This window comes from Variovorax sp. 10N412 (assembly GCF_056394985.1).
The window spans coordinates 1-57,671 of sequence record NZ_JBFTIO010000017.1; the positions used below are offsets into that span (position 1 = coordinate 1).

The 57,671-nt window shown below is 68.2% G+C and carries 50 protein-coding genes (1 of these 50 running past the window's edge); 22 read left to right on the forward strand and 28 right to left on the reverse strand.

Translation table 11 applies throughout. The features are described from left to right. A partial coding sequence (locus AC1DJH_RS27370) for an electron transfer flavoprotein subunit beta/FixA family protein (protein ID WP_478187884.1) occupies positions 1-518 on the reverse strand: 518 nt, incomplete at its 3' end. Between the two features lie 476 nt (positions 519-994). Between AC1DJH_RS27370 and AC1DJH_RS27375 the strand changes: the two genes are divergently transcribed. From AC1DJH_RS27375 to AC1DJH_RS27390, 4 genes are all read left to right on the forward strand, one after another. Next, a complete protein-coding gene (locus AC1DJH_RS27375) occupies positions 995-1,702 on the forward strand; it encodes a Crp/Fnr family transcriptional regulator (RefSeq protein ID WP_472118141.1) in 708 nt (235 codons plus the stop codon). A 193-nt stretch (positions 1,703-1,895) separates the two neighbouring features. Beyond that, a complete protein-coding gene (locus tag AC1DJH_RS27380; protein WP_472118144.1) occupies positions 1,896-2,072 on the forward strand; it encodes a hypothetical protein in 177 nt (58 codons plus the stop codon). After that, positions 2,069-3,772 carry an aspartate-alanine antiporter gene (gene aspT / locus AC1DJH_RS27385; protein ID WP_472118147.1) on the forward strand — a complete coding sequence of 568 codons (1,704 nt, stop codon included), beginning with the start codon at positions 2,069-2,071 and terminating at the stop codon, positions 3,770-3,772. The genes AC1DJH_RS27380 and aspT overlap by 4 nt, the downstream gene beginning before the upstream one ends. Before the next feature lie 17 nt (positions 3,773-3,789). Continuing rightward, the gene (locus AC1DJH_RS27390) at positions 3,790-5,409 is read left to right on the forward strand and encodes a bifunctional aspartate transaminase/aspartate 4-decarboxylase (protein WP_472118150.1); all 1,620 of its coding nucleotides are present in this window, start codon (positions 3,790-3,792) and stop codon (positions 5,407-5,409) included. Between the two features lie 49 nt (positions 5,410-5,458). Here the strand turns inward: AC1DJH_RS27390 and AC1DJH_RS27395 are convergent, their stop codons facing one another. Further along, positions 5,459-5,839, reverse strand: coding sequence for a hypothetical protein (locus AC1DJH_RS27395; RefSeq protein ID WP_472118153.1), 381 nt, complete (start codon positions 5,837-5,839; stop codon positions 5,459-5,461). A 285-nt stretch (positions 5,840-6,124) separates the two neighbouring features. Between AC1DJH_RS27395 and AC1DJH_RS27400 the strand changes: the two genes are divergently transcribed. Continuing rightward, a complete protein-coding gene (locus AC1DJH_RS27400) occupies positions 6,125-8,497 on the forward strand; it encodes a phosphoketolase family protein (RefSeq protein ID WP_472118156.1) in 2,373 nt (790 codons plus the stop codon). A 39-nt stretch (positions 8,498-8,536) separates the two neighbouring features. After that, complete coding sequence (locus AC1DJH_RS27405; protein ID WP_472118159.1) at positions 8,537-9,352, forward strand: YoaK family protein; 816 nt, start codon at positions 8,537-8,539, stop codon at positions 9,350-9,352. 24 nt (positions 9,353-9,376) lie between these two features. On the opposite strand, the gene AC1DJH_RS27410 is transcribed toward AC1DJH_RS27405, so the two are convergent. Both AC1DJH_RS27410 and AC1DJH_RS27415 read right to left on the reverse strand, forming a co-directional pair. After that, positions 9,377-10,663 carry a mechanosensitive ion channel family protein gene (locus AC1DJH_RS27410; protein WP_472118162.1) on the reverse strand — a complete coding sequence of 429 codons (1,287 nt, stop codon included), beginning with the start codon at positions 10,661-10,663 and terminating at the stop codon, positions 9,377-9,379. 43 nt (positions 10,664-10,706) lie between these two features. Beyond that, the gene (locus AC1DJH_RS27415; protein WP_478187885.1) at positions 10,707-11,660 is read right to left on the reverse strand and encodes a histone deacetylase family protein; all 954 of its coding nucleotides are present in this window, start codon (positions 11,658-11,660) and stop codon (positions 10,707-10,709) included. Between the two features lie 102 nt (positions 11,661-11,762). Between AC1DJH_RS27415 and AC1DJH_RS27420 the strand changes: the two genes are divergently transcribed. The 5 genes from AC1DJH_RS27420 to AC1DJH_RS27440 are packed head-to-tail and all read left to right on the forward strand — an operon-like array spanning position 11,763 to position 17,472. After that, positions 11,763-12,683 (forward strand): AAA family ATPase, encoded by a 921-nt coding sequence (locus tag AC1DJH_RS27420; RefSeq protein WP_472118169.1) that lies wholly within the window; start codon positions 11,763-11,765, stop codon positions 12,681-12,683. Then, positions 12,680-13,645, forward strand: coding sequence for a DUF58 domain-containing protein (locus AC1DJH_RS27425; RefSeq protein WP_472118172.1), 966 nt, complete (start codon positions 12,680-12,682; stop codon positions 13,643-13,645). The genes AC1DJH_RS27420 and AC1DJH_RS27425 overlap by 4 nt, the downstream gene beginning before the upstream one ends. Before the next feature lie 13 nt (positions 13,646-13,658). Further along, complete coding sequence (locus AC1DJH_RS27430; protein ID WP_472118175.1) at positions 13,659-15,680, forward strand: transglutaminase TgpA family protein; 2,022 nt, start codon at positions 13,659-13,661, stop codon at positions 15,678-15,680. A gap of 53 nt (positions 15,681-15,733) precedes the next feature. Next, on the forward strand, positions 15,734-16,834 hold the full coding sequence (gene mltB, locus AC1DJH_RS27435) for a lytic murein transglycosylase B (protein WP_472118178.1): 1,101 nt from the start codon (positions 15,734-15,736) through the stop codon (positions 16,832-16,834). A 5-nt stretch (positions 16,835-16,839) separates the two neighbouring features. Beyond that, positions 16,840-17,472, forward strand: a complete 633-nt coding sequence (locus tag AC1DJH_RS27440) for an HD domain-containing protein (protein WP_472118181.1) — start codon at positions 16,840-16,842, stop codon at positions 17,470-17,472. 9 nt (positions 17,473-17,481) lie between these two features. Here AC1DJH_RS27440 and AC1DJH_RS27445 read toward each other — a convergent pair whose 3' ends face one another. The 16 genes from AC1DJH_RS27445 to glpD form a co-directional block, all read right to left on the reverse strand. Then, positions 17,482-17,985, reverse strand: a complete 504-nt coding sequence (locus AC1DJH_RS27445; RefSeq protein ID WP_472118184.1) for a hypothetical protein — start codon at positions 17,983-17,985, stop codon at positions 17,482-17,484. Continuing rightward, positions 17,982-19,052: a beta-ketoacyl synthase N-terminal-like domain-containing protein gene (locus tag AC1DJH_RS27450; RefSeq protein WP_472118187.1), complete on the reverse strand. Its 1,071-nt coding sequence runs from the start codon at positions 19,050-19,052 to the stop codon at positions 17,982-17,984. The genes AC1DJH_RS27445 and AC1DJH_RS27450 overlap by 4 nt, the downstream gene beginning before the upstream one ends. Then, entirely contained in the window at positions 19,049-19,279 is a 231-nt protein-coding gene (locus tag AC1DJH_RS27455) for an acyl carrier protein (RefSeq protein ID WP_472118566.1), read from the reverse strand. The genes AC1DJH_RS27450 and AC1DJH_RS27455 overlap by 4 nt, the downstream gene beginning before the upstream one ends. Before the next feature lie 38 nt (positions 19,280-19,317). After that, complete coding sequence (locus AC1DJH_RS27460; protein WP_472118190.1) at positions 19,318-20,475, reverse strand: ABC transporter permease; 1,158 nt, start codon at positions 20,473-20,475, stop codon at positions 19,318-19,320. Between the two features lie 10 nt (positions 20,476-20,485). After that, positions 20,486-21,394, reverse strand: a complete 909-nt coding sequence (locus AC1DJH_RS27465) for an ABC transporter ATP-binding protein (RefSeq protein WP_472118193.1) — start codon at positions 21,392-21,394, stop codon at positions 20,486-20,488. Further along, a complete protein-coding gene (gene darH / locus AC1DJH_RS27470) occupies positions 21,394-22,374 on the reverse strand; it encodes a BtrH-related acyltransferase DarH (RefSeq protein ID WP_435485323.1) in 981 nt (326 codons plus the stop codon). The genes AC1DJH_RS27465 and darH overlap by 1 nt, the downstream gene beginning before the upstream one ends. Beyond that, a complete protein-coding gene (locus AC1DJH_RS27475; RefSeq protein WP_472118196.1) occupies positions 22,371-22,766 on the reverse strand; it encodes a DarG family dialkylresorcinol biosynthesis protein in 396 nt (131 codons plus the stop codon). The genes darH and AC1DJH_RS27475 overlap by 4 nt, the downstream gene beginning before the upstream one ends. Before the next feature lie 84 nt (positions 22,767-22,850). Further along, complete coding sequence (locus AC1DJH_RS27480) at positions 22,851-23,987, reverse strand: beta-ketoacyl-ACP synthase III (RefSeq protein ID WP_472118199.1); 1,137 nt, start codon at positions 23,985-23,987, stop codon at positions 22,851-22,853. Continuing rightward, on the reverse strand, positions 23,977-24,957 hold the full coding sequence (locus tag AC1DJH_RS27485) for a dialkylrecorsinol condensing enzyme (RefSeq protein ID WP_478187886.1): 981 nt from the start codon (positions 24,955-24,957) through the stop codon (positions 23,977-23,979). Before AC1DJH_RS27485 ends, AC1DJH_RS27480 begins: the two co-directional genes overlap by 11 nt. 168 nt (positions 24,958-25,125) lie before the next feature. After that, a complete protein-coding gene (locus tag AC1DJH_RS27490; RefSeq protein WP_435440122.1) occupies positions 25,126-26,859 on the reverse strand; it encodes an ABC transporter substrate-binding protein in 1,734 nt (577 codons plus the stop codon). Positions 26,860-26,948: 89 nt separating this feature from the next. Next, positions 26,949-27,257 carry a DUF2160 domain-containing protein gene (locus AC1DJH_RS27495; RefSeq protein WP_472118204.1) on the reverse strand — a complete coding sequence of 103 codons (309 nt, stop codon included), beginning with the start codon at positions 27,255-27,257 and terminating at the stop codon, positions 26,949-26,951. Between the two features lie 12 nt (positions 27,258-27,269). After that, the gene (locus AC1DJH_RS27500; RefSeq protein WP_339094276.1) at positions 27,270-28,082 is read right to left on the reverse strand and encodes a carbohydrate ABC transporter permease; all 813 of its coding nucleotides are present in this window, start codon (positions 28,080-28,082) and stop codon (positions 27,270-27,272) included. A gap of 72 nt (positions 28,083-28,154) precedes the next feature. Continuing rightward, entirely contained in the window at positions 28,155-29,045 is an 891-nt protein-coding gene (locus tag AC1DJH_RS27505; RefSeq protein ID WP_472118207.1) for a carbohydrate ABC transporter permease, read from the reverse strand. 145 nt (positions 29,046-29,190) lie between these two features. Beyond that, the gene (locus AC1DJH_RS27510) at positions 29,191-30,261 is read right to left on the reverse strand and encodes an ABC transporter ATP-binding protein (protein ID WP_472118209.1); all 1,071 of its coding nucleotides are present in this window, start codon (positions 30,259-30,261) and stop codon (positions 29,191-29,193) included. Between the two features lie 158 nt (positions 30,262-30,419). After that, positions 30,420-31,490, reverse strand: a complete 1,071-nt coding sequence (locus AC1DJH_RS27515) for an ABC transporter ATP-binding protein (RefSeq protein WP_472118212.1) — start codon at positions 31,488-31,490, stop codon at positions 30,420-30,422. A 124-nt stretch (positions 31,491-31,614) separates the two neighbouring features. Next, positions 31,615-33,276 (reverse strand): glycerol-3-phosphate dehydrogenase, encoded by a 1,662-nt coding sequence (gene glpD, locus AC1DJH_RS27520; RefSeq protein WP_472118215.1) that lies wholly within the window; start codon positions 33,274-33,276, stop codon positions 31,615-31,617. A 121-nt stretch (positions 33,277-33,397) separates the two neighbouring features. Between glpD and AC1DJH_RS27525 the strand changes: the two genes are divergently transcribed. Both AC1DJH_RS27525 and glpK read left to right on the forward strand, forming a co-directional pair. Further along, complete coding sequence (locus AC1DJH_RS27525) at positions 33,398-34,168, forward strand: DeoR/GlpR family DNA-binding transcription regulator (RefSeq protein ID WP_435440127.1); 771 nt, start codon at positions 33,398-33,400, stop codon at positions 34,166-34,168. Positions 34,169-34,343: 175 nt separating this feature from the next. Beyond that, positions 34,344-35,840, forward strand: coding sequence for a glycerol kinase GlpK (gene glpK, locus AC1DJH_RS27530; protein ID WP_472118219.1), 1,497 nt, complete (start codon positions 34,344-34,346; stop codon positions 35,838-35,840). Positions 35,841-35,862: 22 nt separating this feature from the next. On the opposite strand, the gene AC1DJH_RS27535 is transcribed toward glpK, so the two are convergent. Next, the gene (locus AC1DJH_RS27535; RefSeq protein WP_472118222.1) at positions 35,863-36,333 is read right to left on the reverse strand and encodes an SH3 domain-containing protein; all 471 of its coding nucleotides are present in this window, start codon (positions 36,331-36,333) and stop codon (positions 35,863-35,865) included. Between the two features lie 194 nt (positions 36,334-36,527). Here AC1DJH_RS27535 and AC1DJH_RS27540 point away from each other — a divergent pair, with 194 nt between their 5' ends. Continuing rightward, positions 36,528-38,177: a sulfatase-like hydrolase/transferase gene (locus AC1DJH_RS27540; RefSeq protein WP_472118225.1), complete on the forward strand. Its 1,650-nt coding sequence runs from the start codon at positions 36,528-36,530 to the stop codon at positions 38,175-38,177. Between the two features lie 25 nt (positions 38,178-38,202). On the opposite strand, the gene AC1DJH_RS27545 is transcribed toward AC1DJH_RS27540, so the two are convergent. The 4 genes from AC1DJH_RS27545 to AC1DJH_RS27560 form a co-directional block, all read right to left on the reverse strand. Continuing rightward, a complete protein-coding gene (locus AC1DJH_RS27545) occupies positions 38,203-39,159 on the reverse strand; it encodes an alpha-E domain-containing protein (protein WP_280809968.1) in 957 nt (318 codons plus the stop codon). Positions 39,160-39,188: 29 nt separating this feature from the next. After that, complete coding sequence (locus AC1DJH_RS27550) at positions 39,189-40,685, reverse strand: circularly permuted type 2 ATP-grasp protein (RefSeq protein ID WP_472118228.1); 1,497 nt, start codon at positions 40,683-40,685, stop codon at positions 39,189-39,191. 89 nt (positions 40,686-40,774) lie between these two features. After that, a complete protein-coding gene (locus AC1DJH_RS27555; protein WP_472118231.1) occupies positions 40,775-41,656 on the reverse strand; it encodes an oxepin-CoA hydrolase, alternative type in 882 nt (293 codons plus the stop codon). A 199-nt stretch (positions 41,657-41,855) separates the two neighbouring features. Beyond that, on the reverse strand, positions 41,856-44,297 hold the full coding sequence (locus AC1DJH_RS27560) for a DNA internalization-related competence protein ComEC/Rec2 (RefSeq protein ID WP_478187887.1): 2,442 nt from the start codon (positions 44,295-44,297) through the stop codon (positions 41,856-41,858). 140 nt (positions 44,298-44,437) lie between these two features. On the opposite strand from AC1DJH_RS27560, the gene AC1DJH_RS27565 reads away from it, so the two are divergent. The 6 genes from AC1DJH_RS27565 (at position 44,438) to AC1DJH_RS27590 (ending at position 53,881) form a co-directional block, all read left to right on the forward strand. After that, a complete protein-coding gene (locus AC1DJH_RS27565; protein WP_472118237.1) occupies positions 44,438-47,971 on the forward strand; it encodes a transglutaminase family protein in 3,534 nt (1,177 codons plus the stop codon). Between the two features lie 63 nt (positions 47,972-48,034). Further along, a complete protein-coding gene (locus AC1DJH_RS27570; RefSeq protein WP_472118239.1) occupies positions 48,035-50,815 on the forward strand; it encodes a circularly permuted type 2 ATP-grasp protein in 2,781 nt (926 codons plus the stop codon). Positions 50,816-50,938: 123 nt separating this feature from the next. Beyond that, positions 50,939-51,760, forward strand: a complete 822-nt coding sequence (locus tag AC1DJH_RS27575; RefSeq protein ID WP_478187888.1) for a basic amino acid ABC transporter substrate-binding protein — start codon at positions 50,939-50,941, stop codon at positions 51,758-51,760. 19 nt (positions 51,761-51,779) lie between these two features. Next, positions 51,780-52,739, forward strand: a complete 960-nt coding sequence (locus AC1DJH_RS27580; protein WP_472118244.1) for a transglutaminase family protein — start codon at positions 51,780-51,782, stop codon at positions 52,737-52,739. Further along, positions 52,736-53,194 carry a RidA family protein gene (locus tag AC1DJH_RS27585; RefSeq protein ID WP_435440138.1) on the forward strand — a complete coding sequence of 153 codons (459 nt, stop codon included), beginning with the start codon at positions 52,736-52,738 and terminating at the stop codon, positions 53,192-53,194. The genes AC1DJH_RS27580 and AC1DJH_RS27585 overlap by 4 nt, the downstream gene beginning before the upstream one ends. A 72-nt stretch (positions 53,195-53,266) precedes the next feature. Further along, on the forward strand, positions 53,267-53,881 hold the full coding sequence (locus AC1DJH_RS27590; RefSeq protein ID WP_472118247.1) for a nucleotidyltransferase family protein: 615 nt from the start codon (positions 53,267-53,269) through the stop codon (positions 53,879-53,881). Here AC1DJH_RS27590 and AC1DJH_RS27595 read toward each other — a convergent pair. Then, a complete protein-coding gene (locus AC1DJH_RS27595; RefSeq protein ID WP_472118251.1) occupies positions 53,853-54,869 on the reverse strand; it encodes a hypothetical protein in 1,017 nt (338 codons plus the stop codon). The two genes, AC1DJH_RS27590 and AC1DJH_RS27595, sit on opposite strands and share 29 nt — an antisense overlap. Next, a complete protein-coding gene (locus AC1DJH_RS27600) occupies positions 54,866-55,768 on the reverse strand; it encodes a hypothetical protein (protein WP_472118253.1) in 903 nt (300 codons plus the stop codon). The genes AC1DJH_RS27595 and AC1DJH_RS27600 overlap by 4 nt, the downstream gene beginning before the upstream one ends. 131 nt (positions 55,769-55,899) lie before the next feature. On the opposite strand from AC1DJH_RS27600, the gene AC1DJH_RS27605 reads away from it, so the two are divergent. Both AC1DJH_RS27605 and AC1DJH_RS27610 read left to right on the forward strand, forming a co-directional pair. Further along, a complete protein-coding gene (locus AC1DJH_RS27605) occupies positions 55,900-56,910 on the forward strand; it encodes a CbrC family protein (RefSeq protein WP_472118255.1) in 1,011 nt (336 codons plus the stop codon). A gap of 3 nt (positions 56,911-56,913) precedes the next feature. Further along, the gene (locus AC1DJH_RS27610) at positions 56,914-57,282 is read left to right on the forward strand and encodes a hypothetical protein (protein ID WP_472118258.1); all 369 of its coding nucleotides are present in this window, start codon (positions 56,914-56,916) and stop codon (positions 57,280-57,282) included. Positions 57,283-57,448: 166 nt separating this feature from the next. Here the strand turns inward: AC1DJH_RS27610 and AC1DJH_RS27615 are convergent, their stop codons facing one another. After that, positions 57,449-57,671, reverse strand: partial view of a LysR family transcriptional regulator gene (locus tag AC1DJH_RS27615; protein WP_472118260.1) — the final stretch only. It continues 692 nt past the right edge of the window; the window shows 223 of its 915 coding nt (coding positions 693-915); its start codon lies beyond the right edge, outside the window; the stop codon is at positions 57,449-57,451.

Sequence of the window (57,671 nt, forward strand, 5' to 3'; positions counted from 1 at the left end):
ACGGCCGGCAGCGTGAGGGTCAGCGTTTCCATGCCGCCGTCGACTTCGCGCGACACGGTGACCTTGTCGGCGGCCAGGTCGACCTTCGAGGCGAAGGTGGCTTGCGGCAGGTCGGCCAGCGCAGCCAGCATCTGGCCGGTCTGGTTGGCATCGTCGTCGATGGCCTGCTTGCCCAGGATGATCAGCGAGGGCTGTTCCTTGTCGACCAGCGCCTTGAGCAGCTTGGCCACGGCCAGCGGCTGCAGCTCTTCGGTGGTCTCGACCAGGATGCCGCGGTCCGCGCCGATGGCCATCGCGGTGCGCAGGGTTTCCTGGCACTTCGCGTCGCCGCAGGACACGGCGATGACTTCGGTCACGATGCCCTTTTCCTTCAGGCGCACCGCCTCTTCGACCGCGATCTCGTCGAACGGGTTCATGCTCATCTTCACGTTGGCAATGTCCACCCCGGTGCCGTCGCTCTTCACGCGCACTTTGACGTTGTAGTCGACGACCCGTTTGACAGGTACAAGAACCTTCATTGACTTGACTCCATTGGATTGCAAAAAGGGGGCTTTTGAGGGCAACCGGTCATTCTAGGACGCGACCTTTGCAGCCTTCGCGCTCTTCTCGACAACAGCGATGCCGATAAAAAGAACGATCGTGCTTTTCTTCGATTATAAAGCAGCGTCGGGGGCGTGGGGCAATGCCGACTGGTAACGATATTGGCACACCTTGCCGACCGTAAACACCCTCTCGCTGCCATCCAGCGCGAACCAGGCGCCTGCGCACAGGCTCGGCCTTGCCGGGCGGACAGCTATCGCCGCGTCGACCCCGTTTGATCTTTTTGATGCCGATGGATCCGCGTGCGCCATTTCAGCCCGCCATCGACCGCCTCGGGCGAAGCCGTATCTGGAGCTCCCGCCTCTCTTCCATCTATGTGCGCTGACAGACAGTCGAATGACACCGACACGTGCAGGCTGCAACTCAAGGCCTTGCAGCCTGCGGAGCCCCACATATGCCATCGAACGAAAATCACCTCATCCAGTTGCTTCCGGCCAGGGATCGCGAACGCCTTGTCGCGGCCTGTGAGCCGGTACAGCTGGACCTGGCGGAGGTTCTTTGCGAACCTGGCGCCCTCACCCGCCATGTGTACTTTCCGACCGAAGGATTCATCTCGCTGGTGGCGAAGGTCGAGGGAAGTACGGGTGTGGAAGTGGGCATGATCGGCCGCGAAGGCATGCTGGGCGCGCAACTCGCGCTGGATGTTCCCACCGCGCCGCTGCACGCACTGGTTCAAGGGCCCGGCGTCGCATTGCGCGTCGGTACAGACGCCTTTGCCCATGAGATGGAACGGAGCCCCGCACTTCAACGCCTGCTCAAGCGCTACATCTATGTGCTGATGCTTCAACTGGCCCACTCGGCCGCATGCCAGCGCTTCCACCTGGTCAATGCCCGGTTGGCCCGGTGGCTGCTGATGAGTGGGGACCGGGCGCGGGCCGAGACCTTCCATGTGACGCAGGAGTTCCTTGCGTACATGCTCGGGGTTCGAAGGGTGGGCGTCACCAATGCGGCGAGCGCATTGCAACGCGAGGGGCTGATCGAATACCACCGCGGAGAGGTCCATGTGCTGAACCGCAGCGGGCTCGAAGAGGCCGCATGCACCTGCTACGACGCTGACCGTCGTGCCTATGCCGAGCTTCTGGGTCAGCCGTCCGGCGCGTGAAATTCCACAACCATGCGGCTTGCCGACCAATGGCGACCCGGAGGTCGGGCAAGAAGGCACCCGCACCCCACAGCAACTTCGGCTGATCCCGTCGGCTGGACCCCATCCGGCGGAACATCTTCGGTGCGCCAGCGTACGGACGCACCGCTCATCGGGGCGCATGGTCGGGGCCGATCTGCACAAGGCATCCCCCATGACATTTGAAGAAGAAAAACGCGACGCCTGTCGCATCACAGGCCCAGAGGAAAAATATCTCGAGGCCACCCCTCTGATCGAGGTGCTGGCGGAAGCCCGCCACGGCGGTGGCAGTCTCGACGCCCGCGGAACGCCCGACCCGCTGTTCAACGCCGCAAAGGCGATGCTGCGGTGATCGGCCATCTCTTCACCAGTTCCCCGCTGGTCGCACTCTTCGTCACCATCGCGCTCGGCTATCTGGTCGGAAAGATCAAGATCGGCAAGTTCGTGCTCGGCGGGGTGGCGGGCACGCTGCTGGTCGGCGTGCTCATCGGGCAGTTCGGGATTCACCTGGACGACGGCATCAAGGCGATCTTCTTCGCGCTGTTCATCTACGCCGTCGGCTTCCAGGGCGGTCCGCAGTTCTTCCATGCACTGAACCGTCGTTCGCTCAACCAGCTGGCGTCGGCTTTCATCATGTGCCTCACCGGCTTGTTGTGCGTGCTGGCGGCCGCATGGATGTTCGGCCTGGACCGCGGCATGGCCGCCGGCCTCGCCGCGGGCGGTCTGACCCAGTCGGCCATCATCGGCACGGCGGGAGACGCCATCGCCAAGCTCGGCCTGTCCCCGGAGCTGGTCAAGACCATGCAGACCAACGTGGCCGTCGGCTACGCGGTCTGCTACATCTTCGGCTCGCTCGGGCCCATCATCCTGGTCACCTGGTTCTTCCCGGCCGTGATGAAGTGGGACATCCGGCAGGAAGCGGTCAAGCTCGCCAAGACCCTGTCGGGCGGCCGCGCCGAGCTTGACCCCGGCCAGTTCGATGCGGTTCGAAGCATCGTCACGCGCTTCTACCTGGCCACGCCACAGGGCACCGCCGTCGGGCGGACCACGCTCCAGCTGAACACCACGCTGTCCGACGCCGCTGTGGAGGCCGTCGTGCGCGACGGCAAGACGCTGGAGATCACCGATGCCACGGCGATCCTGGCGGGCGACATCGTCGCGGTGAGCGGCAAGGTGGCGGTGATGGGGCCCGCGCTCGCCTTGTTCGGGCACGAGGCGCCGGCACCCGACGGCTATTCGATCGTCGAGGAGGAGCGCGACATCATCCTGACGAGCCGGGCCCTCAGCGGCCGGGAAGTGGGCGACATCCACGACCACACCCGCATCGAGACCCGCCACGGCGTGTTCCTGACGCAGGTCAAGCGCATGGGGCATGCATTGCCCCTGCTCGACAAGCTGTTGCTCAAGAGCGGCGACGAACTGCATTTCATCGGCCGCCCGCAAGACCTCGACCGGGTCGAGCCGAAGATCGGCTACCGCATCGGCGCCGCGGCCGTGACGGACTTCATCTTCTTCGGCATCGGCATGGCGGTGGGCATCCTGATCGGCTTGATCGAGTTCAAGCTGTGGGGCGTGCCGATCTCCATCGGCAGCGGCGGCGGCTGCCTGCTGTCGGGGCTGATGTTCGGCTGGCTGCGCAGCGTTCACCCGAGGTTTGCGGCCCTGCCGCTGGGCGCCTCGAATTTTCTTCGCGACTTCGGCCTGGCCGTGTTCGTGGGCATTGTGGGCATCACCGCCGGGCCGCAGGCACTGGTCGCCATCCAGAAATACGGGCTGACCCTGCTGTTCCTCGGGTTCGGCGTGACGCTGATCCCACAGATCGTCACCTTCTACTTCTCGTACTACGTGCTGCGCATTCGCAACCCGATCGAAGCGCTGGCCTGCGTCGCGGGCGGCCGCAGCGCCAACCCGGCATTCGCGGCGCTGCTCGCCAAGGCCGGCAATGCCACGCCGGTCGTTTCCTTCACCGTGACGTATGCCGTTGCGAATGTTTTCCTGACGCTCTGGGGCCCGATCATCGTCGGTCTGGTCACCAGGAACGCGGCTCCCTGACCTCACCCTGGTACACCATGACCCCCGAAAAAGACTTCAGCCAATTCGACGACCTGAGCCCCTTCGAACTGAAAGACCAGCTCATCCAGCGGGCATCGTCGGACGCCCAGCGCCTGATGCTCAATGCCGGGCGCGGCAATCCCAACTTCCTTGCGACCTTGCCGCGCTGGGCCTTCCTGAGCCTGGGAGAGTTCTCGATGCTCGAAGCAGAGCGCAGTTACTCCTACCTGGACAGCGGCTTCGGCGGCCTGCCGGAGCTGCAGGGCATCGTGCAGCGCTTCGAGGCCTATGCCTCGAGCCGCAACGACAGCGACGGCATCAAGTTCCTGCGCTCGGCCATCTCGTACGTGAAGGACCGGCTGGGCCTGGACCGCGATGCCTTCCTGTTCGAGATGACCTCGGCCTTCCTGGGCTGCAACTACCCGACACCGCCGCGCGCGCTGGCGCACACCGAGACGATCGTCAAGGCCTACCTGGCGCAGGAGATGTTCGGCCCGATGAAATCGGACGGCAGCTTCTCGGTGTTTCCCACCGAGGGCGGCACCGCCGCCATGGCCTACATCTTCCAGAGCCTGCTGGCCAACAAGCTGATGAAGCCGGGCGACAAGATCGCCATCGGCACGCCGATCTTCTCCCCCTACCTCGAGATACCGCTGCTGGCCGAATACGGCCTCGAAGTCGTCGACGTGCGAATGGACGGCCACGCCGACTGGCAGTTTCCCGACGAAGAGATCGGCAAGCTGCTGGACCCGGCCATCAAGATCTTCTTTCTCGTGAACCCGAGCAACCCACCCTCTTCCAAGCTCTCCGACCGGATGCTCGACAAGATCGCAACGCTGGTCTCCACGCAACGCAGCGACCTGCTGATCGTGACGGACGACGTCTACGGCACCTTCGCCGACGACTTCGTCTCGCTGTTTGCCAAGTGCCCGCGCAACACCTTGTGCGTGTATTCGTTCTCCAAGTTCTTCGGCGCCACGGGCTGGCGCCTGGGTGCCATCGCGCTGCACCACGACAACGTGCTGGACGCCGCGCTGGCCGCGCTGCCGGAAGCGTCGAAGCTGCTGCTCGACACGCGCTACGCGACGCTGACCACCGAACCGCGCAAGCTGCTTTTCATCGACCGGCTGGTGGCCGACAGCCGCGCTGTGGCACTGAACCACACCGCCGGCCTGTCGGTGCCGCAGCAACTGCAGATGGCGCTGTTCGCACTGAACGGCCTGATGGACCGCCAGGGCCACTACAAGGAGGCCGCCAAGCTGCTCATTCGCCAGCGGCATCAAACGCTCTACCGGAGCATGGGCGTTCCGGTCGACCGCACGGCCAACGACGTCAACTACTACACCCTCATCGACCTGCAGGAGCTCGGCTGCAAGCTCTACGGGCTCGACTTCGAGGGCTGGTTCGTCAAGCGCGAGCTCGGCATCGACTTTCTCTTTCGACTCGCCGAAGAAACCGGTGTGGTGCTGCTGCCGGGCAAGGGCTTCGAGGTGATCGACATGTCCGCACGCGTCTCACTGGCCAACCTCACCGACGCCGAATATGCGGCGGTCGGCAGGTTCACGCGCCGCGTGCTTGACGAGTACCACGAGGACTTCAAGGCCACCAAGGTGGTGACCGCCGAATTGCTGAAGTGAACAGCGCCTTCAAGGCGCCTTGAAGTGGAAACTTCGAAGGCCTGGATATTCAATTTGCTTTCATGGGCGCTGCCATTCCCTCGTGGGTGGAGAAATAGCGCCGCGCCAGGGCAACCAGTTCATTGGTGGTCGGATGGTCCAGCGTCTGCCAGCCGACGATTTGGTTGCCCACGTCGGGGCGGTGCCTCTCGACGTAGTGGCGAAAGTCGGTTTGCACCGTGTGCGAACCCGCGATGAGCACCTGCGTGACGCCTGCCAGCGCGTCGCAGACGTCACCGAAGAACTCATGCTCGCTGCGCACCTGGCTGCCATGCTGACGGGTGTAGTGGACATGCGACTTCACCTGCTTTTCCAGCACCTGGGTGGCGTCGAACTGCAGGATCTGGGCGCTGTGATGGTCGGCCCAGACAACGGCGTGGAATAGCGACATGTGAATACCCTCGGGAACGCGATGCGACGACGGCACCGCTGGATTGCAGAAGAAGAGCTGTTGACCTGCAACGGTGCGCCCAATCGCCGCGAGCGTCCGTGCGCTGCCCCACCAAGACGAAGTGCATGGCGAAGCCACTCACGCCGACAAGATGCGACAGGTCTTGCCCCTGGTGCCTCGTCTGTGCGACGTCGAACAGACCAGCACACACCGTGCGCGCACAGTCGCGCTCAAGACAACGCCTGCCATCGCAGGCGCCCGCACGCCCTGACCGGAGCCCTACGCATGCCCAACCCCGCCGTTCACCCGCCCCTGGAAGACTTCACCCTGCTCGATGCCTGGTGGCGCGCCGCCAACTACCTCTCGGTGGGCCAGATCTACCTGATGGGCAACCCGCTGCTGCGCGAGCCGCTGGCGCTGGAACACATCAAGCCGCGCCTGCTGGGCCACTGGGGCACCACGCCGGGCCTGAACTTCATCTATGCGCACATGAACCGGGCCATCAATGCTCGCGACCTCGATGCGATCTTCATCGCCGGTCCGGGCCACGGCGGGCCGGGTGTGGTGGCCAGCACGTACCTCGAAGGCACCTACAGCGAGGTGTATCCGCACATCTCGCGCGACGCGGAAGGCCTCAAGCGCCTCTTCACGCAGTTCTCGTTCCCCGGCGGCATCCCGAGCCACGTGTCGCCCGAGACGCCGGGGTCGATCCACGAAGGCGGCGAGCTAGGCTATTCGCTGCTGCACGCGCACGGCGCGGTGTTCGACAACCCCGACCTGCTGGCCTGCTGCGTCATCGGCGACGGCGAGGCCGAGACCGGCGCGCTCGCGGCCAGCTGGCATTCGAACAAGTTCCTCAACCCCGCATGCGACGGCGCGGTGCTGCCGATCCTTCACCTGAATGGCTACAAGATCGCCGGACCCACGGTGCTCGCGCGCATCGGCGACGAACAGCTCACGCAGCTGTTGCGCGGCTACGGCTACGAGCCGCGCTTCGTGTCGGGCCATGACCCCATGCCGATGCACGGGCAGATGGCGGCCGCGCTGGACGCGTCGCTCGACGCCATCCGCGCCATCCAGGTGGAGGCGCGATCGGACGGCTTCAGCCGCCGACACCGCTGGCCCATGATCGTGCTGCGCTCGCCCAAGGGCTGGACCGGTCCGAAAACGGTGGACGGGGTGCCCATCGAGGGCACGCAGCGCGCGCACCAGGTGCCGCTGACCGGCTTTGCCGACAAGCCCGGGCACATCGCCCTGCTGCAGCAATGGATGCAGAGCTACCGGCCCGAGGAGCTGTTCGATGCCGACGGCGCACTGCGCGCCGACATCGCTGCGCTGGCGCCGAAGGGCACGCGCCGCATGGGCGCGAACCCACATGCCAACGGCGGCCTGCTGCTGAAGAACCTCAAGCTGCCCGACTTCCGCGACTACGCCGTGGCGGTGGCGAAGCCCGGCGCGGTGGACGCCGAGGCCACGCGCGTCATGGGCGAGTTCCTGCGCGACGTGATGCGGCTCAACGCGGCGGACAGCAACTTCCGCCTCATGGGTCCCGACGAGACCGCGTCCAACCGCCTGGGTGCGGTGTTCGATGTGAGCAACCGCACCTCCACCGCCGAGATCCTGCCGGGCGACGACCACGTCGCGCCCGACGGCCGCGTGATGGAGGTGCTCAGCGAGCACCTGTGCCAGGGCTGGCTCGAGGGCTACCTGCTGACGGGGCGCCATGGCTTTTTCTCGTGCTACGAGGCCTTCATCCACATCGTCGACTCGATGTTCAACCAGCATGCGAAGTGGCTGAAGGTGACGCGCCACATTCCATGGCGCCGCCCCATCGCGTCGCTGAACTACCTGCTGACCAGCCACGTCTGGCGCCAGGACCACAACGGCTTCAGCCACCAGGACCCGGGCTTCATCGACCAGGTCGTGAACAAGAAGGCCGAGGTGGTGCGCGTGTACCTGCCGCCCGACGCCAACACGCTGCTGTCCGTCACCGACCACTGCCTGCGCAGCCGCGACTATGTCAACGTGATCGTGGCGGGCAAGCAGCCCGAGGCGCAGTGGCTGGACATGGCCGCGGCCGAGCGCCACTGCACGGTGGGCCTGGGCATCTGGGACTGGGCCAGCAACGACAACGGCGTGGCGCCCGACGTGGTGATGGCCTGCGCGGGCGACGTGCCCACGCTGGAGACAATGGCCGCCGTCGACCTGCTGCGCACCTTGCTGCCCGACCTGAAGGTGCGCGTGGTGAACGTGGTCGACCTGATGGCGCTGGAGTCGCCCTCGGGCCATCCGCACGGGCTGGAGGACGCGGTGTTCGACTCCATCTTCAGCACCGACGCGCCGGTGATCTTCGCCTTCCACGGCTACCCCGCGCTGATCCACCGGCTGACCTACAAGCGGCGCAACCACGGCAACTTCCACGTGCACGGCTACCTGGAAGAAGGCACCACCACCACGCCCTTCGACATGACGGTGCTCAACCGGCTCGACCGCTTCCACCTGGCCGCCGACGCCATAGACCGCGTGCCGCGCATCCGCGACACCGCCGGCCATGTGCAACAGCACCTGCGCGACCGTCTGCTCGAGCACCGGGCCTACATCGTGCGCCACGGCAAGGACATGCCGGAGATCGAGCACTGGCGCTGGACGCAGCGCTGACAATCCGAAGGCCGGCCGGCTTCGGCCTTCGAGGTGCCCATGCGCAGACTTCGCTTTCTTACCAACCGCCACCGCGCGCCGTCGACGAACCTGGCGCTCGGCCTGCTGCTGGCCTTCAATGCCGGCGCCATCAATGCGGGCGGCTTCCTGGTGCTGCACATGTACACCTCGCACATGACGGGCTTCGCCTCGCAGCTGGCCGACGGCATGGTGCTGGGCAACGCCACCCTGCTGCTGAATGCGCTGGGCGCCATCCTCGCGTTCATGAGCGGGGCCGCCGTCTGCGCGATGCTCGTCAACTGGAGCCGGCAGCATCGCCTGCACGGCGTGTACGCACTGCCGCTGCTGCTGGAAGCCGCGCTCATGTTCCCGTTCGGGCTGATGGGCGCCATCACGCTGACGTGGCCGACGCCCTTCGCGGTGCCGCTCACCGTGCTGCTGCTGTCCTTCATCATGGGCCTGCAGAACGCGGTGGCGTCGAAGACTTCGGGAGGCAGCATCCGCACGACCCACATGACGGGCAACATCACCGACGTGGGGATCGAGCTGGGCAAGATGCTCTACTGGAATCGGCGCGCGGGCACCGCCCCGGCCCCGGTGCCGGTTCGCCATGACCGCGCCCGGCTGCGCAGGTCGGGCGGGCTGGTGTGCATGTTCGTGCTGGGCGGCGCGGTGGGCGCGCTGGGGTTCAAGTACGTGGGCTTCGTCTGCGTCGTGCCCTTTGCCGCGCTGCTGCTGGCGCTGTCGATCCCGCCGCTGCTGCGCGACGTGCCGCGCTCGAAGTCGCTCGCGCGGCGGCTCGGCTGGCACGGGCGTGCGGCGGCCGATGCGCAGGCCTCTAGGCGACCGGACTGACGCCCGCCGCCAGCTGGCGCCCGATCAGCGGTCGGCGGAATTCAACGCCGCGGACTCCGGGGCGGCGGGCAGCGATTCCACACGCACCACGCGCTGCGGATAGGGAATGTCGATGCCCGCGGCGCGCAGCCCGTCGAGGATGGCGATGTTGATCGCCGAGCGCAGGTTGTCCTTGCCCTTGTCGGGGTCGGCCACCCAGAAGTTCAGCGTGAACTCCAGCCCGTCGGGCGCGAAGTTCATCAGGAAGGCCACGGGTTCCGGGTCGGTCATCACGCGCGACTGGGCCTTGGCGGCCTCGCACAGGATGGCCTGCACCTGCGACACGTCGCTGTCGTAGCCGACCACGATGGTCGTCGTGATGTTGAACTTGCGGTCGGCCAGGGACAGATTTTCCACCCGGCTGGTGATGAGCGACTCGTTCGGCACGATGGCCTCGCGACCGTTGCCCGCGCGAATGAGGGTGTAGCGGGTCTTGATGTCGGTGATGCGGCCCTCGAAGGTGTCGACCTTCACGTTGTCGCCGATGCGGATCGAGCGCTCCAGCAGGATCACGAAGCCGCTCACGTAGTTGGCGGCCAGCTTCTGCAGCCCGAACCCCAGGCCCACGCCGAGCGCGCCGCCCAGCACCGACAGCGCCGTCAGGTCCACGCCCACCGCCGACAGCGCGAACAGCAGCCCCACCAGCAGCAGAAAGGCACGCACCGCATTCGACGCCACCTTGCGCATCGACAGGTCGGTGACGGCCTCGCGCAGGATGCGCTTCTCGATGGTGCTGGCAATCCACAGCGCGATCACCAGCACCAGCCCGGCCGACAGCACACCCTGGAAGATGGTCTGCAGGCTCACGCGCGTCTTGCCGAAGGCCAGCGTGATGTCGTCGAGCTCGGCCAGCACCGGCGGCAGCAGGCCCACGATCCACAGCACCGCCGCAATCCACGCCAGCCAGGAGATGGTGCGCTCCAGCAGCCGCACGAGGTTGGACGCAGGGAACACCGCGCGCAGCACCCGCGCGAACAGCCGGATGACCGCCAGCGACAGGAACACCGACACCGCGATGCGCAGCACCAGCACGGTCTGGAAATCGATCACCACGCGCCGGGCGACCTCGGTGAGCACCAGCGCCAGCAGCGGAAACAGCACGCCGTCGAAGGTGCGCTCGCCGAACCAGATGGAGTCCTTGGGCTGGTCGCGCCCGAACCATTTGCACAGGGCCCAGGCCAGCGCCACGCAGGCCACCAGCGCAGCGAGTTCGATGCCCAGGCCGCGCGCATCGACCTGGCTCAGGCGTTGGGTGAAGTCGTTGAAATTCATCTATGAAGAAAAAATCGGAGCGCACCCGCGTGCGCCGGTCGCGCTAAAGGTCCGCCAGCACGCGGATGTGGGCTTCCACGCTGCGCGCCAGGGCGTCGAGGTTGTAGCCGCCTTCGAGCATCGAGACGATGCGGCCCTTGGCATGGCGCCTGGCCACGTCGTGCACGCGGCCGGTGATCCAGGCGAAGTCGTTCTCGTTGAGCCCGAGCTGGCCCAGGTCGTCTTCGCGGTGTGCGTCGAAGCCGGCGCTGATGAAGACCATCTGCGGCTTGAATTCCTCGAGCCGCGGCATCCAGGCGGCCTCGATCATCTCGCGCACGTCCATGCCCCGGGTGTAGGCCGGAATGGGCATGTTCAGCATGTTCGACGCAGGGTGCTCGGTGCCGCTGAACGGATAGAACGGGTGCTGGAAGAACCCGACCATCAGCACGCGCGGGTCGTTCGACAGGATGTTCTCTGTGCCGTTGCCATGGTGCACGTCGAAGTCGACGACGGCCACGCGCTCCAGGCCGTGCACGTCCAGCGCATGCCGCGCCGCAATGGCCACGTTGTTGAAGAAGCAAAAGCCCATGGCCTGCTCGCGGCACGCATGGTGGCCGGGCGGGCGCACGGAGCAGAAGGCGTTCTCGAGCTCGCCGGCCATCACGGCGTCGGTCGCGGCAATGGCGGCGCCGGCGGCGCGGCGCGCGGCCAGCAGGGTGAAACGGGTGAGCACGGTGTCGGGGTCGACCTGCGCGTGGTCGGGGCCGCCGGCGGGCTCGTCGGCCACCAGGCGCTGGTGCAGGGCCTCGAGGTTCTCCACATGCGCCGCGCTGTGCGCCCGGGTGATCTGCTGCAGGGTGGCCAGCGGCACCTCGCAGTGCTCGAGCGCATCGCCCACGCCGGTGAGCAGCAGGCGGTCTTCGATGGCGTCCAGCCGGCCGGGGCACTCGGGATGCCCCTCGCCCATGTCGTGCTTCCAGAAATCGCGGTGTGTGAAGTAGCCGGTCTTGCCCATGTGTCTATCGCCACGTGCCCCTGTGTCTCTGCCGCCACGTCCAGACCTCACGCGGCATGGGGCCAGCACGTCTTACGGTATCGTTTGCATATGGATACAAATATGGACGTCGCCGCAAAGCTAGCCACATTGCTAAATCAGCTTAACACGGTGATCGTGGGCAAGGAGGCCCAGGTGCGCGACTGCGTGGCCTGCCTGCTGGCGGGCGGCCACCTGCTGATCGAGGACGTGCCGGGCGTGGGCAAGACCACGCTGGCGCACGCGCTTTCGCACACCTTCGGGCTGCATTTTTCGCGCGTGCAGTTCACGGCCGACCTGATGCCGGGCGACCTGTCGGGCGTGGCCATCTACGACCGGGCGCAACAGTCCTTCGTGTTCCATCCCGGCCCGATCTTCGCGCAGGTGCTGCTGGCCGACGAAATCAACCGCGCCAGCCCCAAGACGCAAAGCGCGCTGCTCGAGGCGATGGAAGAAAAACAGGTGACCGTCGAAGGCGAAACCCGTCCGCTGCCCACGCCCTTCTTCGTGATCGCCACGCAGAACCCGCAGGACCAGCTCGGCACCTTCGCGCTGCCCGAGTCGCAGCTCGACCGCTTCCTGATGCGCATCTCGCTCGGCTACCCCGACCGCGCCGCCGAGCGCCTGCTGCTCGCGGGCGCCGACCGCCGCGAAATGCTGGCCACCCTGCCCGCCCTGCTGACCGCCGAGGAACTCACCGCCCTGCAGCAGCGCGTGCAGCAGGTGCATGCGGCGGATGCGCTGCTCAACTACGTGCAGGACCTGATCGCCGCCACCCGCTCGGGCCGCTGGTTCCTGCAGGGACTGTCGCCGCGCGCCGGCATCGCGGTGCTGCGCGCGGCCAAGGCGCAGGCGCTGCTGGCCAACCGCAGCTACGTCGCGCCCGACGACGTGCAGGCCGTGCTGCCGCAGACGATTGCCCACCGCCTCACGCCCGTGGGCGACGCGGGCCGCGGCGCGGTCGAGCAGGTGCGCGCCATGATCGCGGCCGTGCCCTTGCCGTGAACCTCCGCTCGCGCATCGACGGCTGGTTCCTGTCGCGCCGCCCGCCGTCGGACACGCTGGAGCTGACGCAGCGCAACGTCTACATCGTGCCCACGCGGGCCGGCTGGACGCTCGCGGCCACATTGCTGGTGCTGCTGGTCGCATCCATCAACTACCAGCTCAACCTGGGCTACCTGCTGACCTTCCTGCTGGCCGGCAGCGTGGCCGTGGGCATGCACGTGTGCCACGGCACGCTGCGCGGGCTGGCGATGCACATGGTGGCGCCGGAGGCGCACTACGCGGGCGCCGCCGCGGTCTTTCGCGTGGTGCTGCACAACACGCGGCGCAGCGTGCGCTACGGCATCGGCATGGCGGTGCGCGGCAGCGGGCAATGGGCCTGGACCGACGTGCCGGCCGAAGGCACGTCGACCGTGGAGATCGCCTTCCAGCCCGAACGGCGGGGCCTGCATGCGGTGCCGCCGCTGACGGCGGAGACCCGCTTTCCGCTCGGCACCTTTCGCGTGTGGACGGTGTGGCGCCCGGCCGCGAAGATGCTGGTGTACCCCACACCCGAAGCGCATCCGCCGCCGCTGCCGCCGGGCGAGCCGCTGTCGGGCGCGGCCGCGATGTCCGCGGCGTTGCGCGCCCACAGCGCCGGGGAGTACGACGGCGTGCGCGCCTACCGGCGCGGCGATCCATTGAAGCTGGTCGTCTGGAAGAAGGCGGCCCGCGCGCAGGCCGCCGGCTCGGAAGACCTCGTCAGCCGCGACACGCAGCAAACGCAGCGCGAGGAGCTTTGGCTCGATGCGCAGCACACCGGCATTGCCGACCCCGAAGCCCGCATCTCGCGCCTGTGCGCCTGGGTGCTGATGGCCGACCGCCTGGGCGTGGACTACGGCATGCGCGTGGCGGGCCGCGTCGTGAAACCGTCGCAGGGCGAAGCGCACAAGCGCGCATGCCTCGAAGCCCTGGCCCTGTGCTGAAGAAAGCGCACGCATGAACAAGCTCATGACCCGGCTGGCCGCCTTGCCGCGGGACGCGAGGGACACGCTGTTCCTGCTGGCCGTCATCGCGCTGATCGTGCTGCCGCAGGTCGAGAACCTTCCCTGGTGGTGCACCGCCATCACCGCGATGGTCCTGTTCTGGCGCGGCATGCTCGCGGTGCAGGCGCAGCCGCTGCCCGGCAAATGGTGGCGCATCGCGCTGCTGGCGATGACGCTGGGCGCCACCTACGCCACGCACCGCACCCTGCTGGGCCGCGACGCGGGCGTGACGCTGGTGGTGATTTTGCTGGCGCTGAAGACGCTGGAGCTGCGCGCCAGGCGCGACGCCTTCGTGATCTTCTTCCTGGGCTTCTTCGCGATGCTCACGAACTTCTTCTACTCGCAGTCGCTGCTGACCGCCTTCACCATGCTGCTGGCACTGCTGGGCCTGCTGACGGCGCTGGTCAATGCGCACATGCCGGTGGGGCGGCCGCCGCTGATGCGGGCCGCGCGCACCGCCGGATGGATGGCGCTGGCCGGCGCGCCGATCATGCTGGCGCTGTTCCTGCTGTTCCCGCGATTCGCGCCGCTGTGGGGCACGCCGAGCGACGCCATGACGGGGCGCACCGGCCTGTCGAACACCATGCGCGTGGGCACCATCGCCGAGCTGGCGCTGGACGACAGCATCGCCGCGCGCATCAAGTTCGAGGGCGACCGCCCCCCCGCGCAAAGCCAGCTGTACTTTCGCGGCCCGGTGCTCGCGCAGTTCGACGGCCGCGAATGGACCGCGCTGCCGTCGTGGGCGCGCGGCGGGCAATGGTCTCCCAACCTGCGCGTGAGCGGCGAGCCGGTGCGCTACGAGGTCACGCTCGAAGCCAGCAACCGGCCCTGGCTGCTGACGCTCGACGCCGCCCAGAAGGCACCCGATGCGCCCGGCTTCGAAGTCAGCGGCACGCCCGACCTGCAATGGCTGGCGAACCGCCCCCTCAACGACCTGGTGCGCTACCGCGCCGAGAGCTACCCGCAATTCACGAGCGGCCCGCTCAAGCGCACCGGCGGCCAGCTGCAGGCCTACCTGGCGCTGCCGCCGGGCGCCAACCCGCGCACCGCCGCGCTGGCCGCCGACATGCGGGCCGACCCCGCGCTGGCCCACGCCGATGCGCAAGCCTTCGTGCAGGCCGCATTGCGCCGCCTGCGCACCGGCGGCTACACCTACACGCTGGAGCCCGGCGTGTACGGCAACGACACCGCCGACGAGTTCTGGTTCGACCGCAAGGAGGGCTTCTGCGAGCACATCGCCTCGGCCTTCGTGGTGCTGATGCGCAACCTGGGCGTGCCGGCGCGCATCGTCACCGGCTACCAGGGCGGCGAGTTCAACAGCCTCGACAAGTACTGGGTGGTGCGCCAGAGCGACGCCCATGCGTGGGCCGAGGTGTGGCAGGAAGGCACCGGCTGGACGCGCGTGGACCCGACGGCGTCGGTTTCGCCCGGGCGCATCGGCCAGCAGCAGCGGCTCGTGCCGCAGCCCGGCCTGTTCGCCGGCGCCATCGGCGCCATGAGCCCCACGCTCGCGCAGAACATCCGCGCCGCCTGGGAGGCCGTCAACAACGGCTGGAACCAGTGGGTGCTCAACTACACCCAGAGCCGCCAGCTCAACCTGCTGAAGAACATCGGCTTCGAGGCGCCTAGCCTCGAGGACCTGGCCTATGTGCTGCTCTACCTGCTGATCGGCGCGAGCCTGGCCGGCGCGGCATGGACGCTGTGGGAGCGCAGCCGCCACGACCCCTGGCTGCGCCTGCTGGACCAGGCGCGTGCAAGGCTCGCCAAGGCCGGCCTCCCATTGCCGGAGACGGCCCCGCCGCGGCAGATGGCGCAGGCGGCAGACGCGCGCTTCGGCCCCGCCGCGCACGCCGTGCGCGACTGGCTGCTGAAGCTCGAGGCGCAGCGCTACGCCGCAGCCACGCCCGGCTCGCTGTCCGCCTTGCGCGCCGAGTTCCGCCGCCTCGCCTGGCCCAGCGCCGACCCGCGCGGCTGAAACCACTTGTGTCCCCGAACAGGCGCCGCGCGGGCGGGCGGCACAATCGGCCCATGCGATTTTTTCTCCCCACGCCGTCGCGCGCCGCTGCGGCAGCCGCTCTCCTCGCCGCCTGCTGCGCCTGGTCCACGGGGGCTTTGGCACAGAAGTCCTCCAACGGCCGCGCGGCCACGGTCAACCCGGTGCGCGGCAGCACGCCGTACGCCACGCGCGACGACGCCATGCAGTTCGCCGACGAGGTGGCGGCGCGCCGCGGCCTTGACCGCGACTGGGTGCGCGCCACCATCGGCAGCGCGCGCTTCCTGCCCAACGTGCCTCGGCTCATGCTGCCCGGCCCGGTCGGCACCGTGAAGAACTGGCAGACCTACCGCAGCCGCTTCATCGACCCGGTGCGCATCGCGGCGGGCGTGCGCTTCTGGCGCGCCAACGCCGACACGCTGGCACGCGCCGAGCAGGTCTACGGCGTGCCGCCGGAAATCATCGTCGGCATCATCGGCGTGGAGACCATCTATGGACGCAACATGGGCAGCTTCCGCGTGATCGACGCGCTGGCCACGCTGTCCTTCGACTTTCCCGACGGCCACCCGCGCGCGGCCGAGCGCCAGGCCTTCTTCCGCGGCGAGCTCGAAAGTTTCCTGAGCACCGAGAGCCGCACCGCCGACGACCCGCTCACGCCGCTGGGCAGCTACGCCGGCGCCATGGGCATGCCGCAGTTCATGCCCAGCAGCATCGCCAAGTACGCGGTCGACTTCGACGGCGACGGGCGCGTCGACCTCGTCAACAACCCGGCCGACGTGATCGGCTCGGTCGCCAACTACTTCAAGGGCTTCGGCTGGAAGCCCGGCATGCCGGCCATCTACCCGGTGCACTTCGACGAAGCGCGGCTGCAGAAGGCGGTGCTGATGGCGCCCGACATCCTGCCGACCTTCAGCACCGACAGCTTCGTGGCCGCCGGCGCGGTGCCCGAGGGCGACGGCATCCGGCACAAGGGCCTGCTCGCGCTGATCGAGCTGCAGAACGGCGCCGACGCGCCGCCGAGCTACGTGGCCGGCACACGCAACTTCTACGTGATCACGCGCTACAACTGGAGCAGCTACTACGCCATGTCCGTGCTCGACCTCGGGCAAGAGGTCAAGGCGGCGATGGAGCAGTAGACGCCATGACGCCCGAGGCGCTGCGCGCGAACTGGAACGAGGCCTGGCAGGCGCTGGGCGTCACCGCGACGAACAACGCGCCGAACGATGCGCTGTGCGCGGAGTTGCAGCGCCGCTACGGCGAGCCCCAGCGCCACTACCACACGATGCAGCACCTGGGCGAATGCCTGGCCTGGTTCGAGCGCGAGAAGGCGCTGGCCGAACGCCCCGGCGAAGTGGCGCTTGCGCTCTGGTTCCATGACGCGGTCTACGACGTGCACGCGCACGACAACGAAGCGCGCAGCGCCGACTGGGCGCGGCAGGCCTTGCGGGCGGCGGGCGCGGGCGACGCGGCAGCCGACCGGGTTCATGCACTGGTGATGGCCACGCGGCACGACGCGGTGCCCGAAGGCCGCGATGCCGAGCTGCTGATCGACATCGACCTGTCGATCCTCGGTGCCGAGCGCGCGCGCTTCGACGAATACGAGCAACAGGTGGGCGCCGAATACGCCTTCGTGCCGCTCGAGGTGCGCCTGCCGCGCCGGCGCGAGATTCTTCAGCGCTTTCTCGACCGCCCGGCCCTCTACGCCACGCCGCGCATGCATGCGCTGCTCGAGGTGCGGGCGCGCCTCAACCTGCAGCGCTCGATCGCAGGCTGAGCGACCCGCTCAGGCGGGCACCAGCCGCCACCACTCGGAGCGTGCCGGCTCGCCGTTGCACGCTTCGTCGACCACGCCGAACAGCAATCCGTCGCGCGCAGCGCCCCGCTTCGCAAGCTGCAGCAGGCGCTGCGGATCGCGGCACAGCATGAAGCTCGCGTCGCCCTGCCATTCGAGGCATCGGCCCACTTCGGCCAGCATCAGCGCGGGCTGGCTCTGCATGAAGGTGAACGGCATCGGCAGGCCCATGTCCAGCTGCGACAGCCCCGCATGCATCGCGCTCCACGCACCGCGCAGGCTCGCCACGCGAATGCGCGCGTCGGCCGGCAAGGCGGTTTCGCCGGCCGCATCGACGCAGCTTCGCGCGCCGTGCATCGCCAGCTCTGTCCACAGGCCGACACGGCGCGGCCGCCGGCCGAGGCGTTGCGCCAGGTCGTCGCGCCATGCCTCGGGCAGCGGATCGGCCACGAAGTGGGCGACGGTGCGCCAGCCGCTCGCGGTGTCGCTCGTCATGCCGCGCAGTCCTTCACCACGAGCGACGCATGGCCGCCGCCGAACCCGGCCACGTTGAGCAGCATGTGGCGCAGCGTGCGCGGCGCCTGCTCGCTCAAGGCGATGCCCAGCGACGCGTCGAGCGGGTAGTCCCGCACGGGCCACACACGGCCTTCGATGCAGCCGGCCAGCAAGGCCAGCTCCGCCGCACCGGCGGCGCCCAGCGTGTGGCCAAGGGCCGACTTGAGCGAGACCAGCGGCGGCAACACATCGAACACCTGCTTGAGCGCCTCGGCCTCGATGGCGTCGTTGACCGGGCTGCCCGCGGCCTGCACCTTGATCAGGTCGATGTCGCCGGGCTGCAGGCCGCTGCGCGCCAGCGCCTCCCGGCACATCGCGCGTACGGCCGAGGCCTCGGTGCCAGACGGGTTGCGGCCGTCAACCACGTTCGAGCCACCCATGACCTGCCAGCGCGCGGGCTCGCAACGCAGGCGCAGTGCCGCCACGGCCTCGCCGAGCACCAGGCCCTTGCGTTGCGCGCCGAAGGGCTGCGCGCGGTCGGGTGCCAGCAGCTGCATCGCGCCGAAGCCGGCCACGGTGAAGCGGTTGTCCATCTCCGCGCCGACGACGAGCGCCTCCGCGGCATCGCCGCCGCGAACCAGGTCGGCAGCCGCCAGCACGGCGTTGAGCGCCGAGGTGCAGGCGGTGGACACGGTGAACACCGGGCCCTGCCAGTCCAGCGCGCGTGCGACCACATCCGAAAAATCCTGCAGGTCGCCACCGAAACGCTGATCCTGCGGTACGTGCTCCATGCCGCCGATGTCGAGCGAGGACGAGGCGACGAACAACGGCGCGGTGCGCGCGCCCCAGTCGCCGGTCTGCGCAACCACGCTGCGCACGGTGTGGCGCACGCGCTCGGTCCAGTCGCCCTCTCGTGCCGCCAGCTTGTAGACGGGCCAGCACACGCCGTGCGCCACCGTCACCGGTGTCGGTGGAACGCCGCCGCGCTGCAGTGCCGCCAACGCGGCGCGCATGTCGTCGCCCAGCACGCTGGCCAGGCCCGTGCCGGCCAGGAAGACATTTCTCATGCCTTACCCGCTTGCGCGAGGTGCTGCGCCAGGTGCGCAATGGAGGTCAGCGCGCGGCGCGTTTCCTTGCTGTCGGGCATGCGCAGGCCGAAGCGCTGCTGGATGATCATCGACACCTGCAGGGCGTCGAGCGAATCGAGGTCGAGCCGGGCCTCGGGGCCGAACAGCGGCTCGTCGTCGCCCAGGCCGCCCGGGGGCGCATCTTTTTCAACGGCTTCGAGCACCATGGCCTTCAGGCCGGCGATGAATTCAGGGGTAACGGTGCTCACGGTGTGCGCCTGCGAAACAGAAAAACGGCCAGAAGAAACATCAGCGCCGCGAACCCGGCCAGCCGGCCGATCTGCGGCAGCGCATCGGCCACGCCGCCGCCGCGCAGCAGCACGGTCAGCAGCGCTTCGAGCCCCCAGTTCATCGGCGAGACCTCGACCAGCCGCTGCATGAAGCCCGGCATGACGAACTTGGGCACCATGATGCCGCCCGCCGCCGCCATCAGCACATTGACCATGGGCCCGATGGTGGCGGCCTGCGCATGGCTGCGCACCAGGCAGGCCAGCGCGAGCGACAGGCTCACCGCCGCCAGGCTCACGGCTGCCAACGACAGCAGCAGCGCGCCCCAATGGATGCCCGCGAGCGACAGCGCGTCGCCGCCGATCAGCGGCATGAGCCAGATGCCGGCGGCCAGCATCAGCACCGCCTGCAGCGCATTGACGCCGAGGTACGGCAGCGCCTTCGACGCCAGCAGCATGGTGCGCGACACGCCCAGGCTCTGCAAGCGGCCAAGCGCGCCCGAGCTGCGCTCCTGCACGAACAGGCTGGACAGCGACGCCACCACGAAGAACATGCCGAACACCAGCCAGGCCGGCACGTTCTGCTGCACCGAGGTCGGCCGCGGGCCGGCGGTGGAGAAACGTTCGGCGCGCACCATCGCCTGGATGGACGCATCGGGCGCGGGGCCGGCCGTGCCCGGCACCGCCAGTGCGAGCCGCGCCTTCAGCTCGCCCGACGCACCGATGAGTTCGGCGCGCAGCGCGTTGAACAGGTTGGCGTCGATGCCGGGTTCGGTCAGCAATTGCACACGCGCCTGGGTCGACAGCGCGGCCGACTCCAGCTCTTCGGACAGCCCCGGCTCCATCACGATCACGTACTTCAGCGAGCCGTTGCGCAGCCGCGCCTGCCAGTCGGTGCCCAGCGGCTGCGGCGCGCCGTGGTTGCGCTGCCAGAGCTGCTGCAGCCACTGCGCGGGCGTGGCCGTGTCGCGCATGTCGACGGCATAGCTCAGCTCGGCCAGCGGCGGGCGGTAGATGTCTTTCAGCGTGAGCGACATGAGCACAATGAAGACCATGGGCATGAGGAACAACGCGGCCAGGCCGTGCATGTCGCGCACGAGGGCGAGCAGTTCCTTCTTGACGAGCGCGAGGAGCATGGGCGGGCGTTCAGTCGCGCAGCGAGCGGTGGGTGAGCGCCATGAACAGCTGCTCGAGGTCGTGGCGGCCGAACTCGGCGTGGCGCACTTCGATGCCGGCGGCTTCGAGTGCGGCCAGCACCGTGGCGGGGCCGGTGCGCTCGTTCAAGTGAATGCGCCAGTGCACACCGTCCCGCTCCACGGTGCCGAAGTGCGCGAGCATGTCGGCGTCGAGCCCGTCGGCGGCCAGCGTGAGCAGCATCGCGCTCTTCGAGAGCAAGGCATCGAGCGCCCCTTCGCGCAGCACATGCCCACGATCGAGAATGGCGACGCGGTCGGCAATGGCCTCGATCTCTTCCATGTAGTGCGACGCGTAGATGACGGCCGCGCCGGCCTGCGCGAGGCTCTTGATGGCGTCGAGGATGAAGGCGCGCGATTGCGGATCGACGCCCACGGTGGGTTCGTCGAACAGCATCAGTTCAGGCTCGGGCAGCAAGGCGATCGCCAGGTTGAGCCGTCGCTTCAGACCGCCCGAGAGGCGCTCGGCGCGAACGCCTGCGAACTGTTCCAGCTGGGCGAACTGCGTGCAGGCATCGACGCGCTGCTTCTTGCGCGCGCCCGACAGGCCGCCCGCCGCCGCGAACACCGCGAGGTTCTCCGCGACGGTGAGCATCGGATAGAAGGCCTGCTCCTGCGGCGCCACGGCGATGCGCGTGGGCGTTCTTGCGCGCACCTGGCGCAGCGGCTGGCCGTCGATGAGGATCTCGCCCGACTGCACCGCAAGGGCGCCCGACAGATGCGAGATGAGCGTGGTCTTGCCAGCGCCGTTCGGGCCCAGCAAGCCCAGCACGCAGCCTCTGGCCACCTCCAGCGACACGTCGGCGAGCGCCGCCGCCTCGGCGTGCGGATAGCGGTAGCCGAGCTGCTGCAATGCCAGCATCAGGCGACGGCAGCCTTGAGGTCGCGGAAGAAAGTCTCTTCCTGCTGCGCCTGCTCCCGCAGCTTGTCCGCCAGCGCCGCAGGGTCGACCGCCTCGCGCCCCTTCACCATGCGCGCCGCCTTGAGCGCAAAGGCGCGCCAACCGTCGCCGATGGCAATGAGCCGCTCGGACATCTGCTGCAGCTGCGGCTTGTCGAGCAGCTGCGCTGCCTCCTGCAGGAAGCCCGCGTAGATGAAACGAAAGCCCGCCCCGCCCGTGCCGATTTCTTCCTGCATGCGCACCACGTGGCCGATGAAGTCGACGCTGCGCGGGTCGGTGGGCGACAGCTTCTGCATGCGCCTGGCCAGCGTGCGCATGCCGCGCACGCCGACGATGGGAATCGGCGCGAGCATGGTGCGCACGGTCTTGCGGATGGCCTTGGTGACCGAGGCGGCATCGACCGCCTTGCGCTCGATGGCCTGCGGGTAGTACATGAGGCCCTTGGGGGCGAGCACGCCCTTGGCGAAGCGCGCGCGCGCCAGGTCGCCGCTCGGGCAGCGCACCGGCTCCTCGAACACCGGGTCGCTGATCAGGTAGTCGTCGCCGTCCTTGCCGTACACCAGCAGGTTGTGCGCGTTGAAGTGGAAGCGCATGTTCGGCGGAAAGTACGGCAACCAGTAGACCGAGGTCTGCAGGCCCACCAGCTGGCCGTCGGCCAGCAAGGCGTCGAGCCGCTTCTGGCCGGCTTCGGGGCTGCGGAAGGTCTCGAAGCGAAAGCGCGCGGCCATCGGGGCCAAAAGGCCCTTGATGATCGCCCGGGGTGGCATGCGGTACGAAATGAGCGGCAGGCCCGACAGCTTGATGAAGGGCAGGTACGCGAACGAAATGGCGGACGACAGGCCCAGCGCCATGCTCTCGCTCATCGGCGCGCCGTGGTGCCGCATGAGGCTGGAGATGACGCCGCTTTCGCAGTGCGCCGCCTGTTGGTGTTGAAAGTTCACGGCAGGCTTCGCAAGGTGGAAACGGGCAGGCCCAGCGCTTCGCCGTAGCGCGCGAGCTGGGCCGGCGACAGCGCGGCGAAATGGCGCGGCTGCAGGTGGCGGCGCACGCGCCATTGCCAGAAGCCGCTGGTCTGCGAGAGCAGCGCCACGTCCATGCGGCGTGTGTACATCCAGTACTCGAGCGGCGAGGCGAGCCCGGCCTTTACGCGCTGCTTCGCGGCCTGCGCCTGGTCGACCAGCAGGTCGACCGCATGGCTGGTGACGATCTCTTCCGCCTCCCAGCCGCGCGAGGTGGTGGTGACGACGCGGCCTTGGGCATCCCGCGCATACATCAGCTTGGAATGGCCGGCCAGGGTGGCGTTGCCCTCCTGCGGAACTGCGTCCAGGTCCATGTCAGGCCTCCCGCCGGGCCGACCCAAGGCAGGCCTGCGCCCCCTCGGCGGGCAGCGATACGCGAAGCGTTGAGCGTGGGGTTTTCATACCGCCTCCATGTAGATGAAGCCGCTGGAGAAGCGGCCGCTTTCGGGCACGAACATCAGGAGCTTGTGCCCCGGCTGGATGCGCCCGGAGCGGAACAGCTCGTCGAGCATGATGTACGGCGACGCCGAGCCCGTGTTGCCCTTGCTGGCGAGGTTGCTGAACCAGCGTTCGCGCGGGATCGTCAGGCCGACCGCTTCAAGGCAACGGGCCACCGGCTCGACGAAGTAGTGCGACGACAGGTGCGGCAGGAACCAGTCGATGTCCGCCGCCTTCAGGCCGCGCTTCTCGATGATGGCCGCCAGCGGCTCGCCCAGCGTGGCGCGCACGATGTTGTCGTTGAGCAGGCGCACGTCCTGCTTCACGGCGAAGGTCGATTCGCGCTGCCAGTCGTCGGGCGACTTGCGCGCCCAGCCGTCGAGGCCGCCCGCGGCGTTCTTCTCGGCGCCGGCGTACATGCACACGGGCAGTTCATTCGCGGCGGAAGACAGCTCGATCCACTCGACGCGCAGCGACAGCGGTCCGCGCGGCTCGCGCTCCAGCAGCACGGCGCCGGCGCCGTCGGACAGCATCCAGCGCAGGAAATCTTTCTCGAAGGCCAGCTCGGGGCGGGCCTCCAGGGCTTCGAGCTTGTGCTCGAGCTCGGCCTCGAAGCGCGAGCCGCGCATCACGGCCGAAGCCAGCTCCGAGCCGGTGGCCACCGCGCGGCGCGCGTCGCCCGCGCGCACCGACAGCCACGCATGCTTGAGCGCCGTGGTGCCGGCCAGGCAGATGCCCGCGCAGGCCACCACTTCGAGCCGTGGCCAGCCGAGCTCGCCATGCACCATCACCGCGTGGTTGGGCATCAGCTGGTCGGGCAGCGAGGTGCCGGTGGCCAGGCAGTCGACCGGGCCGATGTCGTCGCCCAGGCCGCGGATGGCCGAGGCGGTGAGCTGCGCGTTGGTCATGGCCAGCTGGCCGGTGGCGCGGTCGATGGCGTAGTGGCGCGACTGGATGCCGTTGCTGCGAAGAATCAGCCGCCGCGCACGGGAGGCCTTGCCGCCGATGCGACCGAGGACTTCTTCGATGTCTTCATTGCTGACCGGGGAAAAGGGCAGGAAAGCGGCGGTGCGGGTCAGGAAGACATCAGTCGTCATAGAGGTGGGAGCGGTCCGTGGCAGAGCCCGACGGGCACTCGAATTGGGCTGTCATTTTAGTCAGCCACCCCTTGAACAAAGGTCGCAGAAGCGCCTGGAGGGTCAAGCTCACGGGGACGACCGTGACAATCAGCGCAAGAAGGAACACGACATAGAGCAGCAGCAAGGGCTTGCGCGCCCGGGCGCCGGGGCCGCCCGCCGCCATGATGAGCTTGCCCCAGAGGTAGAAGCTGCGGGTGCCCGCCTTCTCGCTGATCAGGAGGCGCGCATCGGCCTGCACCGCGCCCAGGCCGGCCAGCAGGGGCTGCGTGCCGCGCTCCAGGCCCTGGTGCAGCGCATCGCGAAGGGCGCGACCGAAACGGGCGGTGCCGCGCATCTGTTCAGCGCTCAGTCCGGCGTCGGGCATGCCCCAGAAGCCGCGCTTGCGGCCCCAGATCAGCCAGGCCGGCGTGGTGAAGAAGGTGGCCAGCGTGGGGCCGGGGTCGGTCAGCACCACGTTGTCGATGAGCCGCGCGCCGGCGTCGGCGAGCATGCCCTTGAGCTTTTCGTGCGCCAGCAGCCACATGTTGCGGCACGCAATGACCGTGACCACCGGCTTGCCCTTGAGCAGGCGCGCTGCCACAGGGTGCTTCAGGAAGGCGGTGACCGGCTGCGAAGGCGCCAGGAACCACACCTGGTACGGCAGGATGACCAGGTCGAAATCTTCGTCGCCCGTGAACGACAGCGGCGCCAGCGGCTGCGGCTTCATGTGGGCCGATTCCGGAAAGGCATCGAAGAAGCGCAGGAAGGGCCACGGAAAGGGGAACGGCGCGAGCGGCCGCAGCACTTCCTCGTGCAGCTGGATCGACGGGTCGGCGCGCAGGGGCGCAACGATCTGCCCCGCCACGCTGTCGAGCTGGCCGGATTGCGAGTAACGAATCAACAGGACGCGCTTGGGGCGTCCGAAAGGGCTGGGGGAACTGGAAGTCACGTGGCGGGCAGTTTCGAGGGCCGTCGACTGTAAGCCAAGCATCGGCAGAACGCATCTGCCATTGGTCATGCCGTCGCGCCGGCCCCACGGCGGCCCGTACAGAAAAAAAGGTCCGCACCCTTCGGCGCGGACCCTTCCCGTGTGCTGGCGAAAAGTGGCAGCAGGCGCTCAGCGCACCTTGCCTTCCTTCCAGGCACCCAGCAGCTTGTTGTAGTCGATGGTCTCGCCCTTTGGCTTTTCGTTGGCCAGCTTCTTCCACGGGGCGTGGTCGTCGCTCAGGTACTTGGCCGGGTCACCCTTCGGGTTGAGCTTGGGCGCGCAATGGGCCATGCCGGCGCGCTCCAGGCGGGCCATCACGTTGTCCATTTCGTCGGCCAGGTTGTCCATGGCTTTCTGCGGGGTCTTCTCGCCCGTCACGGCCTCGGCCACGTTTTTCCACCAGAGCTGCGCGAGCTTCGGATAGTCGGGCACGTTGGTGCCGGTCGGGGTCCACGCCACGCGCGCCGGGCTGCGGTAGAACTCGATCAGGCCGCCGTACTTGTTGGCGTTCTGCGTGAAGTAGTCCGAGCGGATGTCGCTGTCGCGGATGAAGGTCAGGCCGGTGATCGACTTCTTCAGCGAGGTCGTCTTGGCAGTGATGAACTGCGCGTAGAGCCAGGCCGCTGCCGTCTTGTTGGCGTCGTGGCCCTTGAAGAAGGTCCACGAGCCCACGTCCTGGTAGCCGTTCTGCATGCCCTGCTTCCAGTACGGACCGTTCGGGCCGGGGGCCATGCGCCACTTGGGCGAACCGTCGTCGTTCACGACCGGCAGGCCCTTCTTGGTCATGTCGGCGGTGAAGGCCGTGTACCAGAAGATCTGCTGGGCGATCTGGCCTTGCGCGGGCACCGGGCCCGATTCGCCGAAGGTCATGCCCATGGCTTCCTTGGGCGCGTACTTCTTCATCCAGTCGATGTACTTGGTGAGCGCGTACACGGCGGCCGGCGAGTTGGTGGCGCCACCGCGCGAGACCGAGGCGCCCGTGGGCGTGCACTTGTCGGCAGCCACGCGAATGCCCCATTCGTCGATCGGCATGCCGTTGGGGATGCCCTTGTCGGCGGCACCGGCCATCGACAGCCACGCATCGGTGAAGCGCCAGCCCAGCGACGGGTCCTTCTTGCCGTAGTCCATGTGGCCGTAGATGGGCTTGCCGTCGATGGTCTTGACGTCCACGCTGAAGAACTCGGCGATGTCCTCGTAGGCGCTCCAGTTGAGCGGCACGCCCAGGTCGTAGCCGTACTTGGCCTTGAACTTGTCCTGCAGGTCCTTGCGCGCGAACAGGTCGGCGCGGAACCAATACAGGTTGGCGAACTGCTGGTCGGGCAGCTGGTAGAGCTGGCCGTCGGGCGCCGTGGTGAAGCTGGTGCCGATGAAGTCCTTCAGGTCGAGCCCGGGGTTGGTGAACTCCTTGCCGGCCCCGCCCATGTACTCGGTGAGCGACATGATCTTGCCGTAGCGGTAGTGGGTGCCGATCAGGTCGGAGTCGGACACCCAGCCGTCGTAGATCGACTTGCCCGACTGCATCGAGGTCTGCAGCTTCTCGACCACGTCGCCTTCCTGGATCAGGTCGTGCTTGACCTTGATGCCGGTGATTTCCTCGAAGGCCTTGGCCAGGGTCTTGGATTCGTACTCATGGGTGGTCAGCGTTTCGGAAACGACCGACACCTCCTTCACACCCTTGGCCTGCAGCTTCTTGGCGGCGTCGATGAACCACTTCATCTCCTCCATCTGCTTGTCCTTGGACAGGGTGGATGGCTGGAACTCGCTGTCGATCCATTTCTTGGCTTCGGCTTCTCCGGCCGATGCAGCGCCGTGCGCGGCGAACATCGCCGCTGCCAGTGCCAATGCCGTGTAGCGCATCTTCATGATGTTGTCTCCTCGGTTGTGCTTCCCCGGTTCTTTCATCTCGGCTCCGGGGAGGCGGAGAGCCGGACGCATCTCGAAATCCTCCGGGCCTAGCCCTTGCGCATCACCAGCGCGAGCACGAGCATCGACAGCACGAAGCTGATCCAGATCGAGGGCTCGGCCTCCAGGCTCATCCACTCCTGGAACTTGCCGGCCAGGCCGATGAAGACCAGGTTCACATAGGCCGCCGACAGCAGGCCGATGAAGAGCCGGTCGCCGCGCGTGGTGGCAATGGGCAGCCAGCCGCGCCGCATGACGGTGGGCGACTTGAATTCCCACACCGTCATGCCGACCAGCATGAGCGCGATGCAGATGAAGAAAACGGCCACCGGGGTGGTCCAGACCATCCAGTCGAACATGTCTCGGTCTCCTTAGACGCGGCCCATCGCAAAGCCTTTTGCGATGTAGTGGCGCACGAACCAGATGACGATGGCGCCCGGCACGATGGTCAGCACGCCCGCCGCCGCCAGCGTGGCCCAGTCCATGCCCGATGCGCTCACGGTGCGCGTCATGGTCGCCACGATCGGCTTGGCGTTGACGCTGGTGAGCGTGCGTGCCAGCAGCAGTTCGACCCAGCTGAACATGAAGCAGAAGAACGCCGCCACGCCCACGCCGGCCTTGATGAGCGGCAGGAAGATGGTGACGAAGAAGCGGGGGAACGAGTAGCCGTCGATGTACGCCGTCTCGTCGATCTCGCGCGGAATGCCGCTCATGAAGCCCTCGAGAATCCACACGGCCAGCGGCACGTTGAACAACAGGTGCGCCAGTGCCACGCCCAGGTGCGTGTCCATCAAGCCGACGGTGCTGTAGAGCTGGAAGAACGGCAGCAGGAACACGGCGGGCGGCGTCATGCGGTTGGTCAGCAGCCAGAAGAACACGTGCTTGTCGCCCAGGAACGAATAGCGCGAGAACGCATAGGCCGCCGGCAGCGCCACGGTGAGCGAGATCACCGTGTTGATCGCCACGTAGATCAGGCTGTTGATGTAGCCCGAGTACCACGACTCGTCGGTGAAGATGCGCGCATAGTTGGCCCAGGTGAGTTGCTGCGGAAAGAACGAGAAGCTCGAAAGAATCTCCTCGTTCGTCTTGAAGCTCATGTTGATCATCCAGTAGATGGGCAACAGGGCGAACAGGATGTACAGCACCAGGAAGATGCTGCGCTTGTGGAATCTTTTCTCAGACATGTTGACCCCCTTGGCGCGGCGCGCCGTCCCCCCGAAGGGGAGCATCCGCCTCGAGGCGGCTCGGCGACGGATTCATTTCTCCACCTCGACTTCCTGCGTACCCACCCGCTGCATCCAGTTGTAGAGCACAAAGCAGAACAACAGGATGATCAAGAAATAGATCAGGGAGAACGCGGCCGCCGGCCCGAGGTCGAACTGCCCCACGGCCTTCTGCGTCAGGTACTGGCTGAGGAAGGTGGTCGCATTGCCCGGCCCGCCACCCGTCAGCACGAAGGGCTCGGTGTAGATCATGAAACTGTCCATGAAGCGCAGCAGCACCGCGATCATCAGCACGCCGCGCATCTTCGGCAGCTGGATGTAGCGGAACACCGCGAACTTGCTGGCGCCGTCGATGCGCGCGGCCTGGTAGTAGGCGTCGGGAATCGAGCGAAGACCCGCGAAGCACAGCAGCGCCACCAGCGGCGTCCAGTGCCACACGTCCATCACCAGCACCGTGAGCCAGGCGTCGGTCGCACTGCCCGTGTAGTTGTAGTCGATGCCCATGACCTGCAGCGCATGGCCCAGCAGGCCGATGTCGGCGCGCCCGTAGATCTGCCAGATGGTGCCGACCACGTTCCACGGAATGAGCAGCGACAGCGCCACCACCACCAGCACCGCCGACGACTTCCAGCCCTTGGCCGGCATCGACAGCGCCAGGCCGATGCCCAGCGGAATCTCGACCAGCAGCACCGACAACGAGAAGCCCAGCTGGCGCCACAGCGCCTGGTGCAGCTCGTCGTCGCGCATCACCGAGGCGAACCATTCGGTGCCCACGAACACCCGGCGCTCGGGCGAGATGATGTCCTGCACCGAATAGTTGACCACCGTCATCAGCGGCACGATGGCGGAGAAGGCGACGCAGATCAGCACCGGCAGGACGAGCCACCAGGCTTTCTGGTTGATGGGTTTGTTGGTGGCGTTCATGGTGTTGCTCCTTCCCCCTTTGGGGAAAGGCTGGGATGGGGGCAGGCAGAGCGCCCGACGGATGTGCCGCTGGCCCCCACCCCTGCCCTCCCCCAACGGGGAAGGGAGAAAGACAAGGGAGCGGGAGCGAACAAGGTCAGGTTGTTCATGCCACCAGCTCCTCGTCCTTGTAGTAGCAGGTGTGCGCATCCAGCACCCGCAGCCACACCGTGTCCCCGACCGCCGGCGGCGGGTCGTCCGAATGCAGCCGCACCTTCATCACGATGCCGTCGACTTCGGCGCTCAGCATCGCGTGCGTGCCCACGTCCTGTACCTGTTTCACCACGGCCGGCACGGCACCGGCCGCACCGGCGTTCGACAGGCGCAGGTACTCGGGCCGGATGCCGATCTTCAGCGCGCCCCGCGGCAGTTCTCGCGTCGGCACCAGTGGCGTGCCCGCCACTTCGAGCGCGCCATCCGTGCTGTTCGCCGACAGGAAGTTCATGCCCGGCGAACCGATGAAATGGCCGACGAAGGTATGGGCCGGCCGCTCGAACAGGGCCTCTGCACTGCCGACCTGCACGGCCTTGCCGCGCGTCATGACCACCACCTCTTCGGCAAAGGTGAGCGCCTCGACCTGGTCGTGCGTCACGTAAATGAGCGTCAGCTTCAGCTCGCGGTGAATCTGCTTGAGCTTGCGGCGCAACTGCCACTTCAGGTGCGGGTCGATCACGGTGAGCGGCTCGTCGAACAGCACCGCTGACACGTCGCTGCGCACCAGCCCACGGCCCAGCGAAATCTTCTGCTTGGCATCGGCGGCGAGCCCAGCCGCGCGCTGGTTGAGCTGGCCGCTCATGTCGAGCATTTCGGCGATCTCGCCCACGCGCTTCTTGATCTGGTCTTCGGGCACCTTGCGGTTGCGCAGCGGAAACGCGAGGTTCTCGGCCACGGTCATGGTGTCGTAGATCACCGGAAACTGGAACACCTGCGCGATGTTGCGTTCCTGCGGCGTGGCGCGCGTCATGTCGCGGCCGTCGAAGGTCACCCTGCCCTGCGACGGCACGAGCAGGCCCGAGATGATGTTGAGCATGGTCGTCTTGCCGCAGCCCGAGGGGCCGAGCAGGGCGTAGGCGCCGCCGTCGCGAAAGCTCATCTTCAGCGGCAGCAGCGCGTAGTCGCTGTCCTGCGTGGGGTTGGCGCGGTAGGCGTGGGCCAGGTCGAGGTCGATGCGTGCCATGTCAGCCCTCCTTCACGCTTTCGCGTGATTCGCAATGCATGAAACAGTCGAGGTCTTGTCGTGGAACACCGCGGAGCCGGCTTTGCCGGGCCGCAGGTGTTGCCCCCTGGAGGGGGGTTGGCGAAGCGACACGAAGTGCGCGAACACGGGGGGTCATGCTAGGTCCTTCGCCATGCGGGTGCCAGCGCCAGCTTTTCGCCGGCATCGAACACATAGGCTTGCGCCGCGCTGAAATTCAGCGTGATCGAAGCACCCAGCTCGAAGCGGTGCACGCCGGTGAGCTGCGCCACCAGTTCACCCACCGCCGTATCGACGTGCACGAAGGTGTCGGAGCCCGAGATCTCGGCCAGCTCCACCTTGCCGGGCAAGGCGACGTCGCCCGCCCCCGCATTGACATTCAATGCGCTCGCGCGCAGCCCGACGGTCACTGCGCCCGCCGCGCCTTCAGGCACGGCCAGCGACAGCACGGGGCCGCCGGTCAGTTGCACCCGGCCGGCCGTGGCCGTGCCGGCCAGCAGGTTCATCGGCGGATCGCTGAAGGCGCGCGCCACGCGCAGCGATTGCGGTGCATGGAACACCTCGGCGGTCGGGCCGTACTGCAGCAGCTCGCCAGCGTCCATCACGGCCGTGTAGCCGCCGAGCAGCAAGGCCTCGCCCGGTTCGGTGGTCGCATAGATCACGGTCGAGTCGCCGGTGGCGAAAAGCTGCGTGAGTTCTTCGCGCAGGCCCTCGCGCAGCTTGTAGTCCAGGTTGACCAGCGGCTCGTCAAGCAGCATGAGCGGCGCGTTCTTGGCCAGCGCGCGGGCCAGCGCCACGCGCTGCTGCTGCCCGCCGGAAAGCTCGGCCGGCAGGCGCTCGAGGAACATGCCGATGTGCAGCTTGTCGGCGAGCGCCTTCACGCGCGCCTCGATGTTCTTCTCGCCGCGCAGCTTGAGCGGCGAGGCGATGTTGTCCGCCACCGAGAGCGACGGGTAGTTGATGAACTGCTGGTACACCATCGCGACGTTGCGTTCGCGCACCGGCATGCCTGTCACGTCCTTGCCATCGACAAAGACCTTCCCCGCGGTGGGCGTGTCGAGCCCCGCCATCAGCCGCATCAGGCTGGTCTTGCCAGCCTGCGTGGCGCCGAGCAGCACGGTCACCGCGCCGCTTTGGGGCGCGACGCTCTGCTCGTAGAGCCAGGTTTGCGCGCCGACCTTCTTGGTCACGCGCTCCAGAGTCAGTTGCATGTGTCCCCTCCGCCCATTTCGGGTCTTGGTTCAGCCGCTGGTGTTCAATCGCTCTGTCGGTCGCTCTTTGTCGATTTCTCTTCGATCGTTTCTTGTTCAGCCGGCCCTCTTGGGCCGCACTCTCTCACGCAGTCTTCGGATGGCCCTGCAGCCAGGCCTCGACCTGCTCGCGTTGCTCGGGCGTGTAGTGCAGGCCCAGCTTCGAGCGCCGCCAGAGCACGTCTTGCGCGCTCACGGCCCACTCGTGGTCCTGCAGGAAGCGCAGTTCGCGCTCGTACAGGCCGGGCGCCACTTCGGCGCCCAGGTCGGCAAAGGATTTTGCGTCGCCCAGCACGTCGGCAATGCGCGCGCCGTAGGCCCGCGCGAGTCGGCGCGCCAGTTGGCCGTACAGCCACGGGTGCCTGGCCTGCACCGCAGACACGAAGCGCTCGAAGTCGTCGTCGGGCCGTTTGGCCGCGCCGATCCAGGCCGACAGGTCGCCGCCCGCGAGGAAGGCGTTCTCGGTCCAGGCCGGGCGCTGCGCGCTCGACTGGCCCAGCATCTTGCCGACCTCGTCGGCCGCGTCCTCGGCCAGCTTGCGGAAGGTGGTGATCTTGCCGCCCCACACCGACAGCAGCGGCGCGGCGGTGGTGTTCGACTCCAGCAGGTAGTCGCGCGTGACGGCCGAGGGGTCGCCCGACGCGTCGTCCAGCAGCGGGCGCACGCCCGAGTAGGTCCACACCACGTCGGCCGGCACGATGGGCTTGTCGAAGTAGCGGCTGGCCTGGGCGCAGAGGTAGTCGATCTCTTCCTGCGCGATGCGCGCGGCGCCGGGATCGTCGCCGCTGATCTCGATGTCGGTGGTGCCGATCAGCGTGAACGCGTCCTGGTAGGGAATGGCGAAGATGATCCGCTTGTCGGGGTTCTGGAAGATGTAGGCATGGTCGTGCTCGAACAGGCGCGGCACCACGATGTGGCTGCCCTTGACCAGTCGCAGGCTCTTGGTGGCCAGCGCCTCGCCCTTGGCCGACTTGGCCACGCCGCGCAGGAAGGATTCGGCCCACGGCCCCGCCGCATTGACCACCGCGCGGGCGCGCAGCGTGCGATGCGCGCCGTCGGGCCCTTCGAGCGTGGCGACCCAGTCGTCGCTGCCGCGCTGCACATGAACGCAGCGGGTGCGCGTGAGCACTTCGGCGCCGCGCGACTGCGCGTCCAGCGCGTTGAGCACCACCAGGCGCGCATCGTCGACCCAGCCGTCCGAATATACGAAGCCGCGCTTGTACTGGTCCTTGAGCGGCTTGCCGGCCGCGTGGCGGCGCAAATCGACGCTGCGCGAAGGAGGCAGCACTTCTCGCCTGGCGAGGTGGTCGTACATGAACAGGCCGATGCGGACCATCCAGGCCGGGCGCATCGACGGGTCGTGGGGCATGACGAAGCGCAGCGGCCACATGATGTGCGGCGCGCTCTTCAGCAGCACCTCGCGCTCCTGCAGCGCCTTTCGCACCAGCGAGAACTCGTAGTACTCCAGGTAGCGCAACCCGCCGTGGATCAGCTTGGTGGACGAAGATGAGGTATGGGAGGCGAGGTCGTCCTTTTCACAGAGCACCACGCGCCAGCCGCGGCCCGCCAGGTCGCGCGCGATGCCGCAGCCGTTGATGCCGCCGCCGACGACCAGCACATCGCAATCGGCGGCGGGGCCAGGTGCGGAAACAGCTGGATCGGGGGAGAAATCGCTCACTGGAAGGGGCTCCATGGATGCATGACTTTGGTCACCAACGGCGGCCATTGTATTTTCGAGATTTTTCACTTAGGTTCCTTTTGGCGCGATTTTCCTCCGAGTTTTCCCTTACCCAGATTCGTTTTCTTTCGTTTTAAAGTGACGCGCACTGTAACCTTGCCGCAGTCTTCCTGCTTTCCACGACGCCTCTGTGAACTCCAACCCGCGCCAGATCAACCTCCTGGAGACCGTGCGCACGCGCGGCTCCATCACCGTCGAGCAGCTGGCCGAGATGCTCGGCGTGACGCTGCAGACCGTGCGGCGCGACGTGCAACGGCTGGCCGACGCGGGGTTGCTGACGCGGTTTCATGGCGGGGTGCGCGTGCCCAGCTCGACCACCGAGAACATCGGCTACCAGCAGCGCGAAACCCTGCATGCCGATGGCAAGGCCCGCATTGCCCGCCGCGTGGCAGAACTGGTGCCCAACGACTGCTCGCTGATCCTGAACATCGGCACCACCACCGAGGCCATCGCCAAGGCGCTGATGCGCCACACCGGGCTGCGCGTGATCACCAACAACCTGAACGTCGCGACCATCCTGAGCGGCAACACCTCGTGCGAGGTGATCGTGGCCGGCGGCTCCGTGCGCCCGCGCGACCGCGCCGTGGTGGGCGAGGCGACCATCGACTTCATTCGCCAGTTCAAGGTGGACATCGCGCTGATCGGTGTGTCCAGCATCGAGGCCGACGGCTCGCTGCGCGACTTCGACCTGCGCGAGGTGAAGGTGGCGCAGACCATCATCGCGCAGGGGCGCGAGGTGTGGCTCGCGGCGGACGCGAGCAAGTTCAACCGGCCCGCGATGATCCAGCTGGGCACGCTGTCGCAGATCGACCGGCTGTTCACCGATGCGGAGCCACCGGCGCCTTTTGCCGACCTGCTGCACGCTGCGCAGGTTCGGCTCGAGATTGCGCGCGAGCCATGAGCGCCTCCCGCATTGCTCCCTCCCCTTCCGGGGGAGGGTTGGGGTGGGGGCAGGACGGCGCGCAAAAAAGCACGGCGCCCGATCGAAGGCCTGTCCCCATCCCAACCTTCCCCCGGAGTGGGAAGGCGCAAGACAATGCCGCTCCACTGACCGGCCCCAGAGGAACCATCACGCCATGACCACTTACCTGCTCGCCCTGGACCAGGGCACGTCCAGCTCCCGCAGCATCGTGTTCGACCGCGAAGGCCACATCGTCGCCATTGCCCAGAAGGAACTCACGCAGATCTACCCGCAGCCGGGCTGGGTCGAACACGACCCGATGGAAATCTGGCGCAGCCAGCTGGCCACCGCGCGCGAAGTGCTGGTGAAGGCGAAGCTGCAGCCCACCGACATCCATGCCATAGGCATCACCAACCAGCGCGAGACCACCGTGCTGTGGAACCGCAAGACCGGCCAGCCGGTGCACCACGCCATCGTGTGGCAGGACCGGCGCGCCGAGCCCCTGTGCGCCAGGCTGCGCGACGACGGCATGACGGACACCATCCGCGAGAAGACCGGGCTGGTGATCGACGCGTATTTTTCCGGCACCAAGCTGCGCTGGCTGCTCGACAACGTGCCCGGCGCGCGCGAACAGGCCGAGCGCGGCGAGCTGGCCTTCGGCACCATCGACAGCTGGCTCATGTGGCAGCTCACCGGCGGCAAGGTGCACGTGACCGACGTGAGCAACGCCTCGCGCACCATGCTCTTCAACGTGCACGACAACCGCTGGGACGCCGACCTGCTGAAGGCGCTGGACATTCCCGCCGCGCTCATGCCGAAGGTGCAGCCGTCGAGCTCGCACTTCGCAGACACCGACGCCGCCCTGCTGGGCCGCGCCCTGCCCATCGGCGGCGTGGCCGGCGACCAGCAGAGCGCCCTGTTCGGCCAGGCCTGCTTCGAGGCCGGCATGGCCAAGAACACCTACGGCACCGGCTGCTTCCTGCTGATGCACACGGGCGGCGCGTTCCAGCCCTCGCACAACGGCCTGCTCGTGACCAGCGCCGCGCAGGCCGACACCACGCCTCAGTACGCCATGGAAGGCAGCGTGTTCGTCGGCGGCGCGGTGGTGCAGTGGCTGCGCGACGGGCTCAAGGCCATCAAGGGCAGCGCCGAGGTGCAGTCACTCGCCGAGAGCGTGCCCGACGCGGGCGGCGTGATGATGGTGCCGGCCTTCACCGGCCTGGGCGCGCCCTACTGGGACGCGGACGCGCGCGGCACCATCACAGGCCTCACGCGCGGCACCACGGTCGCGCACATTGCGCGTGCCGCGCTGGAGAGCATCGCCTATCAGAGCGCCGCGCTGCTGCAGGCCATGAGCCGCGATGCGGTGGCCGCCGGCGGCAAGCCCGTGGCCGAACTGCGCGTGGACGGCGGCGCCAGCGTGAACGACCTGCTGATGCAGTTCCAGGCCGACCTGCTGGGCATTCCAGTGGTGCGGCCCGAAGTGATCGAGACCACGGCGCTGGGCGCGGCCTACCTCGCCGGACTGTCGACGGGCGTCTACAGCGACGCGCGCCAGTTGTCCAAGCTGTGGAAGGTCGAGCGCCGCTTCATCCCGACCATGGGCCGCGCGCAGGCCGAGGAATCGATGGCGCGCTGGGAGCGCGCGGTGCGCCAGGCCACGGCGACCTGATTCCGCGCGGCCTTCGCGTTGTCTACCAGCCCCAGGTGAGGCGCTTCGACACCCAGCCGGTGGCGCCGTCTTCGTGCCGCACCTTGAGCCAGTCGCCGCGGCGCTCCAGCGTGCGCAGCACGTCGCCGTAGCCCGCCTTCATCACCACCGGGCTGCGCGTGCTCGGCGAGCGGCGCAGGTTGGCCGCCCGGGCATTCACGACGTGATGCGGCGTCTTGTCGGTCATGCGGCGGAACACCCAGGCCTTGTCGCCCTCGAAGTCGCTGACGTGCAGCCATTCGCCTTTTCTGCCGATCACCTTGAACGGGTAGCCCTTGTTCACCGTCCAGTGCGTCTCGTGGCGCGGGCCCGGGCCGGTGCGCATGTTCAGCGTCTTCACGGCCACGCTGACCATCTGTTGCTGCTGTGCGGCGGAGGCGGAGGCGGACGGCAAGGTCATCCACGAGAGGGCGAATGCGAGCAACAAGGCGGGCAGGCGAATGAATCTGGACATGGAGCGGAGCTTCCTTTTCTCTCAAGCGTGAAGAATGTCCGGCGGTGCCGGGAGAGCCCGTCTGGGAGCCCGAGGCCCGATAAGTTCCGCGGGCATTTCCCTGAAAGCACCTCGCGGCCATCGGGGCACCGAGGCACGCCGCATATGTCGCACGGCAGAATGCGCCCGCCCCGACCCTGCCGCGCGCCGACCGCTTGACCACCTTTCCCTCGCACCCCTCCCCGCCATGCCGCGCGTCCGGCCGCGGCGCCCTGCTCGCCTGCGGCGTGGTCGGCGCCACGCTGCTGGCGCTCATCGCCCTGGGCCACGACGGCCGCCGCATCGCGCAGCTCGCGGTGCTGGCCGCCCCCGCAGTGCTGTGGCTGCTGTGGCCGTTGCGCAGCGCGCGCATGCGGCAGTTGCGCGCGGTGCTCGTCTGGCTCTGGGTGATGGGCTTCGCGCTCGACGGCGCGGTGCGCGCCTACCTGCTCGACACCTACCAGGCCGCGCCCGACGGCGCGATGGTGCTGGGCGCCGCGGCGAACACCAATGCGCGCGAAAGCGGCGAGTACCTCCGGATGCACTGGCGCTCGGCGGTCGTGTGGTGTGCGGTGGTCGTCGCGGCGGGCGTGCTGGTGGGCATGTTCGCCCGGCGCGGCGCGCGCGCCTCGGCCTCCAGGGTCGGCCTGTCACGCTGGATCACGGGGCTGGTCGTGCTCGCGCTGCTCGTGTCCTGCGTGGCCTATGCGAGCAAGCCATGGCGCCGGCTGCATCCTGCGATCTTCTGGACCCAGTGGGTGGACTCCCTTCACACGCTGCAGGCCGCCTGGGCCGACCAGCAGAAGCAGCGCGACCGCCTCACGGCGCAGGCGCAGGCCATCGCGCCCGTCGTCACACAGGCGGGACCTTCCACCGTGGTGCTGGTCATTACCGACAGCATCAACCGCGACAACATGGGCCTGTACGGCTACGGCCGTCCGACCACGCCGCGCCTGCAGGCGCACAAGGCGCAGACCGGCGACCAGATGACTGTGCTGAAGAACGCATGGTCGGTCGACGCCAGCACCCTGCCCTCGCTGCGCAACATGTTCCATTTCGGGCTGCCCGACAGCGAGAACCCGCCGCACGTGCTGGCCCTGGCGCGCGCCGCGGGCTACAAGGTCTGGTGGATCAGCAACCACGACGACCTGGCCATCGAGCAGCAGCACGCGCGCTTCGCCGACGTGGTCGACATGGTCAACCGCACGCCCGGTCGCGCCAGCGCGTCACTCGACGGCGAGATCCTCGACTGCGTGCAGGAGGCCTTTGCGGACACCAGCACCGACCGCAAGCTGATCGTGGTTCACCTGATGGGCGCGCACCCGCACTACAGCCTGCGCTTTCCGGCGAATGCCAACCCCTTCGACGACGACGCGGACGCGGTCGAGAGCGGCTTGGTGAAGGAAGGCCGCTCTGCCTGGGTGCGGCGCTTTCGCCAGGAGTACGACGCCGCGCTGCTCTACCACGACTTCGTGGTGTCGGAGCTGCTGCAGCAGACCCGTACCGCGGGCAAGCCGGACGAATACAGGGCCTGGATGTACCTGTCGGACCACGGGCAGGAGGTGGGCCACGTCAGCGACCGCGCGGGCCACAGCCCGTCGACCGCCTCGGGCTACCGCATTCCGGCAGTGGTGTGGCGCAACCAGCAACCCTGGCTGCCGGATGCCGCCCAGCAACCGTTCCGCGCGGACTGGACGGGGTGGACGCTGATGGACATGCTGCACATCCGGTGGAACGGGCAGAAGCCCGAGCGCAATGTGCTGGGGGGCGCCTACCGCTGGGAGGCGCCAGGGATTCCGGTGGCCGTCGAATCGTTCTCGCGCTGAGAACGATCGACGAACTGCCCCGTGCTCAGTGCGCCGGAACCAGAAAGTCCTGGCTGATGCGCCCGCCCAGTTCGTTCACACGATCGAGGAACTGCGTGAGGTAGGCGTGCAGCCCGGTCGCCAGGATCTCGTCGACCCGCGCGTACTGCAGGTCGGCCAGCAACTTGCCGGCACGGCGCTGCGTTTCGGCGCTCTGCTCGTTCTGCACCTTGGCCAGGTTGCTCACCACCTCGGCCAGGCTCGCATGCAGCGAGCGCGGCATGTCCGCGCGAAGGATCAGCAGCTCGGCCACGCGCTCGGGCTTGATCACGTCGCGGTACACCTTGCGGTACACCTCGAAGGCCGAGACGCTGCGCAGGATCGCGCTCCAGTGATAGAAGTCGTACTCTTGGTCTTCCTCGGTGGCGGCACCGAAGAACTCGCTGTTCAGCGCGTGAAACTTCACGTCCACCAGCCGCGCGGTGTTGTCCGCGCGCTCGAGGAAGGTGCCCAGGCGCGAGAAGTAGAAGGCCTCGTCCTGCAGCATGGTGCCCAGCGTCACGCCGCGCGACAGGTGCGAGCGGAACTTGACCCATTCGAAGAACTGGCCCGGGTCGCGCTCGAAGTCGCCCTGGCGCAGCATGCGGTTCACTTCGAGCCAGGTGGTGTTCTGCGTTTCCCAGGCTTCGGTGGTGAGCGCGCCGCGCACGGCGCGCGCGTTCTCGCGCGCAGCCTTCAGGCAGGAGACGATCGACGAGGCGTTGCTCTCGTCCTTGACCATGAATTCCATCACCTCGTTGGGCGCGATCTGCTCATACTTCTTGTTGTAGAGCGGCAGCAGCTCGCTGATGGACAGCACGCCCTGCCAGCCGTACTTGGCGACTTCGGCCGACTGGGGCAGCAGCGAGGTCTGGTAGTTGACGTCCAGCATGCGCGCGGTGTTCTCGGCACGCTCGGTGTAGCGGGACATCCAGTAGAGGTGGTCTGCGGTGCGTGAAAGCATCGTGTGTTCTCCTAGTTCCTTGCCTGCACTCAGACCGACGACGACTGGCTTTGCGACTGCGATTGCGCCTTGGGCGCGCGCTCTGCTTCGAGAATCCAGGTGTCCTTGGTGCCACCGCCCTGCGACGAATTGACCACCAGCGAACCTTCCTTCAGCGCCACGCGCGTGAGGCCGCCGGGCACCATCTGCACCTCGCTGCCCGAGAGCACGAAGGGGCGCAGGTCGATGTGGCGCGGCGCAATGCCCGCGTCAACGAAGGTGGGCGAGGTCGACAGGCTCAGCGTGGGCTGGGCGATGTAGCCGTCGGGCTTGGCGATCACGGCCTTCTTGAAGTCCTCGATCTCGGCCTGCGTGGCGGCCGGGCCGATCAGCATGCCGTAGCCGCCGGCGCCGTGCACTTCCTTGACGACCAGGTCCTTCATGTTGTCGAGCGTGTACTGCAGCTCGTCCTTGTTGCGGCACATGTAGGTGGGCACGTTCTTCAGGATGGGCTTTTCGCCGAGGTAGAACTCGATCATCTTGGGCACGTAGGGGTAGATCGACTTGTCGTCGGCCACGCCGGTGCCCACAGCGTTGCAGATCACCACGTTGCCCGCGCGGTAGGCGCGCATGAGGCCGGCGGTGCCGAGCGTGGAGGTGGAGCGGAACACGTCGGGGTCGAGGAAGTCGTCGTCCACGCGGCGGTAGATCACGTCGACCCGCTTGGGGCCGCGCGTTGTGCGCATGTAGACGAAGTCGTCCTTGACGAACAGGTCCTGCCCCTCGACCAGTTCAATACCCATCTGCTGCGCGAGGAAGGCGTGCTCGAAGTAGGCGCTGTTGTACATGCCGGGCGTGAGCACCACCACCGTGGGCTCGGCCGTGGCGGGCGGCGCGCTCGCGCGCAGGGTTTCGAGCAGCAGGTCGGGGTAATGCGCGACCGGCGCGATGCGGTTCTGGTTGAAGAGCTCGGGGAAGAGCCGCATCATCATCTTGCGGTTTTCGAGCATGTAGCTCACGCCGCTCGGCACGCGCAGGTTGTCTTCGAGCACGTAGTACTCGCCGTTGCCGTCGGCATCGGGGGCACGCACGATGTCGATGCCCGAGATGTTGGAGTAGACGTTGTGCGGCACCGTGACGCCCATCATCTCGGGGCGGAACTGCGCGTTGTTCAGGATCTGCTCGGCCGGGATGATGCCGGCCTTGATGATGTCCTGGTCGTGGTAGACGTCGTGCAGGAACCGGTTGAGCGCCGTGACACGCTGCACCAGCCCCTTTTCCATGCTCGCCCACTCGTGGGCGGGAATGATCCGGGGCAGCAGGTCGAACGGAATGAGCCGCTCGGTGCCGGAGCCGTCTTCATCCTTCGCGCCGTAGACGGCGAAGGTGATCCCGACCCGGCGGAATATCATTTCCGCCTCTTCGCGCCTCGAACGCATCACCTCGCCGGGTTGCTTCGCAAGCCATTGGTCGTAGCGCTTGTAGTGCTGTCGGATCGCAGCCCCCGAATAGGGCAACTGCTCATACATCTCATCGAATTTGTGCATGGAACGACCAATCTCCTAGAGCCATAGCTTAGCAAGTTCGAGGCCAGTAGAACCCCTTATGCCAGGCCAGGAGACGGGGCTGACGGCTTTTATTTTCCAGGCTGCGCCGCGGGCCCTTCGCTCGCCGTGTGCTTTTTGCGGGGCGAAAGAAATGCCTTGATGCGATCGCCGCTCTCGTCGCCGTAGAGGCTGGCGAGGAAGGATTCGCGCTCCGCGTCGAGCTGCTCGCGACGGCTGCGCCCGCGCGCGCCGTGCACCAGCTGCTTGATGCGGGCCTGGGCCTCGAAAGGGCCGCGCGCGAGCTGCTGCGCCCATTCGAGCGCCGCTGCATAGGCGGTGCCGCTGGGCACCACCTTGTTGACCACGCCCCAGCCGTGCAGGCGCTCGGCGCTGACGGGCGTGCCGTCGAGCAGCATCTCCAGGGCGGCCTGCGGCGGCAGCGCGCGCGCCAGCGAATCGGTGCCGCCGGCGTCCGGCGACAGGCCCATGTTGACGTACGACATGGCGAATTTGGCGTCCTCGGCGGCCACGATGAGGTCACAGGCCAGGCACACCGAGAAGCCGCCGCCCATGGCCGCGCCCTCGACGGCGGCAATCACCGGTTGGGGCGCCTCGTGCAGCGCCATGATCCATTCGTGCAGCGCGTCGATGTGGCCGCGCTGCTCCTCCACCGGGAACTTGCGCTGCCGGGCAAGCCGCTTCAGGTCGCCGCCGCCTGAAAAATGCGCACCCTCGCCCGTCAGCACGATGGCGCGCACGGTGCGAAACCCCGCCGTGGCCCGCACGGCCTGGGCGGCGGCGCGGTAGACCGACGGATTGAGCGCGTTGCGCGCCTTGGGGTTGCTCAGCGTCAGGACCAGCACCGCGCCTTCCCGATGCGTGCGAAGGCGCGCGCCGGGGGCCTCCGGGGCCGGCGCCCCGGGCGCGTCGCTGCCGTGGCCGGTCATGGCGGAGATGGATTCGGCGGTCATGGGCACGGTCCGACGAACGGCGGCTGCCTGAAATTGCAAGGGGAGCGCATGGTGTTTCCTTTCGGAATGAATACGAAGGTACACAACGCATCGGATTCACAAAGGCATGACACGGTCCGTTCTTTACCCGTCATTTTTAACAATTTGTTCACGCTTTTGGGCATTCAAAAGCACCTGCAAATCCGACCTGACCAAAAAGTCAGCCCGGTTCTGACGGCAGGCGGTGCTGCCAGTACCGCGCACGCCGCTCGCGCTTGCAGCGCACGTCGGCCGGCCGGGCGCTCGACCAGTGCGCCGCGCCACAACGGGTGTTCTCGACCAGCCGCACGTTGCGCTGTGTGTACCGGTCGAGCACCTCCGGCGCCGGATGGCCGAACCTGTTGCGGTAGCCGGCCTGGACCAGCGCGATGCGCGGGCGCACCGCGTCGAGGAACGGTGCGCTGGACGAGGTCTTGCTGCCGTGGTGGGGTGCCAGCGGCACGTCGGCACGCAGCAGATCCGGCGTGCGCGCGACCAGCGCGGCCTCCTGCAGGCGCTCGATGTCGCCCGCCAGCAGCGCCGTGGCGCGGCCGTTGCCGATGCGCAGCACGCACGACACGGCATTGGGCCGGGTGAAGCTGCGGTAGTCGGCGTCGAACGGATGCAGCACCTCGAAGCTCACACCGTCCCAAGTCCAGCGCTGGCCCGCTTCGCAGCGCTGCGCCGGGCGAAGTGCCTGCAGCGGATGCGTGGCCTCGATGGAGCTCAGCAGGGCCGCCTGCGGCTGCATCGCGAGCACGGCCGGCGCGCCGCCGGTGTGGTCGCTGTCGCGGTGGCTCAGCACCAGCATGTCGAGGCGTTCTCCCTGGGCGCGCAAAAGCGGCACCAGCACGCGATGGCCGGCGTCGCTGTCGAGGCTGTAGCGCGGACCGGCGTCGTACAGCAGGCTGTGCGTCGCGGTGCGCACCAGCACCGCATTGCCCTGCCCGATGTCGGCCGCGAGCAGTTCGAAGTCGCCAATGGCGGGCCGGGGCGCCTGCCACAGGAGCACGGGCAGCAGCAGCGGCACGCCGAGCGCGCGCAGCGACCACGGCAGTCGCATCGCCAGCAGCATGCCCCCCGCCACGCCAAAGGCGGCCGCCCACGCGGGCGGCGCCGCCATCGACACCGTGGCCCAGGGAAGGCCGGCGAGCCATTGCAGCAGCAGCGTGAGCCACCGCACGGCCTGGGCCCCGAGGTCCCACGACGGCGCCACGGCCACACCGAGCATCGCCAGCGGCGTGACGACCAGCGTGACCCACGGAATCGCCACCGCATTGGCCAGCAAGCCGACCAGCGACACCTGCTGGAACAGCAGCAGGCCGAGCGGCGTGATCGCCAGCGTGATAACCCATTGCTCGCGCAGGAACTGGAAGAGCCGCGAAGACGCATGCGTATTCTTCTCTCCGGGCACCGCCGCATCGGCGGCGAACAGCACGCCGACCGCCACGAAGCTGAGCCAGAAACCCGCCTGCATCAACGCCCACGGATCGGCCGCCACCACCACGGCGGCCGTCAGCAGCCACACATGCGGCCAGGGCCAGCGCCGCCCGGTGAGGCGCAGCAACGCCACCGTCGCGAGCATCCAGACCGTGCGCTGCGAGGGCACGCCCCAACCGCTGAAAAGCGCATAGAGCGCGGCCAGCAGCAAGCCGCCGACCAGCGCGGCCAGCAGCAAGCCGCCGACCAGCGCGGCCTGTGGCGCCGGCACGCGCAGCATGAGCCGGGTGCTGCGCCGCCAGAGCCAGCCGACGACGTGCGCGGCAAGCCAGGCGAACATGGTGATGTGAAGGCCCGAGATCGACATCAGGTGGGCCACGCCCGTCGCGCGAAAGACGTCCCAGCCCGCGCGGTCGATGGCGCTCTGGTCGCCGGTGACCAGGGCCGCGATCACACCCGCCTGGCCGCGGTCGGGCACCCGCGCGAACACGGCGTCGCGCACCGATTCCCGTGCGCGCTCGACCGGGCGCAGCCATGTGGTCGACAGCAGGGCCGGGGCCGCGTCGCGCGCACCTGTGCGCACGTAGCCGCTGGCATGCAGACCTTGCTCCCACATCCACAGCTCGCCGTCGAAGCCATGCGGGTTGCGGTTGCCGTGCGGCGCCTTGAGCCGCACCGTGAAGCGCCAGCGCTCGCCGGCATGCGGCGCATCGGCGAGGTCTTCGGCATACCAGCCGAGCGCGATGCGGTCGGGCACGAGCGGCGGCGTGCCTTCGGTGCGGTCGGCCCAGCGCGCGGATTCGACGTCCAGACGGAATCGCGCGCCGGCCTCGTTGCGTTGAGGCATTTCCGCGACGACGCCGGTCACCTGCAGGTCGCGCCCTTCGAGTCCGGGACGCAGCGCGCCCTGCGCATAGGCCACGGCGCGCCACCCCGCGAGGCCCGCGCCAGCCATGGCGCCGCACACGAGCGCGATCGTCACGAGCAGTTGCGCCGGCAAGCGCCGCCACGCGAGGCCAGCCACGGCAGCCAGCAGCAATGCGGCATAAAGCCATGCCGGCCACAGCGTCGGTTGCTGCAGCTGCAAGGCCGCGCCAAGCAGCGAGCCGCCCAGTGCGGCGAAGGTGCCTGCGCCGCGCGCAACACCGGCCACAGCACCGCCGGCCGTGCGAAACGACGTCAACTCGAGCCCCCCATCCCCATGATGCAAACCCTCCCCAGGTCGCGCTCAATGGCGCGTTAATTGCTTGGCATCTGGGCTAGTATGCGTCTCACCAGAGACATCTTTTCGATGCAATCTGTCAGTACTGCACACAAAAACGCATGTCCATTCACGCCGCTCTCCACCACGTCACTCACTACAAATACGACCGCCTGGTGCAGTTGGGCCCGCAGGTCGTGCGCCTGCGTCCCGCGCCGCATTGCCGCAGCAACGTGATCTCGTACTCGCTGCGGGTCGAACCCGCCGAGCACTTCGTCAACTGGATGCAGGACCCGTTCGCCAACTACCAGGCGCGGCTCGTGTTCCCCGAGAAAACGCGCGAATTCAAGGTCACCGTCGACCTCGTGGTCGAGATGGCGGTCTACAACCCCTTCGACTTCTTCCTCGAGCCGCAGGCCGAGAACTTCCCGTTCAAGTACACGGCCTCGCAGGCCGAAGAGCTCGCGCCCTACCTCGTGGCCGACCCGGTCACACCGCTGCTGGAGGCCTACCTCGACAAGGTCGACCGCAAGGAACAGCGCACCATCGACTTCCTGGTGGGCATCAACCAGCAGGTGCAGCAGGACGTCAACTACCTGATTCGCATGGAACCCGGCGTGCAGACGCCGGAAGAAACGCTCGCCAGCGGCAGCGGCTCGTGCCGCGACTCGGGCTGGCTGCTGGTGCAGTTGCTGCGCCACATGGGCTTGGCCGCGCGCTTCGTCTCGGGCTACCTGATCCAGCTCACGCCCGACGTGAAGTCGCTCGACGGCCCGAGCGGCACCACGGTCGACTTCACCGACCTGCACGCCTGGTGCGAGGTGTTCCTGCCGGGCGCCGGCTGGATCGGCCTGGACGCCACCTCGGGCCTGATGGCCGGCGAAGGCCACATTCCGCTGGCCTGCACGCCGTCGCCGTCGAGCGCCGCGCCCATCGAGGGCGGCGTCGACGAGTCCGAGGTCGAGTTCGGCCACGAGATGAAGGTCACGCGCATCTACGAATCGCCGCGGGTCACCAAGCCCTACACCGAAGAGCAATGGTCCGAAGTGCTGGCCCTGGGCGACGCAGTCGATGCGCGCCTGAAGGCCGGCGACGTGCGCCTCACCATGGGCGGCGAACCCACCTACGTGGCCACCAGCGACCGCGACGCGCCCGAGTGGAACACCGACGCCCTCGGCCCCACGAAGCGCGGCTACGCCACCGAACTCGTGCATAAGCTGCGCGCCGAATACGGCAGCGGCGGCTTCCTGCATTTCGGCCAGGGCAAGTGGTACCCCGGCGAGCAGTTGCCCCGATGGGCGCTGTCGATCTTCTGGCGCGCCGACGGCCAGACGCTGTGGCACGACCACGAGCTGTTCGCCGACGAACGCTTTCCCACGCACTACACGAGCGAAGACGCGCGCCGCTTCACCACCGTGCTGTCGCACAAGCTCGGGCTGACCGAGCGCTACATCCAGCCCGGCTACGAAGACACCTACTACTACCTCTGGCGCGAACGCCGCCTGCCGGTGAACGTCGACCCCTTCGAATCGAAGCTCGACGACGAACTCGAACGCGTGCGCCTGCGCCGCGTGTTCACGCAGAAGCTCGACGCGGTGATCGGCTACATGCTGCCCATCGAGCCGGGCAACGCCGATGGCGACGCGCCTGCGCTCGCCGGCCCGGGCTGGAAGACCGGCCCCTGGTTCCTGCGCGACGACCGGCTGTACCTGATTCCGGGCGACTCGCCCATGGGCTACCGCCTGCCGCTCGATTCGCAGCCGTGGGCGAGCAAGGGCGACTACCCCTACCTGATCGAACGCGACCCGACCGCGCCGCGCGGTGTGCTGCCGAGCGCCACCGACTACCGCGCGCGCTATGCCGAGACTTCGACGTCGGCGCCGCAAGGAGACCGCGGCGCCGTCCCGTACGCCTTCGGCACGCCGCCGGTGGTGCCCGCGGCACTGCGCATGCAGGGTGCCGGAAGCGCCGCCGCCGCGACTGCGTCCGCAGGCACAGGGCCCGCAGCCGCCGCCCAAGACGCCGAAGACATCGGCAATGCCGCCACGCGCCAGCCGCTGCGCGGCGAGTCCGCCCACTGGGTCACGCGCACCGCGCTGTGCGTCGAGGTGCGCGACCCGCGCCGCGCCAACGGCCCGTCGGCCGAGAAGAAGGGCAGCGCCTCGGGTGTGCTCTACGTCTTCATGCCGCCTCTGGCGCGCCTGGAGGACTACCTCGACCTGGTCGCGGCTGTCGAAGCCACCGCGCGTGACCTGGGCGTGCGCATCGTGATGGAAGGCTATCCGCCGCCGCGCGACCCGCGCCTGAAGATGCTGGCCGTCACGCCCGATCCGGGCGTGATCGAGGTCAACATCCACCCGGCCCACAACTGGAAGGAACTGGTCGCGCACACCGAGTTCCTCTACAACGCCGCGTTCGAAACCCGCCTGTCGGCCGAGAAGTTCATGACCGACGGGCGCCACACCGGCACCGGCGGCGGCAACCACTTCGTGATGGGCGGCGCCACGCCCGCCGACAGCCCGTTCCTGCGCCGGCCCGAGCTGTTGGCCAGCCTGCTGCTGTACTGGCACAACCACCCCTCGCTGAGCTATCTGTTCTCGGGCATGTTCATCGGCCCGACCAGCCAGGCGCCACGCGTGGACGAAGCGCGCAACGACCAGGTCTACGAGCTCGAAATCGCCCTGCAGGAAATCGCCAAGAACCGCGAGATCTACGGCGCCAACATGCCCGCGTGGCTGGTCGACCGCACGCTGCGCAACATCCTGATCGACGTGTCGGGCAACACGCACCGCAGCGAGTTCTGCATCGACAAGCTCTACTCGCCCGACTCCAGCACCGGCCGCCTGGGCCTGCTGGAACTGCGCGCCTTCGAAATGCCGCCGCATGCGCGCATGAGCATCGCGCAGCAGCTGCTGATCCGCGCGCTGGTCGCCCGGTTCTGGGACGAACCCTACAAGGCCCCCGTCACCCGCTGGGGCACCGAGCTGCACGACCGCTTCCTGCTGCCGACCTTCGTCAAGATGGACTTCGACGACGTCATCAGCGAAATGCGCCAGGCCGGTTTTGCGTTCGATCCCGACTGGTTCGCGCCGCACTTCGAGTTCCGCTTCCCGCTGGTCGGCCAGATGCAGGCCATGGGCGTGGAGCTGTCGCTGCGCAACGCGCTGGAGCCGTGGCACGTGATGGGCGAAGAGGGTTCGGCGGGCGGCACGGTGCGCTATGTCGATTCGTCGCTCGAACGCATCGAGGTGCGCGTGACCGGCCTGAATGAAAGCCGCCACGTCATCACCGTCAACGGCAAAGTGCTGCCGCTGCAGCCCACCGGCGTCACGGGCGAGTTCGTGGCCGGCGTGCGCTACAAGGCCTGGAACCCGCCCTCGGCCTTGCACCCCAGCATTCCGGCCCATGCGCCCTTGACCTTCGACCTGGTCGACACCTGGATGAAGCGCTCGCTGGGCGGCTGCCAGTACTTCGTGGCCCATCCGGGCGGACGCAACTACGACACCTTCCCGGTGAACGCCTACGAGGCCGAAAGCCGCCGCCATTCGCGCTTCACGCGCACCGGCCATACGCCGGGCCTCATGCGCACCCCGCCGGCAACCATCGAGTTGCCGGGCAGCCGCGAATTCCCGTTCACGCTGGACCTGCGGCGATAAGGGGACATTCCGCACACGGCTGCCACGGACACCCCGTGACGGCGGTGTGACAATCCCCCTCCTGTGGAACCTTTGAACGAATCCCTGTTCGACGCCCAGGCACTGGACTTTCCAGCGGCCCTGGCGTCGGCGCTCGCCCCGGCCGCGCTGCCCGGCCATTTCGACGAACTGCGCGGCAAGGCCACGGCGGTCGTGCCCGCGCGGCCGGCGCCCGGCGCGGCACCCGCCCCTGCCGCCGCTCCGCTGCTGTACGACGCCGCCACGGAACGCCCGGTCATGCCGGCCCCGCCGCTGCCCCTGCCGCAATCGCAGTCTCAAACGCAGTCGTCGCAATCCCAATCCCAATCGCAATCCCAGTCTCAGTCACAAGGCCCGTCCGGCGAACAACCGCCGCTCACCCCCGCCTGGAATGCCTTCTTCGAGCAACTCGGCCCGGGCGGCTTCAACGACCTGCCACGGCGCGCCGTCAGCCTCGAGCGCCAGATCCGCGACAACGGCGTCACCTACAACGTCTACGCCGACGCCAACGGCCCGCAGCGGCCCTGGTCGCTCGACCTGTTCCCGCTGATCGTCTCGCCCGAAAGCTGGAGCCAGATCGAGGCCGGCGTGCTGCAGCGCGTGCGCGTGCTCGACCGCGTGATGGCCGACGTCTACGGCCCGCAGCAGTTGCTGGCCGAAGGACTCATTCCGCCGGCGCTGGTGAGCGGCCACCCCGGCTACCTGCGCGCGCTGCACGGCGTGAAGCCGCCCGGCGACACCTGGCTGCACATCACGGCCTTCGACCTCGCGCGCGGCCCCGACGGCAACTGGTGGGTGGTGTCGCAGCGCACGCAGGCGCCGTCGGGCCTGGGCTACCTGCTCGAGAACCGCCTGGCCATCACGCGGCAGTTTCCGCAGGCCTTCGAGGCGCTGCACGTGCAGCGCCTGGCGGCCACCTACAGCGCCATGATGGAAGGGCTGCAGCGCATGTGCCCGGCCGGCGTGCCGCCGCACATCGCGCTGCTCACGCCCGGCCCGTACAACGAAACCTACTTCGAGCACGCCTACCTGGCGCGCTACCTGGGCATCACGCTGGTCGAGGGCAACGACCTCACCGTGCGCGACCAGCGGCTGTACCTCAAGACCCTGCAGGGCCTGCGCCCGGTGCACGGCCTCATCAAGCGGCTCGACGACCAGTACCTCGATCCGCTGGAGCTGCGCCCCGACTCCACCCTGGGCGTGCCCGGCCTGCTGCAGGCCATTCGCGCCGGCAACGTGCTGGTGGCGAACATGCCCGGCTCGGCCTTCCTCGAATCGCCGGCCCTGCTGGGCTTCCTGCCCGGGCTGGCGCGCCGCCTGATCGGCGAAAAGCTCAAGCTCCCCGCGCTGCCCACCTGGTGGTGCGGTGAACGCGCCGCGCTCGAGGCCGTGCTGCCGCAGCTCGGCGACTGCGCCATCAAGCCCACCTACCCCGGCTTCGAAGGCCGCGCCAGCTTCGACGCCGTGCTCGGCAGCCAGCTCGGCCGGCGCGAGCTCGACGAATGGGCCGGGCGCATCGTGCGCGAGGGCGACGTGCACACCGTGCAGGGCTACCTGCCGCTGTCGCAGATGCCCACCTGGGCCAATGACATGGGCCCGGGCCACATCGCGCCGCGCGCGATGCTGCTGCGCGTGTTCGCGGTGAGCGACGGTGCGCAGTCGTGGCGCGTGCTGCCCGGCGGCCTCGCCCGGCTCGCGGGCCCCGACGCGCAGATCGCCTCCATGCAGCGCGGCGGCAGCAGTGCCGACGTGTGGGTGCAAACGCATGGCGAAGTCGACCGCACCACCCTGCTGCAGCCGCACGCCACGCCGGCCTCGCTCGCGCGGCACCGCGCGCCCGTCACCAGCCGAGCGGCGGAAAACATGTTCTGGCTCGGCCGCTACACCGAGCGCGCCGAGAACGCGGTGCGCCTGGCACGCCTCACGCTCAACCTGCTGGGCGGCGAAGACCAGTCCTCGCGCCCGCTGCTCGAATGGCTGCACCGCATGGCGCTGCGCAACGCGCTGGTGCCGGCCGAGGCGCCGAGCGCGCCGCAGTCGCGCCGCGTGTTCGAGCGCGCACTCGTGGCCGAGCTGGGCGACGTGGCGCATGGCGGCAGCGTGGGCTACAGCCTGCGCTGCATCCGCGAGGCGGCCGCCGCCGTGCGCGAGCGCCTGTCGCAGGACAACTGGAACCAGATCGTCCGCGCCGAGACCGAATTTTTGCGCCGCGCCGCCGAGCAGGCCGGCGAAGGCAGCTTTGCCACCAGCGCCGCGCTGCGCGCGCTCGAATCCGCCAGCACCGCGCTGGCCGCCATGACCGGCGCGCAGACCGACCGCATGACGCGCGACGACGCCTGGCGGCTGCTGTCCATCGGGCGCCACATCGAGCGCCTGGGGTTCCTGTCGAACGCGCTGGAGGCCGGTTTCGAGAACGGCGCCGTGCATGAGGTGAGCGGCTTCGAAGCCATGGTGGCGCTGTTCGACAGCACCATCACCTTCCATGCGCGCTACCAGCAGCGCCGCGACGTCGCCACCATGGTCGACCTGCTGGTGCTCGACGCCGAGAACCCGCGCTCGCTCGCCTGGGTCACGCAGACCCTGCGCGGGCGCATCGCGCGGCTGGCCGGCAGCGCGCCGGGCAAGCTCACCGCGCTGTCCTACGAACTGCCCGACCCGTCCAGCTGGACGCTGGAGCACCTCTGCGCCGCCGGACCCGACGCGAACTATCCAGCGCTTCTGGAGCTGCTCGCCAACTGCGAGAGTGCCGCCTACCATGTGTCGGACGCCATCGGCACACGCTACTTCACGCTGACTTCGGAATCGCTGCGCTCCGTAGGCGCTTGAACGGGCACTCCCCCATGCTTCGCACACTTCGTGTCGCTTCGCACACCCCTCGCGGGGGGTCAACGCCTGCGGCCCGGCAAAGCCGGTTCCGCGGCGTTCCACGATAAATTCAAGGAGACGCGCATGCGCTGCACCGCCATCAACCGCCGCTTCGTACTGACCGCCTCGGGCCTGTGCATGGCTCTCGCTATCGCCGGCTGCGGCAAGCAGGAGCCCGCCCCGCCCGCGGCCTCGAGCGCCGCACCGGCCGCCGCTCCCGCCCGCGTGCTCGTGGTCGGCACCGACGCCGCCTATACCCCCTTCGAGTCGCAGAACGACAAGGGCGAGATCGTGGGCTTCGACATCGACGTGGTGAAGGCCGTCGCGCAAAAGGCCGGCATCGAGGTCAAGTTCGTGAACACGCCATGGGAAGGCATTTTCAATGCGCTCGACCAGGGCGACCGCGACCTGCTGGTGTCGGCCATCACCATCACCGACGAGCGCCGCCAGACCATGGACTTCTCGCAGCCGTATTTCGACGCGAAGCAGCTTATCGCCGTGAAGAGCGATTCGCCCGTGGCGAAGTTCGACGACCTCAAGACGCTCAGGGTGGGCGTGCAGAACGGCACCACGGGCGACGAAGTGGTCGGCAAGCTGCTGGGCAAGGCGAACACCGCCATCAAGCGCTTCGAGTCCACGCCGCTCGCGCTGAAGGAACTCGAAGCCGGCGGTGTGCAGGCGGTGGTGGCCGACAACGGCGTGGTGGTGCACTACCTCGCCAACAACAGCGCAGGCGGCTTCAAGACGGTGAGCGATGCGGGCTTTCCGGTCGAGAAGTACGGCATTGCGGTGAAGAAGGGCAATGCCGGGCTGCTCGCCAAGATCAACCAGGGCCTCGAAGGCATCCGCACCGACGGCACCTACGCCAAGATCTACGCCGCGCACTTCGGTGCCGCGTCGAAGTAATCCACACACACCACGCGCCATGCTGCTCCACGTCACCCACGAAACGCGCTACGAGTACGCGCCGCCGGTCGAAACGGCGCAGCACCTCGCCCACCTGAAGCCGCTGGCCACCGATTCGCAGCGCCTCGTGAGCCACAAGCTCGCCATCGAGCCGCCGCCCGCGCAGCGCGGCGAGCGGCCCGACCTCTACGGCAACACGCGCGCCTTCTTCGCGCTCGAGTCCACGCACGACCGGCTCGTGGTCACGGCAGAGAGCGTGGTCGAGACCTCGGTGCCCGTGCTGTCGCCGGCCATTGCGCGCGAGCTGCCCTGGGAGACGGTGCGCGAGCGCTTTCGCTTTCGCAAGGACGCCACCTTCGACGCGGCCTCGGAGTTCGTCTTTCCGTCGCCCTACGTGCCGCGCCACGACGACTTCGCGGCCTACGCACGCGCCAGCTTCGTGCCCGGGCGCCCCACCTTCGACGTGGCGATGGACCTCACCGAGCGCATGTACGAAGACTTCGCCTACGACGCCGACAGCACCGAGATCAACACCCCCGCCGTCGAGGCGCTCGCCCAGCGCAAGGGCGTGTGCCAGGACTTCGCCCACATCATGATCGCGTGCTTCCGCACCCTGGGCCTGCCGGCGCGCTACGTGAGCGGCTACCTGCTCACGCAGCCGCCGCCCGGCCAGCCCCGGCTGGTGGGCGCCGACGCCTCGCACGCCTGGGTGTCGGTGTACCTGCCCGGCGAGGACAACGGCAGCCCCGGCGGCTGGGCCGACTTCGACCCCACCAACGGCCGCCAGCCCGGCGAGGACTACGTCACGCTGGCCATCGGCCGCGACTACTCCGACGTGTCACCGATGCGCGGTGTACTCCATGGCGGCGCCCGGCACACGCTGAGCGTCGGCGTGACCGTGCAGCCCGTGGGGGAAGTGGTCGAGGCGCTGGCGCAAACCCGGACACAATCACTTTCTCAAGACAAGGAGTCTCCATGAGCGTTTACGACAAACTTTCCAGCCTCGGCATCACCCTTCCCCCGGTCTCGGCGCCCGCCGCGGCCTACGTGCCCTTCGTGCGCACCGGCAACCTCGTGTTCCTGTCGGGCCACATCGCCAAGAAGGACGGCAAGGTCTGGGCCGGCCAGCTCGGCGCCAACATCACCACCGACGAAGGCAAGCAGGCCGCGCGTGCCATCGCCATCGACCTGCTGGGCACGCTGCACGCGGCCGTGGGCGACCTGAACAAGGTCACGCGCATCGTCAAGGTGATGAGCCTGGTGAACTCGGTCGGCACCTTCACCGAACAGCACCTCGTGACCAACGGCGCGAGCGAATTCTTCGCCGAAGTGTTCGGCCCCGAAAAGGGCGCGCATGCCCGCAGCGCCTTCGGCGTGGCGCAGATCCCGATGGGTGCCTGCGTGGAAATCGAGCTGATCGCCGAAGTGGGCTGATCCCGCCCCGGGCGGCTACCGACATTCGAGGCCTGACGGCGGTGGTCGTCAGGCCTCTTTTCATTTGAAGCCATGACATCGACCCCCACCCAGTTCATCGCGCAGGCCAGGCAGGACCCGGTCAACGCCGCCCTGCTCTCGCGCCTGCCCGGCCTCGGCCTGCCCCAGGGTTTCCTCACCGCCGGAAGCCTCTTCCAGGCGACATGGAACCATCGCTGCGGCAAACCGCCCGGCTGGGGCGTGAAGGACTACGACGTCTTCTACTTCGACGACACCGACCTGTCGTGGGACGCCGAAGACGCCGTCATCCGCCGCGTGCAACAGGCCGTGGCCGACCTGGGCGCGACCGTCGAGGTGAAGAACCAGGCGCGCGTTCACCTCTGGTACGAAGCGCGCTTCAAGTCGCCCTACCCGCAGCTTCGGTCCACGCGGGACGGCATCGACCGCTACCTCATTGCGTGCACCCGCGTCGGCATCGACCTGGCCGACGGAACGCTCTATGCGCCCGACGGGCTCGACGACCTGGCCGCGGGCATCCTGCGCATGAACCCGATGCTGCCGATGCGCGAGCTGTTCCTCAAGAAGGCCGGCGACTACCAGGCCCGGTGGCCATGGCTCCAGGTCGTCCAGCCCGAGGCCGTGCGCAGCGACCGAGCGATTACTTGCGCTTCCAGCTCGCCACCGTGATGAACACGCCGGTCTCTTTCGCATCGCGCAAGCGAACGCTGTAGCGGCCGGCGCCGTCGGTGCCGTTGAAGACGATTTCGCGGCCCTCCTGCTCCGGGCTCGCGCCCTTGGTGAGTTCGCGGTAGGTGTCGACCAGCGCGCCGAGTTCGGCGTAGCTGCGCAGCGTCACTTCGGCGTCGGGCAGCTGCGGCTCGTTGCGTTGCGAGCGCTGGTAGTCGGTTCGCATCGGCTTGCCCGCGAGCGCCTTGGGCCGCACGATCTTGCCGGCGCTGGCCGTGCTGTTCACTTCGCCCGCCTGCACCAGCAGCGGGTGCAACGACGCCGGAAAGCCCGGCGGCAATTCATCCTTGCGCCAGCCCGGCACATCGGGCTGGCCCACGATGTACTCGACGCTGGCGATCTTCTGCGCGTCCGCGGCCTTTGCCGGGTCGTCGCTCTCGGCCATGGCCGCCAGGAAAGCCGGCAGCGTCTTGCCCCAGACGACCAGCGGCGCGGCGTCTGCCTGCCTGGCGCCGGCGGGCTGGAAGATCGACAGCACGGTCTGCGGTGCCGGGTTGCATACGTCGGGCTTGTCGCGCTCCGCCGCCGCCTTGCAATGGCCGTTGACCAACCCGAGCGCCAGCAGCTTGCCTTCGGCGTCGATCAGCATCGCGGCGCGTTTCTCGCCGTGGTCGCCGCCGTTGACTGACGCGATCACCTTGCGGCCGTCGGGCCACACCGTGCGCGTGATGTCGTGCCTGGAGCGCATGCCCTCGAGCACCTGTTGCGCAATGAGGCTGTCGGGCTCGGTGTAGCTGCCGCGCGCATAGCCGACCATCGCGACCACCGCAGCGCGAATGCCCGGCTGCTCGCTCAGGCGCAGCGGCGGCGCAGGCAACTCGGTGGTGACGGCCCCCGAGGCATCAGGTTGCGCGCCTTGTGCCTGGGCCCCGAGCGCGCAAGCGAACAGCAGCGACGCGACGACGGTTCTGGCAAGCGGTGCGTTCATTCGGCGAGTTCCATTTCAATGTTGGTGACCGCGGGCATGCGGCGCCCGTGCGTCAGATTGACAACAAAGGCCACGCCCTTGCTGCTGCCCGCGATGAAGCCCGTGGGGCCGTTCACGTGGGACACGAAGTCCTTGAGCGGCGGCGACAGCTGCTTGTAGAAGGCGATCACCTGCTCCTGGCTGTCGGTGGTCTGTAGGCGCATCACGCGGCCTGCCTTGGCGTTGCTCACCATCTGCTGGTAGGTGCTGTGGAGCTGCGCGTTCGGGTACAGCGGCACCTGCGCCGAAAAGCCCGTGGGCCGCTTCGCGGGGCGGGCCGCCATGTGCGCTGCGTCCAGCGTGACGTAGTCGGTGCGCACGATCTTCTCGTCCGCGCCGGAGACCAGGTCGTCCTTCGGCACCTGCGTGCTCCAGGTCAGCAGCGGCTGCGCCTCGGCGCGATCGACGCCGGGACGCAGGAACACCACCAGCTCCGCATGCTGGTCGTCGCCGCGGCAGGTCGGCGCGGCGCCGCAGCCGCGATGCACCAGCGCGGCGGCCAGCACTTCGCCGCTGCGGTCGTCGACCAGCACGGCGGCACGCTCGGCGCCGTCATTCATCCGGCGGTACGACGACAGCAAACGCCGCTCACCGGGCAACGCGAGTTCCTTGCGGTGCATGGCGGTGGCCAGCCCGTCGATCAGCTGTTCGGCCACAAGGCCTTCTTGCCAGAAGTACGAGCCCGACGCCATGCCCGCGAAGCGCACCACGGCACGGTCCAATGCGGGCACCTGCATGCCCTCGGCCTGGCCGCCGGCGTGCAGGAACGCCATGGGCTCGCCCGCCGAGGCGGTGCCCAGCGAGGAGAGTGAAAGAACCAGGAAAGCAGAGGAAAAAGCGAGTCGGAATCTGGAAGGCATCGAAGAGAAAAAAGAGAGAAAAGAGAAAAGCGGGAAGGGAGCGTTGCGCTCCAGGCGGGCAGCGCGCAGCCGCCGGGGGTCGGATTCTAGAAGGCGGGTACAAACACCTTTGTCAGCAACCCTTCATTGCCATGTCCAGATACCGTCCGCCACCGCCCGCGCCCGACAGCGCACTCCATGCACTCGAACAAAAGCTCGGCGTCGTGCTGCCGCCGGTCCTCAAGGCCTGCTATGCCGCTTCCAACGGCGGCACCTTCGGCGACCCGCGCCGCAGCGACGGCGAATGGCAGTTGCACCCGGTCTTCGACGCCACCGACCGCAAGCAGATGAAGCGCACCGGCGAAGACATCGCGCACTACACCAAGCTGGCGCTCAAGGACGCGCGCTTTGCGCGCAACGGCATCAGCATCGCGCACGACTACACGCTCTTGCAGCAGCTGTTCGTGCTGCGCGACGAGGCGACGGGCGTGGTGGCTGAAGAAATCTACATGTTCGACGCGTTCGCCGGCACGTGGTGCGAGCCGTACGCAGCCGACCTGCGGGCCGCCATCGACCAGGCCCGCGTACCCGAAGCCGCGCAACCCGACCCCGCGCGTGCGCTGCCCGAGTTCCGCTACTACGCCGACCCCTTCGCGTCGGGCGTGCTGCGCACGTCGGGCGAGGCCTGCGCATGCTGCGGCAAGGCCACGGGCTACGTCTACGGCGGCAGTTTCTACGCGGTGGGCGACACATCGAACTTCTGCCCGTGGTGCATCGCCGACGGTTCGGCCGCGGCCAAGTTCGACGGCGAGTTCAACGACGCGGCGTCCATCGGCATGGGCGAGGCCGAGCTGCCCGCCGCCGTGGTGGCCGAGGTGTCGCAACGCACGCCCAGCTTCTTCAGCTACCAGCAAGAGCAGTGGTGGGCACACTGCAACGACGCCGGCCGCTTTCTCGGCGAGATCGAGCATGTCGACCGCGCCCTGCTCGCGTCGGAGGCGGCCAGCGACTTCGTGCGCGCCACCTGCGACGAGGCAGACCTCGGCGGCGACACCGGTTGGCAATGGCTGCTCGACACGCCGTCGCGCAAGCGCGGCATCGCGGTGTTCGTCTTCGGCTGCCTGCACTGCGGCCGGCTGGGTGGCTATGTCGACCACAGCTGACGCGTGAGCCCGCGCAAGATCGTCATCGGCGAGACCCGCTACGCCTGGGTGGTGCGGCGCATCGATGCGCACCACCTGGTGCTGCGCATCTGGCCCGGCGAGCGCCGGCGAAAGGACTTTCCGCTCGAGGTGCGGCTTCGGTTCGACGACCCCTGGCTGAACTTCGGCGAAATCGTCGCCGCCGTGGCCGTGCAGCGCGGCGACGCGTTCCAGCTGGCGCCCGTCACGCCGCGCATGGTGCGCAGCACGATCGAAGCGGCCATCGCCGCGGGCTGGACATCGGGCAGCCCGCGCGGCCACCGCTTCTTCGACCGGTGCATCGACGGCACGTTGACGCCGACGGACAGCGCGCAGCGCGCCGCAGCGCCCTGAGGTTCAACCGGTCGGGTGCGCCGGCGCCTGGCCGCGCGCACGCTCTGCACGAGGAACAGGAACACCGCACCCGCGACCAGGACCATGACGATGCGCTTCGCCACGAAGCCGATGGTCACGGCCGCTAGCGCTGGCTGCAGGATGGCGGTGTGCCCGCCATCCGGTTTCAGACCGCAGCGGCCGCGATCTCCAGTTGCGTCAGGCGCCGCGCCATGCGCCCGACGAAGTTCTGCGTCACGTGCGGCAGCACGCGCTGCGAGGGCACCACGATGCCGACCTGCAGCTGGTCGAGCGCGGGCAGCTCGAAGGGCCGCCAGATCAGGTCGCCGCGCTTCAGGTCGTCGATGAAGGCGATCTTCGAAAAGCACGAGATGCCCTTGCCGGCCATG

Coding starts and splice junctions, on each gene's coding strand:
- AC1DJH_RS27375 (WP_472118141.1), top strand. CDS start 995: ATGCCATCGAACGAAAATCACCTCATCCAGTTGCTTCCGGCCAGGGAT.
- AC1DJH_RS27380 (WP_472118144.1), top strand. CDS start 1,896: ATGACATTTGAAGAAGAAAAACGCGACGCCTGTCGCATCACAGGCCCA.
- AC1DJH_RS27390 (WP_472118150.1), top strand. CDS start 3,790: ATGACCCCCGAAAAAGACTTCAGCCAATTCGACGACCTGAGCCCCTTC.
- AC1DJH_RS27395 (WP_472118153.1), bottom strand. CDS start 5,839: ATGTCGCTATTCCACGCCGTTGTCTGGGCCGACCATCACAGCGCCCAG.
- AC1DJH_RS27400 (WP_472118156.1), top strand. CDS start 6,125: ATGCCCAACCCCGCCGTTCACCCGCCCCTGGAAGACTTCACCCTGCTC.
- AC1DJH_RS27405 (WP_472118159.1), top strand. CDS start 8,537: ATGCGCAGACTTCGCTTTCTTACCAACCGCCACCGCGCGCCGTCGACG.
- AC1DJH_RS27410 (WP_472118162.1), bottom strand. CDS start 10,663: ATGAATTTCAACGACTTCACCCAACGCCTGAGCCAGGTCGATGCGCGC.
- AC1DJH_RS27415 (WP_478187885.1), bottom strand. CDS start 11,660: ATGGGCAAGACCGGCTACTTCACACACCGCGATTTCTGGAAGCACGAC.
- AC1DJH_RS27420 (WP_472118169.1), top strand. CDS start 11,763: ATGGACGTCGCCGCAAAGCTAGCCACATTGCTAAATCAGCTTAACACG.
- AC1DJH_RS27430 (WP_472118175.1), top strand. CDS start 13,659: ATGAACAAGCTCATGACCCGGCTGGCCGCCTTGCCGCGGGACGCGAGG.
- mltB (WP_472118178.1), top strand. CDS start 15,734: ATGCGATTTTTTCTCCCCACGCCGTCGCGCGCCGCTGCGGCAGCCGCT.
- AC1DJH_RS27440 (WP_472118181.1), top strand. CDS start 16,840: ATGACGCCCGAGGCGCTGCGCGCGAACTGGAACGAGGCCTGGCAGGCG.
- AC1DJH_RS27445 (WP_472118184.1), bottom strand. CDS start 17,985: ATGACGAGCGACACCGCGAGCGGCTGGCGCACCGTCGCCCACTTCGTG.
- AC1DJH_RS27450 (WP_472118187.1), bottom strand. CDS start 19,052: ATGAGAAATGTCTTCCTGGCCGGCACGGGCCTGGCCAGCGTGCTGGGC.
- AC1DJH_RS27455 (WP_472118566.1), bottom strand. CDS start 19,279: ATGGTGCTCGAAGCCGTTGAAAAAGATGCGCCCCCGGGCGGCCTGGGC.
- AC1DJH_RS27460 (WP_472118190.1), bottom strand. CDS start 20,475: ATGCTCCTCGCGCTCGTCAAGAAGGAACTGCTCGCCCTCGTGCGCGAC.
- AC1DJH_RS27465 (WP_472118193.1), bottom strand. CDS start 21,394: ATGCTGGCATTGCAGCAGCTCGGCTACCGCTATCCGCACGCCGAGGCG.
- AC1DJH_RS27475 (WP_472118196.1), bottom strand. CDS start 22,766: ATGGACCTGGACGCAGTTCCGCAGGAGGGCAACGCCACCCTGGCCGGC.
- AC1DJH_RS27480 (WP_472118199.1), bottom strand. CDS start 23,987: ATGACGACTGATGTCTTCCTGACCCGCACCGCCGCTTTCCTGCCCTTT.
- AC1DJH_RS27490 (WP_435440122.1), bottom strand. CDS start 26,859: ATGAAGATGCGCTACACGGCATTGGCACTGGCAGCGGCGATGTTCGCC.
- AC1DJH_RS27495 (WP_472118204.1), bottom strand. CDS start 27,257: ATGTTCGACTGGATGGTCTGGACCACCCCGGTGGCCGTTTTCTTCATC.
- AC1DJH_RS27500 (WP_339094276.1), bottom strand. CDS start 28,082: ATGTCTGAGAAAAGATTCCACAAGCGCAGCATCTTCCTGGTGCTGTAC.
- AC1DJH_RS27505 (WP_472118207.1), bottom strand. CDS start 29,045: ATGAACGCCACCAACAAACCCATCAACCAGAAAGCCTGGTGGCTCGTC.
- AC1DJH_RS27510 (WP_472118209.1), bottom strand. CDS start 30,261: ATGGCACGCATCGACCTCGACCTGGCCCACGCCTACCGCGCCAACCCC.
- AC1DJH_RS27515 (WP_472118212.1), bottom strand. CDS start 31,490: ATGCAACTGACTCTGGAGCGCGTGACCAAGAAGGTCGGCGCGCAAACC.
- glpK (WP_472118219.1), top strand. CDS start 34,344: ATGACCACTTACCTGCTCGCCCTGGACCAGGGCACGTCCAGCTCCCGC.
- AC1DJH_RS27535 (WP_472118222.1), bottom strand. CDS start 36,333: ATGTCCAGATTCATTCGCCTGCCCGCCTTGTTGCTCGCATTCGCCCTC.
- AC1DJH_RS27545 (WP_280809968.1), bottom strand. CDS start 39,159: ATGCTTTCACGCACCGCAGACCACCTCTACTGGATGTCCCGCTACACC.
- AC1DJH_RS27550 (WP_472118228.1), bottom strand. CDS start 40,685: ATGCACAAATTCGATGAGATGTATGAGCAGTTGCCCTATTCGGGGGCT.
- AC1DJH_RS27555 (WP_472118231.1), bottom strand. CDS start 41,656: ATGACCGCCGAATCCATCTCCGCCATGACCGGCCACGGCAGCGACGCG.
- AC1DJH_RS27565 (WP_472118237.1), top strand. CDS start 44,438: ATGTCCATTCACGCCGCTCTCCACCACGTCACTCACTACAAATACGAC.
- AC1DJH_RS27575 (WP_478187888.1), top strand. CDS start 50,939: ATGCGCTGCACCGCCATCAACCGCCGCTTCGTACTGACCGCCTCGGGC.
- AC1DJH_RS27580 (WP_472118244.1), top strand. CDS start 51,780: ATGCTGCTCCACGTCACCCACGAAACGCGCTACGAGTACGCGCCGCCG.
- AC1DJH_RS27585 (WP_435440138.1), top strand. CDS start 52,736: ATGAGCGTTTACGACAAACTTTCCAGCCTCGGCATCACCCTTCCCCCG.
- AC1DJH_RS27590 (WP_472118247.1), top strand. CDS start 53,267: ATGACATCGACCCCCACCCAGTTCATCGCGCAGGCCAGGCAGGACCCG.
- AC1DJH_RS27595 (WP_472118251.1), bottom strand. CDS start 54,869: ATGAACGCACCGCTTGCCAGAACCGTCGTCGCGTCGCTGCTGTTCGCT.
- AC1DJH_RS27600 (WP_472118253.1), bottom strand. CDS start 55,768: ATGCCTTCCAGATTCCGACTCGCTTTTTCCTCTGCTTTCCTGGTTCTT.
- AC1DJH_RS27605 (WP_472118255.1), top strand. CDS start 55,900: ATGTCCAGATACCGTCCGCCACCGCCCGCGCCCGACAGCGCACTCCAT.